We start from the raw sequence: 55,530 nt of genomic DNA, 5'->3' as shown, positions 1-55,530 counted from the left end.
CGTCGACCCCCAGAAGTACAGCGGATTCGCCTTCGGGTTCGGCATCGAACGGATGCTGATGTTCCGCCACAACGTCGAAGACATGCGAGACATGGTCGAGGGTGACGTCCGGTTCACCCGGCCCTTCGGGATGGAGATCTGATGCGGGTCCCGCTTTCCTGGCTGCGGGAGTACGTCGATCTCCCCGCCACCGAGACCGGCCGTGACGTACAGGCCAAGCTCGTCGACGTCGGCCTCGAGGTCGAGACCGTCGAGCAGCTCGGCGCGGGCCTCAGCGGCCCGCTCGTCGTCGGCAAGGTCCTCACCATCGAGGAGCTGACGGAGTTCAAGAAGCCCATCCGCTTCTGCACCGTCGACGTCGGCTCCGCCAACGGGACGGGCGAGCCGCAGGAGATCGTCTGCGGCGCCCGCAACTTCGCCGTCGGCGACAAGGTCGTCGTCGTGCTGCCCGGCGCCGTCCTGCCCGGCGACTTCAAGATCGCCGCGCGCAAGACGTACGGCAAGACCTCGCACGGCATGATCTGCTCCGGCGACGAGCTGGGCATGGGCGACGACGGCAGTGGCGGCATCATCGTCCTGCCGCCCGAGCACGAGGCCGGCACCGACGCCATCAAGCTGCTCGAGCTGGTCGACGAGGTCCTGGACATCGCCGTCACGCCCGACCGCGGCTACGCCCTGTCGATGCGCGGCGTCGCCCGTGAGACCGCGATCGCCTACGGCCTGCCGCTGCGCGACCCGGCGCTCCTTGACGTGCCCGCGCCGAATGCCTCCGGCTACCCGGTCAAGGTCTCCGACCCGATGGGCTGCGACCGCTTCACCGCGCGCACGGTCACCGGCCTGCGTCCCGAGGCCCGCTCGCCGATCTGGCTCCAGCGCCGGCTGCAGAAGGCGGGCATGCGCCCGATCTCGCTCGCCGTCGACATCACGAACTACGTGATGCTGGAGCTCGGCCAGCCCCTGCACGCCTACGACCGCTCCCGCATCGAGGGCGCCATCGGTGTCCGCCGTGCCGAGCAGGGCGAGAAGTTCACGACGCTCGACGGCACCAAGCGCGTCCTGGACGCCGAGGACCTGGTCATCACCGACGACCGCGGCCCCATCGGCCTCGCGGGCGTCATGGGCGGCGCGAACACCGAGATCGCGGATCTTCCCCAAGCTCTCGGCTTCGCTCGAGCAGGGGAGACCCCAACAGAGGCCGCGGGCACCACGGACGTGGTCATCGAGGCCGCGCACTTCGACGCGATCTCCATCGCCCGCACGGCCCGGCGCCACAAGCTGCCCTCCGAGGCGGCCAAGCGCTTCGAGCGCGGCGTCGACCCGCTGGCGGCTTCCGCCGCCGCGCAGCGCACGGTGGATCTGCTGGTCGCGCTCGCGTCCGGCACCGCCGAGCCCGGGGTCACCGAGGTCATCGCGCCCTCCGCGCCCCACACGATCAGCATGCCCGCCGATCACCCGGACAAGGTCGCCGGTGTGGCCTACGGCCGCGAGACCGTCGTGCGCCGCCTCCAGGAAGTCGGCTGCGACGTCTACGGCCAGGACGCCCTGACGGTCACCGTGCCCTCCTGGCGTCCCGACCTCGCCGAGCCGAACGACCTCGCCGAAGAGGTCATCCGTCTTGAGGGGTACGAGAACCTCCCCTCGACGCTGCCCAAGCCCCCCGCGGGCCGCGGGCTGACCGACCGGCAGCGGCTGCACCGCCGCATCGGCCGCGCGCTCGCCGGGAGCGGATTCGTCGAGGCGCCGACCTACCCGTTCATCGGCGAGCAGATCTTCGACCAGCTCGGCCTTGAGCCCGGCGACCCCAAGCGCCGGGTCGTCAAGCTGGTCAACCCGCTCTCCGACGAGGAGCCCGCTCTTCGTACGACGCTGCTGCCGGGCCTGCTCGGCGCGCTGCGCCGCAACGAAGGCCGCGGCAGCCACGACCTGGCGCTCTTCGAGACGGGGCTGGTCTTCCAGCCGCGCGACGAAGCCCGTGTCGCGGTGCGGCTGCCCGTCGACCGGCGTCCCACGGCCGAGGAGATCGCCTCCCTGACCGAGGCGCTGCCCGTGCAGCCGCGGCATGCCGCCGTCGTCCTGGCGGGCGCCCGCGAGCAGGCCGGCTGGTGGGGCAAGGGCCGTCCGTCCGAGTGGGCCGACGCGATCCAGGCCGCGCGCGCCCTGGCCGCCGAGTCCGGCACCGAACTGCTCGTGCGCCAGGGGCAGTACGGCCCGTGGCACCCGGGCCGGTGCGCCGAGCTCGCCGTCGTGATCGACGGTGCGGAGCAGGTCATCGGGCACGCGGGCGAGCTGCACCCGCGCGTCGTCAAGGCGCTCGGTCTTCCCGCGCGCACCTGCGCGATGGAGCTCGACCTGGACCGTCTTGAGGACGCGAGCGCGGGTGTCCCGCAGGGGCCGAAGATCTCCACCTTCCCGGTCGCCACGCAGGACGTCGCGCTCGTCGTCGGCGGGGACGTCCCCGCCGTGGACGTCGAGAAGGTGCTGCGCGAGGGCGCGGGTGAACTCCTGGAGTCCATCCGGCTGTTCGACGTCTTCACCGGTGAGCAGATCGGTGCGGGCAAGAAGTCCCTGGCGTACGCGCTGCGCTTCCGCGCGGCCGACCGCACGCTGACCGTCGACGAGGCCTCCGCGGCCCGTGACGCGGCCGTCGCCCTGGCGGCCGAGCGGACCGGCGCGGTGCTGCGCGGAGCGTAGGTCACAGCCTGTAGTCGCCGCCAGGCGCACAAGGGGCGCAAAGAAGGGCGTATCCGGACCTCCGGGTACGCCCTTCACTCGTTTGAGTGACTAGTAAGCCCTCTCTGGCCCGATCGGCTCATACGGTCGACAGAATCAGTCCGGCCGCAGCGGCCGTGATCTGTACGGACTGCGCGTACCGCACGCTGAACAGGGCCTTAGGGGGGCCGTCGGCATGATCCGTATCAGGGCTGGAGCTCCCCGCAGGGCGCTGCTCCGGGCGAGGGGCGGTCCCAAGGCGCTCCGGGTGGATCCGCCACGGATCCGGCGCGCTCTCACGCTCGGCCTTCCCACGGTGTGGGGCGCGGCCGCCGTCACGTACAAACTCGCCTGTCCGCTCGCCCAGCAGGACGGCCTCGAGGCGCGGATCGTCACCAGCGCGGTCTTCTTCGCGGTCGGCACCGGGCTCATATTGCACGTGCGCGGCACACTGCTGCGGGAGTTGCGCCAGCTCCGGGAGATCGCGGGGGCCGCGCAGAACGCCTTGCTGCGCCCGCTGCCACCGCGCGTCGAGGGCCTCACAGTCGCGGCCGGGCGGATCTCCGCCTCGCACGGCGCGTCCGTCGGCGGCGATCTGTACGAGGTGGCGGCCACCGACCACGGCGTCCGCGTCGTCATGGGCGATGTGCGCGGGCACGGCCTGACCGCCATCAGTACGGCCGCCGCCGTGCTCGGCAGCTTCCGCGAGGCCGCCTACGAGGAGCGGGAACTGCCGCACGTGCTCAGGAAGTTGGAGCGCGCCCTGGGGCGCCACCTGCGGGAGCGTTCGCGGGCCGAGCATCCGGCGAGCGGCGGCGCGGCCCCGGACAGTCCGGTGGCCGAGGAGTTCGTGACCGTACTCCTGATGCAGATCAACCCCGACGGTGAGATGACCGCGCTCAACTGCGGTCATCCCTGGCCCTACCGCCTGACCGGGCACGCCGAGCCGGTGACCGACGCGGAGCCGCTGCCCCCGCTCGGCCCCTTCCCGCTCCCCGCCGACCTCTCCGTACTGCACTGCGGACCACTCCTTCCTGGGGAGGGACTCGTGCTGCACACGGACGGCATGGAGGACGCGCGGGACGCGGCCGGGCGGTTCTTCCCGCTCCAGGCGGCGCTCACCGAAGCGGTGCGGGTCCCGCCGGTCGTGCCCCGGACCGTGATCCGTGCCGTGTACGCCCAACTCCTGCGGCATACGGGCAAGTTGCCCACCGACGACGCCGCGCTGCTCGTCCTGCGCAACGACCGCCGCCGGGTGCCGCAACAGCAGGGGGAGACGGTGCGCCGGGAAAGCACCATGACATGACGCACCGTCAACCTCCGCCGGCCATGCGCCGCCCGTTCCCGCTTTGGAGGTGTCGGGCAGACAGCGGGGGCGGACGGCGCCAGTGAGGGCCGCCGCACTTTTCGAGGGGGAGCCGGCGGCCCGGCCGGCCTCCTTGTGAGGAACCTCAGTCAAGCGTGACAGGAGTGACGACGGCAGAGCGCACACCCCCCGGATCCGGGCACTCCGTTCACACCCCGTGTGAAGTCACCTCTACTACGCTGGCCACACCGAGTCACCGGAGGGCCTCCATGCAGCCCAATACCCTGCTCGACGCGATCCTCGACGAGGCGGGAATCTCCCATGCGGGCCTTGCCGCCCACGTCAATCAGGCAGGGAAGAGGCGCGGCCTCGCCCTGCGCTACGAACACACCGCCGTCTCCCGGTGGCTGAAGGGGCAGCGGCCCCGGGGCCAGGTGCCCGACCTGATCTGCGAGGTCCTCGCGGGGCGGCTCCAGCGGACCGTCACCCTGGACGACATCGGCCTCGGGGTGCCGGGCCTGCCGGCCTCGGCGGCCGGGTCCCTGGGCTCGACGCTGTCCGGCTTCGTGGAGAGAGCCACCGCGCTGTGGCGCTCCGACGAACAGCAGCGCTCGCACCTCCTCGGCGCCCCCGCCGTCACCGGGACGCCCGCGGTGATGCCCGTCTGGGAGTGGGAGAACCCGCCCGAGGACGTGGACGTCTCGCGCGGCGGCAGGCATCAGGTCAGCACGGCCGACATCGACATGATGCGTGCGGCCCGCGCCCACTACGAGCAGATGTACCGCAAGACCGGCGGCATCGCGACCCGTACCCGCATCGTCGGCTTCCTGAATGCCGAGGCCGCGCCCCTGCTGCGCGGCAGCTACACGGACGAGACCGGGCGCCAACTGCACAGATCCACCGGCGGGTTGGTGGCCATCGCGGGCATCTGTGCCTACGACTCGGACGCGCACGGCCTGGCCCAGCGCTACTTCCACCAGGCCCTGCGCCTGGCAAAGGCCAGTGGTGACAGGGGACTTGGCGCCTATGTCATCGCGCTGCTCGTCAACCAGTCCCTGTTCATGCGCGAGTACCGCCAGGCGGTGGCCTTCGCGGAGGCCGCGCTGCGCGCCGCGGGGCGCGAGCTCACACCGGCCCTCGCCTCCGATCTCTATGCCATGCAGGCGAAGTCGTACGCACACCTGGGCGACGGCAGCAGTGCGCTGTCGTGCATCCGGCGTGCGGAGGTCGCCGCCGATCGCATCCGCCGTGGACGCGAGCCGGACGAGACCGGCTATGTCCAGCCCGGACTCGTCAACGTGCAAGTGGCGGAGGCGCTGCTCAGCCTCGGCGACCTGTCGGGAGCGTACGAACACGCGGCGGCGGCGGTGGACACGCCGGCACACGACCGGGGCAGGGTCCACCGGCTCGCGATGCTCAGCCAGATCGAACTGCGCCAGGGGAACACCGACGAGGCCGTGGCCACGGCGGTGGAAATGGCAGAACAGGCACGGGGGATGGAGTCCCAAAGGCTGCGCGACCGGCTGCGGGCCGTGCGGGAACATCTGGTCCGCAGCGACTGCGCGGGCACGGCGGAGGCGGCCGAACTCATCGACGGGGCGCTGCGCGTACCCCTGTGACGTGACCCGCGTACCACTGCTCTGAACACCCTCCTGCTGCGATATTGCCATCTACTCGGCGGAAGGTGGCAGAACCGTGCAGTGGACGAAACAAAGCGAACAAACTGTGTATGGAAATCGATGGTTCACGGTCAATCTGGCAGATGTGGAACTGCCCGACGGCCGACACCTCGATCACTTCCTGATACGGCTGCGGCCCGTCGCCGTGGCCACCGTCGTCAACGACGCCAACGAGGTGCTGCTCCTGTGGCGGCACCGCTTCATCACCGACAGCTGGGGCTGGGAACTGGCCGCGGGTGTGGTCGAGGACGGGGAGGATCTCGCCTATGCGGCCGCCCGGGAAATGGAGGAGGAGACCGGCTGGCGGCCGGGCCCGTTACGACACCTGATGAGTGTCGAGCCGTCCAATGGGCTCACCGATGCCAAGCACCACATCTACTGGTCGGATGAGTGCACCTACATCGGTCATCCCGAAGACGACTTCGAGTCCGACCGCCGTGAATGGGTCCCGCTCAAACTCGTCCCTGACATGGTGGCCCGCGGTGAAGTACCGGCCGCCAACATGGCGGCCGCGCTACTCCTCCTGCACCACCTGCGTCTTGGCCAGGACGTGCACTAACGACCGATCGCCTGCCAGACCGCCACGGCGAGCGCACCGACCGCCGTCAGGGCGAGAAGGGCGGGCAGCGGCCACCGTGTGTGCTCGAGTGCCGTGATGCGCACGGTCAGTTCGTCCTGGCTCTTGACGCTCTGTTCGTCATGTTGGGTGAGCAACGCCAGCTGTCCGTCGACGCGGGCGAGGCCCACGTCCAAGCTTCGGCGTAACTCGGCGAGTTCTTCGGGGACCACGCGAGGTTCGGGGTCGGCGGTCACAAGTCCGTTCCTTTCCGTAGCTGTCCATCCCCCTGATGCGCACGGAAAGTCAACTCGCCTGGTGGCCGGGGCGGGAGAGTGTGCGAAGGGCATATGCGAGCCCAGGGCGCACACGGTGTGTGAACGCCGCGGGCCCGGCACTCGATCGAGTGCCGGGCCCGCGTGCGGTGCGAAGTTCCGGGTGCCAGTGTGAGCCGTATCAGGCGTACGGATAGAAGCCCGAGCCGGACTTGCGGCCGAGCCTCCCCGCGTCCACCATCCGCTGGAGCAGCGGGGGCGCGGCGTACAGCGGCTCCTTGTACTCGGCGTACATGCTGTCCGCCACCGAGGCGACGGTGTCCAGGCCGATCAGGTCGGCGAGCTTGAGCGGACCCATCGGGTGGGCGCAGCCCATCTCCATGCCGTTGTCGATGTCCTCGCGGCTGGCGATGCCCGACTCGAACATCCGGATCGCGGAGAGCAGATACGGGATGAGCAGCGCGTTGACCACGAAGCCCGAGCGGTCCTGGGCACGGATCGCGTGCTTGCCGAGCACCTTCTCGACCATGGACTGCGCGCGGCTGATCGTGCCCTCGGACGTCGTGAGCGCGGGGATCAGCTCGACGAGCTGCTGCACCGGGGCCGGGTTGAAGAAGTGGATGCCGATGACCGCGTCCGGGCGGGAGGTCGCGACGGCCAGCTTCACCAGCGGGATGGACGAGGTGTTGGAGGCGAGGATCGCGTCCTGCCGGGTCACCACCTGGTCGAGCACCTGGAAGATCTCGGTCTTGACGGCCTCGTTCTCGACGACCGCCTCGATGACGAGGTCGCGGTCGGAGAACTCCCCGAGGTCGGTCGTGAAGCTGAGGCGGGCGAGCGTCTCGTCCCGCTCCTCCTCCGAGATCTTGCCGCGCTCGGCGGCCTTGGAGAGGGAGTTGTAGAGCCGGGTACGGCCGATCTCCAGGGCCTCGCCGGTGGTCTCCGCGACCATCACATCCAGTCCGGAGCGGGCGCAGACCTCCGCGATCCCGGCGCCCATCTGGCCGCAGCCCACTACTCCGACGCGTGCGATGTCGGGCATAGAGTCGGTCACCTCGTGCCTTTCGCTGATCAACGGACGGGCAGCCCCCCGAACGGTGTCGGTGGCTGCCCCGGCGGTGAACGTTACTCCGGAACCTCCGGTGCATCACGTCCCGGGTCGGGCATGCTGTCCGTGACAGGCAGCGGTTCCGGCGGATACACAGGCCAGGGGGCGAGCGGATGAGGCGTATGTCACGCCGAGGTTTCACGATTGCGGCAGCCGCGATGGTGGCGGGGCTCACAGCCGCGGGGGACGCGGCGGCCGTGCCGGAGCGGGCCCCTTCGCGGCGTGAGTTGCGGGGCATGTGGCTGGCGACCGTCGCCAACCGCGACTGGCCGTCGAAGCCGGGCCTCACGGCGGCCGAGCAGCGCGCGGAACTGATCGGCCATCTCGACACGGCCGTACGGCGCCGGCTGAACGCCGTGATCTTCCAAGTGCGCCCCACGGCCGACGCGTTGTGGCCCTCGCCGTACGAGCCGTGGGCCCAGTGCCTCACCGGCGTGCAGGGCAAGCACCCCGGCTGGGACCCGCTGGGCACCGCCGTGGCCGAGGCGCACCGCAGGGGCCTGGAGCTGCACGCCTGGTTCAACCCCTTCCGCATCGCCAACCACACGGACCCCTCGCGCCTGGTCCCGACGCACCCCGCGCGGCTGCACCCCGAGTGGGTCGTGCCGTACGGCGGGAAGCTCTACTACAACCCCGGCCTGCCCGAGGTGCGGCGCTTCGTCCAGGACGCGATGCTCGACGCCGTGCGGCACTACGCCGTCGACGCGGTGCACTGGGACGACTACTTCTACCCCTATCCCGTCGCGGGGCAGGTCTTCGACGACGACGACGCCTTCGCACGCTACGGAGGCGGCTTCCCGGACCGGGCCGCCTGGCGGCGCGACAACATCGACCGCCTGGTGCGCGAGATGGCGACGCGCATCAAGAAGGCACGCAAGCACGTGCAGTTCGGGATCAGCCCCTTCGGGGTCTGGCGCAACGCCTCGACCGACCCGCTCGGTTCGGACACCCAGGCGGGCGTGCAGACGTACGACAATCTGCATGCCGACACGCGCGGCTGGGTCAAGAAGGGCTGGATCGACTACATCTGCCCGCAGCTCTACTGGAACATCGGCTTCGCCGTCGCGGACTACGGCAAGCTGCTGCCCTGGTGGGCCGATGTCGTCAAGGGCACGGGTGTGCGCCTGTACGTGGGGGAGGCCCTGTACAAGGCGGGCGACCCCGCGCAGCCCGCCCAGTGGCAGGATCCGGCCGAGCTGTCCCGCCACCTCACGTACGCCAAGGGGTTCCCGCAGGCGCGCGGGCACGTGTACTTCTCGGCGAAGGAAGTGGGCGTGGACAAGATCGGCGCGATGGCGCGCGTGGTCGCCGACCACTATCAGCAGCGGGTCAGACCGCCGCGCTGAAGCGGTCGGCCTGGGCCGCCGCGCTGATCCGGTCCCGCGCCGGGGGCTACTGAGCCGGGTCCTGGTGCCGTACGACGGTGTCGGGGCCCGGTGACATGACCGTCTCGTGGCCGTCCTCGAGGCGGACGCGGTACGGCGGTCCGCCGTCCGTGCCGAGCACCTCGACGACCTCCGCGATCCGGTCGTGCTGCCCGACGACCCTGCCGTGGACCACCAGCTTGTCGCCTACGGTTGCACGCATCTGGAGCGACCTCCTCGTCCCACCCGGCGGTTGCGATCCGTGGCCGCAAGTCTACGTCGGGTGGCGGAAGCTGAGGCCTGGCCGTCGGCGTCTAGCCGCGCGCCCGTTGGGTGACCGCGATGCACACGAGGACCGCCGCGGCGGTCAGCGGCGCGGCGGGCGTGAGGTGCTCGCCGAGCAGGAACACCGACCAGACCAGGGTGAGCAGCGGCTGGGCGAGCTGGAGCTGGCTGGCCTTGGGGACGCCGATCGCCGCCATGCCGCGGTACCACACGACCAGGCCGAGGAACTGCGAGCCGATGGCGGCGTAGAGCAGCCCGGCGGTGCTGTGGCCGGTGAGCTGGAAGGACTCGTGCTGGAGGGCGACGACGGCCCCGACCACGGCCAGCGGCAGGCACAGGACGAGCGCCCAGCCGATGACCTGCCAGCCCGGCATCTCACGGGCGAGACGACCGCCCTCCGTGTAACCGGCCGCGCAGATCAGGAGCGAGGCGAAGAGGTAGAGGTCGGCGGTCGACAGGGCGCCGCCGCTCTGCTGGACGGTGAACGCGATCACCGCGGCCGCGCCGGTGAGGGCGGCCACCCAGAACATCCGCGAGGGCCGCGCCCCGGTGCGCAGCGCCGAGAACACGGCGGTCGTCAGCGGGAGCAGGCCGACGACCACGGCCGCGTGGGCGGTGGTGGAGGTCTGCAGGGCGAGCGTGGTGAGCAGCGGGAAGCCGATGACGACTCCGGCGGCGACGACCGCGAGCCCGGCCCAGTGGCGGCGGGCGGGCAGCGGGATGCGCAGGGCGAGCAGGGCGCCGCCCGCGATGACCGCGCTCAGGACGCAGCGCAGGGCCACGAACGACCAGGGGCCGATGCCTTCCAGGCCCCAGGCGGTGGAGGGGAAGGTGAGCGAGAAGGCGGTCACGCCGAGCGCGGCCATGACGGTGCCTGCGCGGCGGGAGCCGTGCTGGGTGCCCACGGGCGCTGTACCCACGGCTGCTGTGTCCACGGCCGCTGTGGTGACTGCTATCCGACTCGGGCGAGTAGCGCTATCCTGTGCTGTCATGCATGAGGGTAGCAGTGTGGCTGACTTGGCAAAACGGTTGCGGGAAGAACTCGACCGCTACTCACCTGGTGGAAAGCTGCCGTCGAGCCGGGCGTTGGTCGACCGGTTCAGGGTGAGCCCGGTGACCGTGTCGCGCGCCCTGGGTCAGCTGGCCGCCGAGGGCCTGGTCGTCACGCGGCCGGGCGCCGGTGTCTTCCGCGCCGAGCCGCAGGCCGCCGCCGCGCCGGCCGGGGACACCTCGTGGCAGGAGGTGTCGCTGAGCGCGGACGCGGCCACGGAGCTGGTGCCGCGGGCGGTGGACGCCTCCGGTGTCCTGGTCACGCTCGCGGCGCCGCCGCCCGGCATCATCGAGTTCAACGGCGGCTATCTGCACCCCTCGCTCCAGCCCGAGCGTGCGATGGCCGCGGCCCTGGCGCGGGCGGGGCGGCGGCCCGGCGCGTGGGGCAGGCCGCCGGTCGACGGGCTCCCCGAGCTGCGGGAGTGGTTCGCGCGGGGCATCGGCGGCGCGATCACGGCCGCCGAGGTGCTGATCACCGCGGGCGGCCAGAGCGGGCTCACCACGGCGCTGCGTGCCCTCGCCCCGCCCGGCGCGCCGGTCCTCGTCGAGTCGCCGACCTACCCCGGCATGCTGGCCATCGCCCGCGCGGCGGGGCTGCGGCCGGTTCCGGTGCCGGTGGACGTGGACGGCGTACGTCCCGACCTGCTCGCCGCGGCGTTCAAAGCCACGGGAGCGCGGGTGTTCGTCTGCCAGCCGCTGTTCCAGAACCCGACCGGGGCGGTGCTCTCGGCGGAGCGCCGCCCCCAGGTGCTGCGCATCGCGCGCGAGGCCGGGGCCTTCGTCATCGAGGACGACTTCGTGCGCCGCCTCGTCCACGAGGACGCGGGCCCGCTGCCGAGGCCGCTCCAGTCCGACGACGCCGACGGTGTCGTCGTGCACGTCTGCTCGCTCACCAAGGCCACGTCGCCGAGCTTCCGGGTGAGCGCGCTCGCCGCGCGCGGACCGGTCCTCGAACGGCTCCGGGCGATCCAGGTCGTCGACCACTTCTTCGTGCCGAGGCCCCTCCAGGAAGCGGCGCTCGAACTGGTCGGCTCCCCGGCCTGGCCACGCCATCTGCGCCAGGTGGCAGGCGAGTTGAAGGGCCGCAGGGACGCGATGACCGCGGCCCTGCGCCTGGAGCTCCCCGAGCTGGCCCTGCCGCACATCCCCGCGGGCGGCTACCTCCTGTGGCTTCGCCTGCCCGACGGCACGAACGAGTCGGACCTGGCGGGCGCGGCCCTGCGCAAGGGCGTGGCGGTGGCCCCCGGCCGCCCCTACTTCGCGGCCGAACCCCCGGCGGCACACCTGCGGTTGAGCTTCGCGGCGGTCGCGGGCGTGGGGGAGATCGGCGAGGGAGTACGAAGGCTCCGGGCGGCGTGCGACGAGGTGGGGGGAGTGGCGGGCTGAGGGCGCCTGCTGCCCGGCCCGCCGGTCGGGCCGCCCCCCTCGCCGGTGGAAATCAGGTCGACGCTCCCGTGGCCCGCCTGCGAGCCTTGCGGGCATGAGCGACGTACTTCACCCCCTCCCCGCCGGGTACGAGGTGTCCACGGACGCCGCCCGTCTCGATGCCGCCCGTGTCCACCACTGGCTCTCCACGGATGCGTACTGGGCGATGGGCCGTTCCCGCGAGAAGCAGGATCGGGCGATCGCCGGGTCGCTCAACTTCGGGGTCTACGACTCGGCGTCCGGGGAGCAGGTCGCGTACGCCCGGGTGGTGACGGACCGGGCCACCTTCGCCTGGCTCTGTGATGTGTACGTGGACCGCTCGGTGCGCGGCAAGGGCCTCGGGGGCGCGCTGGCAGCGGCCGTCCGGGACCACCTGGAGCCGTGCGGTCTGCGGCGGATCCTGCTGGCCACGGCCGATGCGCACGGGGTGTACGAGAAGGCCGGATTCAGCGCACTCGACGACCCGGCGAAGTGGATGGCGCTGGGCCAGCGGTGAGACCTTCCCCCGAGGCGCCGACGCGCGCGGACCCGGATATCGGCGGTGCGGGGTCCTGGCGCGTGTACGCCGTCGTGAGGATCAGGTCCTTGGCGGGGCCCGCGACCCGCCACCGCATCCGCCAGCGCCGCTCGTCGTACACCTCGAACTCGCCCCGGTAGAGGTCGAGCGCGCACGGGTGGTCGGCGGTGTGTCTGCCGGTGCGCAGGTCGAGGTCGTGGAAGGGGCGGCCGTCGGCGAAGAGGACGTGCGCGGTGGCCGGGTCGTCGCCCGGCAGGAAGCGCAGGGTGCGTTCGGCGGGGCGGGCGGTGCCGCGCCAGGTGAAGGTGCCGGACTCGTGGTGCAGGAGGCCGCCGCCAGCGGCCAAAGAGAACACCGTCGTGCCCGTGAAGTGCCCCTCCGCGCTGCCGGCGACGTCCCGCGCCGTCCGCTCCACCTGCCAGGTCCCGGCCAGGTACGCGAGGACGTCCGGCACGCCGTGGAACGCCTCGTCCATCGCCATCGCGCCTCCCACCCGCTGTCGGCCGCCCCTCGTCTCCAAGGCTGTCCCCGCAGGTTACGCGGCCCGCCGCCCCGGCCTGAGCCCCGGGATGTCTACTTGTCGACCAGCCCGATGCTGCCCTCGTCGTACCGGGTCCCGCTGACCGCGCCCGCGGGCGCCACCGCGTCGATCGCCGCGAGCTCCTCGGCGGAGAGCTCGACGGCGAGCGCGCCCAGGTTCTCCGTGAGGTACTTCTCCCGGCGCGTGCCCGGGATCGGCACCACGTCGTCACCGCGGTGCTGCACCCAGGCCAGCGCGAGCTGCCCCGCGGTGACGCCCTTCTCTTCGGCGAGCGCGTTCAGGGCGGTCACGATGGGCAGGTTCCGCTCCAGGTTCCCGTCGGCGAACCGGGGCTGCCCGCGCCGCATGTCGCCTTCCTGGAGACCGGCGACCGAGGTGTAGCGCCCGGTCAGGAAGCCGCGGCCGAGCGGCGAGAACGGCACGAGACCGATGCCGAGCTCCCGGCAGACCGGCGCGATCTCCGCCTCCAGATCACGCGTCCACAGCGACCACTCGCTCTGCAGCGCGGCGATCGGATGCACCGCGTGCGCCCGACGGATCGTGCGCGTGCTCGCCTCGGAGAGCCCGAGATGGCGTACCTTCCCGGCCTCGACGAGCTCGGCCATCGCCCCGACGGTCTCCTCGATCGGCACGCTCTGGTCCACGCGGTGCAGGTAGTAGAGGTCGATGTGGTCGGTCCCCAGCCGCCGCAGCGAGGCGTCGCACGCCTGCCGTACGTACGCCGCGTCGCCCCTGATCTTCGGCGGCTCGCCGAGCCGGTTGGCGAAGCCGAACTTGGTGGCGACGACGGCCTGCTCGCGCCGCCCGGCGAGGGCGCGGCCGAGCAGCTCTTCGTTGTGCCCGTCCCCGTAGAAGTCGGAGGTGTCGAGCAGGGTGACGCCCAGGTCGAGGGCGCGGTGGAGCGTCGCGATCGACTGGGCGTCGTCCGAAGTGCCGTACGCGTGACTCATCCCCATGCAGCCGAGCCCCTGGGCCGAGACGGTCAGCTTGCCGAGACGGCGGGTGGCGATGCTGGTCATGGCGGTACCTCCAGGTGATGCCGTGTGCCCTGTTCGGGGCGGACGGTCTCGACCCTAGGAGTTGGAGTCGGCTCCAAGTCAAGCTGTTTTGACGGGCCTTGCGGTGTCTACTTCTGGTCCGCCGCCGCGTACAGCGCCGCCACGTCGAGCTTCTTCATGCCGAGCATGGCCGCCATGGCGCGCTGGGCCCGCGCCGGATCGGGGTCGGCCATGAGCTTGCCCATGTCGGCGGGGACGACCTGCCAGGAGAGGCCGAACTTGTCCTTGAGCCAGCCGCAGGGGCCTTCCTCGCCGCCCTCGGAGAGCTTGGTCCAGTAGTGGTCGACCTCGTCCTGGTCGGCGCAGTCGATCGTGAGGGAGACCGCCTCGTTGAAGGTGAACTGGGGGCCGCCGTTGAGCACCAGGTAGGGCTGGCCGTCGAGCTCGAACTCGACGGTCATCACGGTCCCGGCAGGGCGCGGCCCTGCCTCGCCGTAGTGGGAGACGTCCGTGATCTTCGAGTTCGGGAAGACGGAGACGTAGAAGTTGGCGGCGTCCTCGCCCTGCGTGTCGAACCAGAGGGTGGGCGTGATGCTGGGCATGACTCTCTCCTGTCGTCGGCGGCTCGTTCGTCTGTAGTGACCCCCGCCCCCGCCGAAACTCATCGCCGCGGCCCCGGTCCTTTCGGGAAAGGACCGGAGCCGTGCCGTGCCGGTGCGCCTGCCGGCGTGTCAGCGTCCGGGGTCGTCGCTCCCGGCCGTCTTGCCGCCGTCGTACGTCTCCACTTCCTCGACGGCGTCGAACTCGGTCGCCTCGGCGTCGGCGGACTGCCTCCTCTCCGGCGCCGAGTTCACGTTCCCGATCCAGCGGGCGCTCCTGTCCGAGGCGTCGCCGTCGCCCTTGCTGACGTCCGACGTCTCGCCGTCGCGTCGCTTCTTGCCCATCGCTGCTCCTCGATCGCGGTACCGGTGGCTTGGTCGCTCGCGTTCCAGTACCGCACCGGCGGATGGGGGCGGACCCGCTGGAGCGGCCGGACGGGTGACCGAGACTCCTGGCCGGCGGATCATGAGGGTGGAGGCTCACTGTGCGTGAGCGTCGGTGAGCTCCGGGGCGGTCCCCACGACCGGCGGCCCGGTGTGTTGGCCGGGTCGCTCACGCCTCGGCGGATGCGCCCGTCGCCGCCGCGATCAGGGCGGTCGCCGCCGCGCGGGAGGCCGCGGCCACCGTGGAGTCGTGGTCCATCAGGGCGGAGATGCCGGCGCCGTCGTAGAGGAGTTGGAGCTGGCGGCCCAGGGCGTCGGGGTCGGCGGCGCCGGCCTCGGCGGCGAGGCGGGTGAAGAGTTCGCGCATCCAGCCGCGGAAGGCGTCCGCCGCTTCCTGGACAAGACCGCCGGGGCTGGCTTCGGCACCGGCGCGGATGAAGGCGCAGCCCCGGAAGTCGGGCCGGTCGAACTGCCGCCCCTGGGACTCGAAGACCGCCAACATCTGCTCGCGGGGTGTGTCGCGCTCCGCGATGGCCCGGGTGATCCGGTCGGCGGTGCCCGCGTGCCGGGTGTCGAGGTACGCCCGGACCAGCTGCTCCTTGCCGCCGAAGGTGTTGTACAGCGACGCCTTGGCCACGCCCGCGTGCTCGATGACCCGGTCGATCCCGACGCTCTGCACGCCCTCGGCGTAGAACAGTTCGTTCGCGGCGGCGAGCAGGCGCTCACGCGCCGACGGCTTCGCGGTGCTCTGGACACTCGCCATGACGGTCACTCCTTCAGACAGACCTGTCTACATTATGCTCCGGCGGCGCCCTGCGGCCGAGCCCCGGCCGCAGGCCCACCCCTCAGGCGTTGCCGCCGACCCGCTCGCCCGGCAGGGCCACCGCCCTGTCCCGGCCTCCGCGCAGCAGCCCGAGCAACGCGAACGCCGCGAGGACGATCACGGCGACGCCGTACTCCTGCGCGGTGGCGGTCAGTCCGCCCGCGTGGACGACGAGGAACCCGGCGATCACGGCGGGCACCCCCATGCCCAGGTAGGAGACGACGAAGAGCAGCGAAAGGACCCCGGAGCTCTCGTGCGGCCGGGCCAGCGGCATCACCGTACGGATGCCGCCCTGGAACCCGCTGCCGAAGCCGACGCCCGCGATGGCGGTGCCGACGAAGAAGCCGGTGGGGGAGGAGTCGCGGATCGACACGAGGGTGAGGGCCACCCCGGCGATCAGCGCGAGGATGCCGGTGAGCATCACCGTCCGGGTCGCCGCCTTCCGCAGGACAAGGACCGAGACGGCGGCCACCCCGGCGAGCACGAACAGGCTGAGACCGCCGAGGACTTCGGACCTGGAGCCGGTCAACTGCCGCGCGAGGGACGGGCCGAGCGACCCGTAGAGACCGGCCAGCGCCCAGACGGCGAACAGCACCGGCGCGGCCACCAGCATCGGGCGGCGCACGGCGCGCGGCAGCTTGATCTCCGGCGCCAGGCTGGCCAGTGCTCCCGGCTTGCGGGTCACCGTCTCCGCCATCAGCGCGACGGCGACGGCCTGGAGGACGAAGACCGCCAGCAGCCCGAGGTAGACCAGATGCGTGGGGGCGGGCAGGAACTGGACGACGAGGCCGGAGACCAGCGCGCCGGTCGCCGTGCCGATGCCCGGAACGACCGCGTTGGTGAGCGTGCCGCGCGACCGGTCGATATCCATCATCCCCGCCCCGATCGCGCCGAGCGCGGCGCCGGTCGAAAGGCCCTGGACGATCCGGGCGACCACCAGCCCCGGCACGCCGTCTGCGGTGGCGAACACGACCATCGAGGCGACCTGCGCCGCCAGCGCGACCAGCAGCACCGGCCGCCTGCCGACGTGGTCGGAGAGCTTGCCCGTGGTGAGCAGCCCGAGCAGCACGGCCACCGCGTAGACGCCGAAGACCACGGTGGTGGTGATCGGGTCGAAGCCCCATTCGGCCTGGTAGACGGCGTAGAGCGGGGTCGGCGCGCTGGAGGCCGCCAGGAAGGAGACGGTGATCGAGGCGAGTACGTACAGCGCCACGTTCGGCGGCAGCCGCCTGCCCCGCGCGGATACGGCGGCGGAGCCGGATCGGGAAGCGGATCCGGCGAGCGCCGCATCCGAGGTGCGCGCCGGTTCGGACGCCGGGACGACCGAAAGATTCGTCATGACCATTCCCCGTCCACAGTATGAGTAGACCTGTCTGTCTAATCGTGCATCAGATTAGACAGACAGGTCTACTCAGGTCAAGCGGGAGGGGGGTTCGCTCGTTGCATAAAACTGCGGCTTTGCGTATAGTCATGCTCTCCAAGAGGAGGGTTCCATGGCGGTACGTGCAGCAGTGGCAGGAGCGAGCGGGTACGCGGGCGGTGAATTGCTGCGTCTGCTGCTCGTCCACCCCGAGGTGGAGATCGGCGCCCTGACGGGCAACTCGAACGCGGGCCAGCGCCTGGGCGCGCTGCAGCCGCACCTGATGCCGCTCGCCGACCGCGTCCTGGAGCCGACCACCGCCGAGGTCCTCGCCGGTCAGGGCCGTCGGCATGACGTCGTCTTCCTCGCCCTGCCCCACGGCCAGTCCGCCGCCGTCGCCGAGCAGCTCGGCCCGGACGTCCTCGTGGTCGACATGGGCGCCGACTTCCGGCTGAAGGACGCGGCCGACTGGGAGAAGTTCTACGGCAGCGAGCACGCCGGGACCTGGCCCTACGGCCTGCCCGAACTGCCGGGCGCCCGCGCGGCTCTCGCGGGGTCCAAGCGCATCGCCGTGCCCGGCTGCTATCCCACGGCCGTTTCGCTCGCCCTCTTCCCCGCGTACGCCGCCGGGCTCGCCGAGGCCGAAGCGGTGATCGTCGCCGCTACCGGGACCTCGGGCGCGGGCAAGGCGCTCAAGCCGCACCTGCTGGGCTCCGAGGTCATGGGCTCCATGTCGCCGTACGGCGTGGGCGGCGTCCACCGGCACACCCCGGAGATGATCCAGAACCTCTCCGCCGCCGCGGGCACCCCCGTCACCGTCTCCTTCACGCCCACCCTCGCCCCGATGCCGCGCGGCATCCTCGCCACGTGCAGCGCGAAGGCGACGGCCGGCGTCACCGCCGAATCCCTGCGGGCCGCGTACGAGAAGGCCTACGCGGACGAGCCCTTCGTGCACGTGCTCCCCGAGGGGCAGTGGCCGGCGACGGCCGCCGTGTACGGCTCGAACGCCGTGCAGATCCAGGTCGCGTACGACGAGGCGGCGGGCCGCGTCATCGTGATCAGCGCCATCGACAACCTCACCAAGGGCACCGCGGGCGGCGCCCTGCAGAGCATGAACATCGCACTCGGCCTCGACGAGGCCACCGGGCTCACCACGATCGGAGTGGCACCGTGAGCGTCACGGCAGCACAGGGATTCACGGCGGCGGGCATCGCCGCCGGGATCAAGGAGAACGGCAACCCGGACCTGGCCCTCGTGGTCAACACCGGGCCCCGCCTGGCCGCCGCGGGCGTCTTCACCTCCAACCGCGTCAAGGCCGCCCCCGTCCTCTGGTCGGAGCAGGTCGTCAAGGGCGGGCTCGTCTCGGCCGTCGTCCTCAACTCCGGTGGCGCCAACGCCTGTACGGGCCCGCGGGGCTTCCAGGACACGCACGCGACCGCCGAGAAGGTCGCCGAGACCCTCGACCTGAACGCGGGCGAGGTCGCCGTCGCGTCGACGGGACTCATCGGCGTCACGCTCCCCATGGACAAGCTCCTGCCGGGGGTCGAGAGCGCGGCCGGTGAACTCTCCGCGCACGGCGGCGAGAAGGCCGCCATCGCCATCAAGACCACCGACAGCGTGCACAAGACCGCCGTGGTCACCAAGGGCAGCTGGTCGGTCGGCGGCATGGCGAAGGGCGCGGGCATGCTCGCCCCCGGGCTCGCCACGATGCTCGTCGTGCTCACCACGGACGCCGACCTCGAAGCCGGTGTCCTGGACAAGGCGCTGCGCGACGCCACGAAGGTCACCTTCGACCGCGTCGACTCCGACGGCTGCATGTCGACGAACGACACGGTGCTCCTGCTGGCCTCCGGCGCCTCTCAAGTCGTCCCTCAGTACGACGAGTTCGCCGACGCCGTCCGCGCCGTCTGCGACGACCTCGCCCGCCAGCTCATCGGCGACGCCGAGGGCGCGAGCAAGGACATCCGGATCGAGGTCGTCAACGCCGCTTCGGAGGACGACGGCGTCGAGGTGGGCCGCTCCATCGCCCGCAACAACCTCCTCAAGTGCGCCCTGCACGGCGAGGACCCCAACTGGGGCCGGGTGCTCTCCGCGATCGGCACCACGAAGGCCGCCTTCGAGCCCGACCAGCTGAACGTCGCCATCAACGACGTCTGGGTCTGCAAGAACGGCAGCGTGGGCGAGGACCGCGACCTCGTCGACATGCGCTACCGCGAGATCAAGATCACCGCGGATCTGGCGGCAGGCACCGCCGAGCCCGTCGTGATCTGGGCCAACGACCTCACCGCCGACTACGTCCACGAGAACAGCGCGTACTCCTCATGAGCAGTGACACGAGCGGCAATCCGAGCGACGGCGTGAGCGGCAACCCGACCGCACGCAAGCACACCGCGCTCCCCAAGGCGCAGATCCTCATCGAGGCGCTGCCCTGGCTGACCCGGCACCGCGGCAAGACCGTCGTCATCAAGTTCGGCGGCAACGCCATGATCGACGAGGAGCTGAAAGCCGCCTTCGCGCAGGACGTCGTCTTCCTGCACCACGCGGGCCTCAAGCCCGTCGTCGTGCACGGCGGCGGACCGCAGATCAGCGCGGCCCTCGAACGGCACGGCATCGTCAGCGAGTTCAAGGCGGGCCTGCGGGTCACCACCGAGGACGCCATGGACGTCGTACGCATGGTGCTCGCGGGACAGGTCCAGCGCGAGCTGGTCGGGCTGCTCAACCAGCACGGCCCGCTCGCCGTCGGCCTCACCGGCGAGGACGCGCACACCATCACCGCCACCAAGCACCAGCCCCGTATCGAGGGCGAGTTGGTCGACATCGGCCGCGTCGGCGAGATCACCGAGATCGACACCGGCGCCATCGAAGCCCTGCTCGCTGACGGCCGTATCCCGGTCGTCTCCTCGATCGCCCGCTCCCAGGACGACGGACATGTCTACAACGTCAATGCTGATACGGCGGCTGCGGCACTTGCGGCTGCGCTGGACGCAGAGACCCTCATGGTCCTCACGGACGTCGAGGGCCTCTATGAGGACTGGCCCCACAGCGACGAGGTGATCAGCCGCCTGACCGCGAAGGAACTGGAGAAGCTCCTTCCCGAGCTGGCCAGCGGCATGGTCCCCAAGATGGAGGGCTGCCTGCACGCCGTACGCAACGGCGTCGAGACGGCCCGCGTGATCGACGGGCGGGTCCAGCACTCGATCCTGCTGGAGATCTTCACCGACGAGGGCATCGGCACGATGGTCGTGCCGGACGCACCTGTGGACGACATGAAGGGGGAAGCGGCATGACCGGCAACGAGGAGCTGACCCAGCGCTGGCGGGACGCGCTGATGGACAACTACGGCACGCCCAGGCTGCCCCTCGTCCGCGGCGCGGGCAGCAAGCTGTGGGACGCCGACGGCAAGGAGTACGTCGACTTCGTCGGCGGCATCGCCGTCAACGCGCTCGGCCACGCGCACCCGGCGGTCGTCGAGGCGGTCAGCACCCAGATCGCGTCCCTCGGCCATGTCTCGAACCTCTTCATCGCCGAGCCGCCGGTCGCGCTCGCCGAGCGGCTGCTCCAGCTCTTCGGACGCGCGGGGCGGGTGTACTTCTGCAACTCCGGCGCCGAGGCCAACGAAGGCGCCTTCAAGATCGGCCGCCTGACGGGCCGTTCGCACATGGTCGCCACGGACGGCGGGTTCCACGGCCGGACCATGGGAGCGCTCGCGCTCACCGGCCAGCCGGGGAAGCAGGAGCCGTTCCTGCCGCTGCCCGGTGACGTCACACATGTCCCGTACGGGGACGTGGAGGCCCTGCGGTCCGCGGTCACCGAAGAGACCGCCCTCGTCATCATCGAACCGATCCAGGGCGAGAACGGCGTCATCGTGCCGCCCGCGGGCTACCTCAAGGCGGCTCGCGACATCACCGCGGCCACCGGAACCCTCCTCGTCCTCGACGAGGTGCAGACCGCAATCGGCCGTACGGGCCACTGGTTCGAGTACCTCGCGCACGAGGGCGTGCAGCCCGACGTCGTCACGCTCGCGAAGGGTCTGGGCGGTGGCCTTCCGCTCGGCGCCACGGTCGCCTTCGGCGCGGCGGCCGAGCTCCTCAAGCCCGGTCACCACGGAACGACGTTCGGCGGGAACCCCGTGGCATGCGCCGCGGGACTCGCGGTGCTTAACACGATCGATGCCGACGGGCTCCTGGAGAACGTGAAGCGGGCGAGCGAGAAGCTGCGCGACGGAATCGAGTCACTGGGACACCCGCTCGTGGGCCATGTCCGGGGTGCGGGCCTGCTGCTGGGTATCGTGCTCACCGAGCCGCTCGCGCCCCAGGCGCAGCAGGCGGCTCAGGACGCCGGCTTCCTGGTGAACGCGCCCGCCCCCGATGTCGTACGGCTGATGCCGCCGCTGAACGTGCGCGACGACGAGGTGGACGCGTTCCTCCGGGCCCTGCCCGGCGTGCTTGACCAGGCCACCGCGGCCGACGGGGACGGACGATCCGGAGAATGAGACGACGATGAGCCAGGCGCAAGGCAACGAGCACGTGGAACACCCGGATCACGCCGGGCCCGCGGTGCCGCAGACCCGCACCGCACGCCACCGCCGGATCGTGGACATTCTCAACCGGCAGCCCGTGCGCTCCCAGAGCCAGCTGGCGAAGCTGCTCGCCGACGACGGCCTCACGGTCACGCAGGCGACGCTCTCGCGGGACCTGGACGAGCTGAACGCCGTGAAGATCCGCAATGCCGAGGGCGATCTCATCTACGCGGTGCCGAGCGAGGGCGGCTTCCGCACGCCGCGGGCCCCCCTGGGGGAGTCCGCCAAGGAGGAGCGGATGCGCCGCCTCTCCGCGGAGCTCCTGATCTCCGCGGAGGCCTCGGCCAACCTGGTCGTCCTGCGGACGCCGCCGGGGGCCGCCCAGTTCCTGGCCTCGGCGATCGACCAGGCGGAGCTGCACGACATCCTGGGGACGATCGCGGGGGACGACACACTGATGCTGATCAGCCGGGAGGCCACGGGGGGTCAGGCGCTGGCGGATCATCTGCTGCGGCTGGCTTCGAACGAGCACTGATCCGTCCCCAACCCCGCCCCTTCCCGAGAACCCGCTCTGGCGCGGGGGCCTTGGTTGCCGTTGATCACCGGCTTCGCCGAGTTCGTCCTCAATCGCCGGACAGGCTGAAAGATTTCAGCCTGTCCGGCGATTGAGGACATCTTGTTCGGGGTGTGGGGCGGAGCCCCAGTTTCGGGTAGGGGTGGGACTGGGGAAAGCCCCGCAGGGCCCGCCCCTACCCCAGCACCCCACCCAGCGGGTCGTCCCCCAAGAAGGCCACCAGCTCCGGCAGTCCCGGCGAGGTGGCCGGCCCCCGCCGCGTCACCGCGTAAGCCGCCGCCGCGTTCGCACCACGCGCCGCCGTGAGCGGATCGAGACCCCGCCCCAACAGGGCGAGGAACGCACCGACATGGGCATCCCCGGCGCCATTGCTGTCCACCGCGTCCACGGGGAACCCGGGCACGTGCACCACCTCGTCCGAGCCCGGCGCAGCCAACCAGCACCCGTCCTTGTCGGCCCGCACCAGCACCCCCGCCCCCGGCGCGAGCCGCCCCCGCAGGGCGGCAGCCGCCTCCTGCGGAAGAGAGTGGCCCGTCATCAGGCGTGCCTCCCGCGCGTTGCAGCTCAGCCAGTCGGTCCGCGCGAGGACCGGGTCGAGGAGGGGCGCGGGGATGTCGGCGACCAACGGCCCCGGGTCGAAACAGACGCGGACCTCAGCAGGCAGCGCCGCCGCGAAGGCGGAGAGCAGCGGGCCGTTGATCTCCATCACGAGGCTGTACCCGGAGAGCTGGACCGTGTCGCCGGGCCGCAGCGACCCCGCGACGACAGCCGTCTCCGCCGCCGTCATCCGCGCGTCCACGCCGAAGCTGGTCACGAACGTCCGCTCGCCCCCGGAATCCACCAAGGCCACACAGAACCCCGTGTCCCCGTCCCTGCGCACCGGGTGCAGGGTCGCGACGCCTTCGTCGGCGAGGGCACGGCGTACGAGATCCCCGTACGGGCCGGTGCCGTGCAGGCCCGCGTACACCGTGTCCGCTCCCAGGCGACGCGCCGCCGTCAGGGCGTTGAAGCCGCCGCCCGCGTACAGCTCCGTACGGGAGCCGATGACGTCGCCGCCCCGTTCAGGCAGTGCGGGGACCTCGATGACGAGGTCGGCGATGACGTTCCCCGCGAGGACGAGACGGGGGGAAGGCGATGCGGTGGTGTTCATCGGACGGACTCCTCAAGCAGGGCGGAGGCTGTGGCGGGGGTGGCCGAGTGACGTCGGCCGAGGGCGGCGTACACCGCCGCGCCCACCGCCATCGAGACCGCCCAGCCCAGGCCGTTGACGCCCGGCCAGGTGTCGGCGAGCGGACCGGAGAACCACACGTCGTCCGCGCCGGTCCCGGCGGTCGTGAACAGGAGCCCCGACACGATCGCCGCCACCCAGGCGAGCACGGCGCGCAGGCGGAAGCCGCCGGTGTACCAGTAGCGGCTGGTCCGCGAGGTGTCCATCAGGGCGTCCGAGTCGTAGTCGCGGCCCCGCAGCATGTCGACCGCGATCACCCCGATCCAGGCGGAGATGGGCACGGCGAGCAGCGTCAGGAAGGTGGAGAACGGGCCGTAGAAGTCGTCCGCGATCAGCATGAAGTAGATGCCGCCGAGGAACATCAGCACGATGTCGATGACCACGGCCCAGGCCCGCGGCACCCGCAGACCCAGCGTGATCATGGTGAGGCCCGCGGAGTACGTCGACAGGTGGTTCGACATGAGCAGGCCGCCGAAGGCCGCGATCAGATACGGGATCGCCATCCAGGACGGCAGCATCGCGTTGATCGCCGAGACCGGGTCGGAGGAGGTCGCCAGGGACGGGTCGCCCGCCGTCAGGAGCGAGCCGAGCGAGATGAGCAGGACGAGCGGGATGCCCGCGCCGAAGGCCGACGCGGTGACCAGGCGGCGCCCCGGGATCGTACGGGGCAGGTAACGGGCGTAGTCCGCACCGGCGTTGGCCCAGCCGATGCCCGTGCCCGCGGCGATGAAGCCGATGCCCGCGATGACTCCGCTGGACGGTCCCGCCGGGGCTTCGAGCACCTTCGACCAGTCGACGGTCGCGACCAGGAAACCCATCACGATCAGGTTCAGTACGCCGAAGAGAACCGTCGCCCACTTGTTGATCCACATGATCGTGGCGTGCCCGAGGCCGCTGATCAGCAGCGTGCAGGCGATGAAGACCAGCAGACAGAGCACGGTCAGGAAGGAGTTCTGGTCGACGCCGAAGGCCACGCCGAGGAGGGCGAGCAGCGCGTACGCCGCCGTGGTCGTCGTGATCGTCTCCCAGCCGACCCGGCTCAGCCAGCTGACCAGCGTCGGGCCCGCGTTGCCGCGCTGCCCGAACACCGAGCGGGAGAGCGTGAGCGCGGGCGCCCCGCCCTTCTTGCCGGCCAGGCTCAACGCCCCCACCAGCGCGAACGATCCGAACGAGCCGACGATCGCGACCAGCGCCGCCTGCCAGATGTTCAGTCCGCGAAAGGCGACGAGCGTCGCGCCGAGCGGTAGCCCGAGGATCGAGATGTTGGCGGCGAACCAGGTCCAGAACATCTGGCCCGCGTGGCCATGACGCTCACTGTCGGGGACCGGCTCGATCCCTCGGGTCTCTACGGTGCCGACCGACACGTTCTTCGTTGAAGCGGTCATGACGGGACCTCCTTGCGCGGTACGTGGGGGTGGGGCGGGGGAGTCGTACGGGAGCGGAGATTCAGCGGTGGGTGAGCAACTGGGCCGTCAGCGGCTCCAGTTCGAGGCTGTTGACCGTGCGCAGGGTGCGTACGGCGTCGGCGGGCAGGCCCGAGAGTCCGTGCACCGATCCGGCGATCGCGCCCGCGATCGCGCCGATCGTGTCGCTGTCGCCGCCGAGGTTCGCGGCGAGCAGCGTGCTGCGCCAGGGGTCGCCGCCGGTCAGCGCGAGCACCGCGAACGCCGCGGGCACCGACTCCTGGCTGGCCACGCTGGTGCCGATGAGCGCGACGACGCGGTCGACGGCCGTGGCCTCGTCCAGGCCGTCCACCAGCTCGCGGGCCCAGGCGATCCGGGCGGCGATGTCGGCGCCCGCGACCCAGTTGCCGCGCCGGGCACCGGCCGCAGCGGCGGTGATCGCGGCGTCGAAGGCATCGTCGAGCGTGCCGCCCTCGACGCCCGTGCTCACCGCGGCCGCGACGGCCGCCGCGCCCGCGATGCCGATGTTCGTGTCATGGGTGACCTGGCAGGACTCCACGACCCGGTCGAGGAAGTCCGGCAGCGGATCGGCGGCGAAGGCGATGCCGACCGGGGTGACGCGCATGGCGGCGCCGTTGGTCGTGCCGTACCTGCCCGCCTCCTTCGGGTCGGTGCCGCCCGCGACGGCGTCCAGGGCCGCCTTGGTGGACGGACCGAGCAGGTCGAAGGAGCCCTTGGCCTTCATCTCGCGCTCCCAGGAGAGCAGCGCCTCGGCGAACCGCAGCGGGGCGATGTGGCCGCCGCCCTCGACGAGGAGGCGCGCCACGATGACCGCCTGGTCGGTGTCGTCGGTGACGGAACCGGCCCGCATGCCCGCGCTCACGGGGTTGTCCGACCGGGAGGCTTCGAATCCGGTGACATTGCCGTAGACGCGTACGACGTCGGCGCGGGACATGATCTGCGTCGGCATGCCCAGGGCGTCGCCGAGCGCGAGTCCGTAGAAGGCGCCGAGCGCGCGGTCGAGAAGGGTGGGCAGGGCGGGGGGTGCTGTGGTCATGAGTGGCCTCCTCGGCCGGTGCGTACGTGCAGTTGGAACCGTGACGGGTCGAGCAGGCTCGTCACCTGCTCCACGACCTCCCCGTCGGCGTCGCGGAAGACCTGGGCGAGCCGGATGAACGGCTCGCCAGGGGAGCGGTGGAGCAGCCCCGCGTCCTCGTCGCCGAGGCCGGAGACCGTGATGTGGGCGTCGCTGGACGCGGCGATGTGGCCCGCTGCGATCAGTGTCCGGTTCAGCGATCCGCCGTCCAGGCCCCGCTCGGGCAGATCGGCGAGGGCGGGCACCGCGGGGACACGGCTGCGCTCCAGTGAGACACCGGAGCCGTCGGGCAGTCGCCTGACGCGGTCCAGGGCGATGAAGTGCGCTGCCGTCAGGCCGAGTTCGGCGGCGAGCTCCGGGTCGGCGATCCGCTCGAAGCGCAGGGTGTCCGTGGCGAGGGCGGTGCCCTGGTCGGCGAGGGCCCGGGTCCAGCCGAGCTGCTGGTCGAGCGGGGTGCCGTCGAACGTGACGATCGAACCGATGCCGGCGTGCGTCTCGATGAGCCCCTGCTCGCCGAGCGCGCTCAGCGCCTGGCGCACGGTGGTGCGACTGACCCCGAACCGCTCCCGCAGGGCGTGCTCGCCGGGGAGGCGGCTGCCGTCGGCGTGCACCCCGGCGCGGATCTCGTCGGCGAGTACGTGCGCGACGCGATGGTGTTTATGAACCTGTCCAGGCATGTCTAGAAGGTAAGCGGAGCTGATCCGTCCCGTCTACGTCTGCCGGAAGATTCTTTTGCCGGAAGCTTCTTTGCGGACGCCGGACGCCGGACGCCGGACGCCGGACGCGTGCCCGTCAGGCCTGCTGGACGGGCACGCTCTGCTGCTCGGTGTGCTGTTCGCCCTGTCGCTCCGTGCGCCGCGCCCGGTGCGACATCCAGGCGGCGACCAGCGCCCCCGACACGTTGTGCCACACGGAGAACACGGCGGCGGGCAGCGCGGCCAGCGGGCTGAAGTGGGCCGTGGCGAGCGACGCGGCGAGCCCCGAGTTCTGCATCCCGACCTCGAAGGCCATGGCGCGCGATGCGGGCGGGCCCAGGCGGGCCAGCTTGCCCGCGCCGTAGCCGAGCGCCAGGCCGAGGCCGTTGTGCAGGACGACGGCGACGAACACGAGCAGGGCGGCCGACTTGATGGCCGCCGCGCTACCCGCGACCACCACGGCCACGATGACGGCGATCGTCAGGGCGGAGAGCCACGGAAGGGCGCTGAGGACCCGCCCGATGTAGCGGCCGAAGAGCAGGCGCACCACGAGACCGGCCAGCACCGGAAGCAGCACGGTCTTGAGGATGTCCGTGACCATCGAGCCCGCGTCCACGGGCAGGTACTCGCCCGCGAGGAGCAGCGTGAGGGGCGGCGTGATGAGCGGCGCGAGCACGGTCGAGACGGTGGCGACGGACACGGACAGTGCCACGTCGCCGCGCGCCAGATAGGTCACGACGTTGGACGCGGTCCCGCTCGGCGCGCAGCCGACGAGGATGACACCGGCCGCCAGCTGGGGCGAGAGCCCGAGCGCGTGGGCGATGAGCCAGCCGAGCCCCGGCATGATCACGTAGTGCGCGACCAGACCGAGCGCGACGGCCCAGGGCCGCTTGACGACGCCCTGGAAGTCCAGCGGGGTCATGGTGAGCCCCATGCAGAACATCACGAGCCCCAGGAGGTACGGGACGTTCGTGCCCCAGTCCTTGAAGGCGTCCGGCGCCATCAGGCCGAGCGCGCCGGCGGCGAGCACGAGGACGGGGAAGACGGTGACGGCGAGGCGCGCCGCCTTGTCGCCGCTGTCCGTGGGGCTGGGGATCGTCTGTTCGGTCTGCACCCGGCGATGCAACGCCGCCGCGTGGTGGAGGCGCAAACCCGTCTCGATATGTGGTCGCTACACGAAGCTGCCAGGGTCGCTCTGTGCCGGCGGTGCCGGCGGAGCCGTTCAGTACCGCGTGATGGCGGTGCCCCCCGAAGCCGTCCCGATCGCCATGTGCGGCCGCCGGTCGGGCTCGGCCCACCGCAGGATCCGCCGCATCGCGTCCCCGGAGACCGACACGCAGCCCGCCGTCGCCCCGCGCCCGTTGACGTGCAGGAAGATCCCGGCGCCGCGCCCGCGCACCGGGCGGTCGTAGTTGAAGCCGATCACCAGGGCGTGCGCGTACTGGGCCTCGTAGGTGATGAGGTGCTCGGACTCGGCGGCGCGGCAGTCCGCGGGGCGGGGCTGGGTCCAGCGGTTGTAGGAGCGGGACTTGTTGTCCTGGCACCACCAGGAGTTCTTCGTGACGCGGCGGTAGGGGTAGCCGGTGCCGGGCGGTGCGGCCTTGATGCCGAAGGCGTACGGCAGGCGGAAGAGCCCGGTGGGCGTCGTGTTGGTCCCCTGCTCGCGGGAGCCGCCCTCCGTCAGGCCCTTCGCGCCGAACCGCGCGGACGCCGAGCCGGACTTCGCCCACCGCCCGCCGCGCCGCTCCCACCAGGTGAGCGTGCCGGTGGTGGAGCCGGTGTGCGCGGCCCGCGCGGTGATGAGCTGGGTTCCGCCGCCCGTGTCCGCCATGCGCGCGGGCAGCGGTGGTTTCGCGCCGGGCGCGGCGGCGCCGAGGGCGCAGGTGGCCGCGAGGACGAGGGCTGCTGCGGACGCGAGGGCGGCGGCACGGGGGCGCATGGCTCAGACGGTAGTGGGAGGCAGGGGCAGCGGCACTCCCGGCAGGCCGTCGATACTCCGTGCGATCTGCCGCTTGGTGAAGTACTCGCTCAGCGAGGCGTCGTCCTCGCGCGCGAAGCGCTTGCCGTGCAGGTCGCGGTCCTCGTCGTACGACATGAAGGGCACCGCGTATCCACAGCTGTCACGGACGAGTTCGGCCGTCACGACGATGATCGCGCGCAGGCCGTGCGGGGTCGGGTCGATGCCGGGGAAGTGCCCGAGCAGTTCGGCCCAGCGCGGGTCGTCACGGAAGACGGGTTCGCCGCGGCCGTGCACCCGGACGATGTTGGGCGGGCCCTGGAAGGCGCACCACATCAGGGTGATGCGGCCGTTCTCGCGCAGGTGCGCGACTGTTTCCGCGGTGCTGCCCGCGAAGTCCAGGTAGGCCACGGTGTGTTCGTCGACGACGGCGAACGAGCCGGTGAGACCTTTGGGGGAGAGATTGACCGTGCCGTCGCCGGAGAGGGGGGCGGTGGCGGTGAAGAAGAGGGGCTGGGCCTCGATGAACTTGCGGAGTCTGCCGTCTATGCGTTCGTAAGTCTTTCCCATGTCTAAGGATTATTCATCAGAGATATTTCGCTTGTCTAACGACTTGTGGGTGGGTCTCGCTCTGTGGCTGAATTGACGGAACATACGGAGCACTGCATACTCATGCATGACGGCGATTGCAGGGTAAGGAGCACGTGAAGTGAGCAGCAACAACGGCGGTGACGTCCGGCTCTGGGGCGGCCGGTTCGCGGACGGCCCGGCAGAGGCCCTGGCCAAGCTGTCGGCATCGGTCCACTTCGACTGGTGCCTCGCGCCCTACGACATCGCCGGATCCCGTGCCCACGCGCGCGTGCTCCACAAGGCGGGGCTCCTCACCGTGGACGAGCTGACCCGCATGCTGGCCGGGCTCGACCAGCTCGAGACCGACGTGGCGTCGGGCGAGTTCGTCGGCACCATCGCGGACGAGGACGTGCACACCGCCCTGGAGCGCGGCCTCCTGGAGCGGCTCGGCCCGGACCTCGGCGGCAAGCTCCGCGCGGGCCGTTCGCGCAACGACCAGGTGGCGACGCTCTTCCGGATGTACCTGCGGGACCACGCCCGGATCATCGGCGGCCTGATCGCCGACCTCCAGGGCGCGCTCGTCGGCCTCGCCGAGGCGCACCCCGGCGTCGCCATGCCGGGGCGCACGCACCTCCAGCACGCCCAGCCCGTGCTCTTCGCGCACCACGTACTCGCGCACGTCCAGTCCCTCTCCCGGGACGCCGAGCGCCTGCGGCAGTGGGACGAGCGGACGGCCGTGTCGCCGTACGGCTCGGGCGCCCTCGCGGGATCCTCCCTCGGTCTCGACCCCGAGGCGGTCGCCGCGGACCTCGGCTTCGAGCGCGGCTCGGCGGCCAACTCGATCGACGGGACGGCGTCGCGGGACTTCGCCGCGGAGTTCGCCTTCATCACCGCGATGATCGGCGTGAATCTCTCCCGGATCGCCGAGGAGATCATCCTCTGGAACACGAAGGAGTTCTCCTTCGTCACGCTCCACGACGCCTTCTCGACCGGCTCGTCGATCATGCCGCAGAAGAAGAACCCGGACATCGCCGAGCTGGCACGCGGCAAGTCGGGCCGCCTCATCGGCAACCTGACCGGACTGATGGCGACGCTCAAGGCGCTCCCGCTCGCGTACAACCGCGACCTCCAGGAGGACAAGGAGCCGGTCTTCGACTCCTGCGACCAGCTGGAGGTCCTGCTGCCCGCCTTCACCGGCATGATGGCGACGCTCACCGTGCACCGCGAGCGCATGGAGGAGCTGGCCCCGGCCGGTTTCTCGCTCGCCACGGACATCGCCGAGTGGCTGGTCAGGCAGGGCGTGCCGTTCCGTGTGGCACATGAGGTCGCGGGCGAGTGCGTCAAGGAGTGCGAGGCGCAGGGCATCGAGCTCGACGAACTCACCGACGAGCAGTTCGCCAAGATCTCCGAGCACCTCACCCCCGAGGTCAGGACCGTCCTGAACGTCCCCGGCGCCCTGGCCTCCCGCAACGGCCGCGGCGGCACCGCCCCCTCGGCCGTCGCCGTCCAGCTCGCCGAGGTCAAGGCCGATCTGACGGTTCAGCAGGAGTGGGCCGCGGCGCGTAAGTGACGCCGGGGCAGCGCGTGCCGCGTTGACGTGGGCATCGCGGGTTACGTTGGTCGTTCTTCCGCAAGGAGCCGACCGAACGGAGCCCGCGATGCCCTTTTCCCGCCTGGCCGCAGCCACCACCCCCACCGCCCACATCGGCTTCGGCCTGGCCGCCGTCGGCAGGCCCGGCTACATCACGCTCGGCCGCGAGGCCGATCTGCCGCAGTCACGCAGCGTTGAGGCCCTGCGCGAGCGCTCCATCGAACTCCTGGACGCTGCCTACGCGTTGGGCGTCCGGTACTTCGACGTGGCGCGTTCCTACGGCCGCTCCGAGGAGTTCCTCGCCGACTGGCTGCACGCCAGGCCCGACATCCGTGACGTCGTGATCGGCAGCAAGTGGGGCTACACGTACACGGCCGCGTGGAACGCCGACGCCGCGCCCCCGCACGAGGTCAAGGACCACAGCGTCGCCGCGTACGTCCGCCAGCGCGAGGAGAGCGACCAGTTGCTCGGCGAGCGGCTCGACCTCTATCAGATCCACTCCGTGACACCGCGGAGCCCCGCCCTCACCGACAAGGAACTCCAGGCCGAACTCGCCGGGTTGGCGGCCGAGGGCGTGACGGTCGGACTTTCCGTCAGCGGCCCGGAGCAGGCGGCGGCCATCCGCGCCGCCCTCGAAGTGACCGTGGACGGCGAGCCCCTGTTCCGTACGGTCCAGGCCACGTACAACGCCCTGGAGACATCGGCGGGCCCCGCGCTCGCCGAGGCCCATGACGCGGGCCTCACCGTCCTGGTCAAGGAGGCCATGGCCAACGGGCGCCTTGCCGACCCGCACGCCCCCGCGGCCCTGCGTGAGATCGCCGCGGCGACCGGGCTCGGCTGCGACGCGGTCGCGCTCGCCCTGGTGCTGCGCCGGCCGTGGGCGGGGGTGGTCCTCTCCGGGGCCGCCACCTCCGTCCAGCTCGTCTCCAACCTGCACGCGGCGGCCGTCGACCTCGACGCGGAGCAGCTCGAGCGGCTCGCGGGCCTGGTGGAGGAGCCCGCCGCGTACTGGGAGCGGCGCGGACAGCTGCCCTGGCACTGAGTCCCCCTCCCAGGCGGCCTCTGGTGAGCGGTGCGCGTGTCGCGTGAGACAAATATGTCTCACATGGTCTAGGCTTGTCTCATGTCAGTCGATCGCGACCAGGTGCTGCGCAGTGCCGCGGCGCTCCTCACGCGCAAAGGCTCCGCCACGATGGACGAGGTGGCGCGCGCGGCGGGGATCAGCCGCGCCACCCTGCACCGCCACTTCGCGGGGCGCGACGCACTCGTACGCGCCCTGGAAGAGCTGGGCATCCAGGAGTGCGAGGCCGCCCTCGCCGCGGCCAGGCTCGGCGAGGACAGCGCCCACCAGGCGCTGCGCCGCCTGGTGAAGGAGATCCAGCCGGCCGCGGGACTGCTCGCGTTCCTCGTCACCGAGAACCAACTGTTCGAGGACGACGCGCAGCACGAGGGCTGGTCCCGGCTCGACGACAGCATCGGCGCGCTCTTCAGGCGCGGCCAGGAGAGCGGCGAGTTCCGCATCGACCTGAGCCCCGTCTGGCTCACGGAGGCGCTGTACGGCCTCATCGGCGCGGGCGCCTGGGCCGTCCTCGACGGCCGCGTGGCCGCCAAGGACTTCACACACATGATCGCCGAGCTGCTGATCGGCGGAGCACAACGGAGAGTGGAACCATGACCAGCATCGAACAGCGGACCGCGTCGGCGGAGGTCGAGCGCAGCCCCGGCCGCTGGCTCGCGCTCGCCGTCCTGGTGCTCGCCGTCCTGCTCGTCGCCGTGGACGCGACGGTGCTCGGCCTGGCCACGCCGTACATCAGCGAGGACCTCAAGCCGACCGGCACGCAGCTGCTGTGGATCGGCGACGTGTACTCGTTCGTCATCGCCGGTCTGCTCGTCTCCATGGGCAGCCTCGGCGACCGCATCGGCCGCAAGAAGCTCCTGCTGATCGGAGCCGTCGCCTTCGGCGGTGTCTCGGTCCTCAACGCGTACGCGACCACGCCCGAACTGCTCATGCTGGCCAGGGCGCTGCTCGGTGTCGCGGGCGCGACCCTGATGCCGTCCACGCTCGCGCTGATCCGCAACATCTTCCACGACCCGCGCGAGCGCAGCCTCGCGGTCGGCATCTGGGGCGCGATGGCGTCGGCGGGCGCCGCCGTCGGGCCCGTCGTCGGCGGTTTCCTGCTCGAACACTTCTGGTGGGGCTCGGTCTTCCTGATCAACCTGCCGGTGATGGCGGTCCTGGTGATCGTCGGCATCAAGTTCCTGCCCGAGTCGAAGAATCCGGCGCCGGGTCCGTGGGACCTGATCAGCGTCGTGCTCTCGCTCATCGGCATGATCGCCGTCGTGTACGCCATCAAGGAGGCGGCGGCGCACGGCATCCGCTGGGACGTCGGAGCGGCGGGCGTGCTCGGCGTGGCGGCCCTCACCTGGTTCGTACGACGCCAGCTCACCCTCAAGGCGCCTCTCCTGGACATGCGTCTCTTCCGCAACCGGGGGTTCTCCGGGGCGGTGCTCGCCGATCTCCTGACGGTCCTCGGGCTCTCGGGCCTGGTCTTCTTCCTCTCCCAGTTCCTGCAACTGGTCCAGGGAAGGCGGCCCTTCGAGGCGGGCCTCGCCGAGCTTCCCGCGGCGGTGGGCGCGGTGGCGGCCGGTCTGATCGCGGGCATGGTCGCGCGGCGGTTCTCCGTGCGCGCGGTGGTCGCCGGTGGACTCGCGGCGGTGGGCATCGCCCTCGCGGCGCTCACCACGCTGAGCCAGAGCACCGGGTATCCGCTGCTCGGCGCCTCGCTCCTGGTCGTCGGCATCGGCGCGGGGTTCTCGTTCACGGTGACCGCCGACGTCATCCTTTCCAGCGTGCCCAAGGAGCAGGCGGGCGCGGCGTCCGCGGTCTCCGAGACGGCGTACGAACTGGGCGCGGCGCTCGGCATCGCCCTGCTCGGCTCCATCGTGACGGGCGTCTACCGCGGCTTCACCGCCCCCGCGGGCACCCCGCCGGAGGTGGCGTCGGCCGCGCACGAATCGCTCGGCGGCGCGGTGGAGTCGACGGCGGGCCTCCCGGCCCACGAGTCCCAGGCCCTGCTCGCCTCGGCCCAGGACGCCTTCGTGGACGGCCTGCGGTTGGCCTCCGGCGTGGGGGCGGGGGTACTACTCGCCACCGCCGTGGCGGCGTGGTTCCTCCTGAAGGGTTCGAAGCTGGAGGACGGCCGGGCCCCGTAAGGGGCGCGGGGAGCTGCGCGACCAGCCACATACGGCCTGCAGAGAACACGAAACGCCCGCACTGGCGCCGAAGGGGCAAGCCCCTGGCGCCGGTGCGGGCGCAGGTCTACGCGAACGAGCCTCGCAGGCCTACGCGGCCTTCGCCTTCGTGGCGTACATGTCCACGTACTCCTGACCGGAGAGCTGCATGACCTCCGTCATCACGGAGTCCGTCACCGCCCGGAGCACATAGCGGTCGCGGTCCATGCCCTCGTACCGCGAGAACTCCATCGGCTCACCGAAGCGCACCGTCACGCGGCCCGGACGCGGGAGCCCCTTGCCGCCGGGCTGGAGCTTGTCCGTGCCGATCATCGCGAAGGGGACCACGGGCGCGCCGGTCATCAGGGTCAGCCGGGCGATGCCCGTGCGACCGCGGTACAGACGGCCGTCGGGGGAGCGGGTGCCCTCGGGGTAGATGCCGAAGAGCTTGCCCTCCTCCAGGACCCGGCGCCCGGTCATCAGGGCGGCGACACCGCCGTGGCCGCCGTCGCGGTCCACGGGGATCATTCCGGAGCCGGTGAAGAACCAGGCCATCAGGCGGCCCTTGATTCCCTTGCCCGTGACGTACTCGTCCTTGCCGATGAAGAACACCGGACGCGGGCAGACCAGGGGCATGATCATCGAGTCGATGAACGTGAGGTGGTTTCCGGCCATGATGACCGGACCGGTGCCCGGAATGTTCTCTGCGCCTTCCACCCGGGGGCGGAACATCAGACGCAAGATCGGTCCGAGCACAGCCTTGATGAGCGTGAGACGGGACAACGGGCCCTCCGGTGTCAACGGGTCGACGACGAGTATGTGCAGGTGAGGACGATACTCGCGGGTCCCCGCTCACCGCACATCGGGTTCACGCACTCGATACGCAGAGTTGACCTGGGTTTGCGTGGTGTTGCCCTTGGACCGCCCTCCTTGTGACGACGTTATCCCTGTGTGGGGCATGTGGCTCGTCCTAGTGGCCCTTGTCACGCACCGCGGTCACGCGCTGCCACGGAGTTCACGGCTCCGAAGGCGGACCGAAGACAACCGAACGGACCCCCTCCCGCACACCAGTCGCCATCCGGCGTCACCCTTCCGTTCGGTCCAGGGTCTCCCATCCGTCACGCGGGGCCACCTACGATCGTGCCGCTTTGTCAGGTGCAAGGCAGCACATCGGGAGGAGCGCTCAATGGCTACGCAGCAGTCGAGGGATTCGAAGTCGGGGGAGCCGGGGGAGCGGCGGCCGGGGCGGCGCGCGGTACTGGGAGCGGCCGTCCTCGGGGCGGGCACAGCCGTGGTGGGACTGCCCGGCGTGGCGAGAGCCGACGGGAAGCACGGGCACGGGGACCACGGCGACCTGCCGGTGCCCACGATCGTCGCGCACCGCGGCACCAGCGGCTACCGGCCCGAGCACACGCTCGGCTCGTACCAGCTCGCCCTCGACATGGGCGCGCACGTCATCGAGCAGGACGTCGTGCCCACCAAGGACGGCCATCTCGTATGCCGTCACGAGAACGACATCACCGCGACGACGGACGTCTCGGCGCACCCCGAGTTCGCGTCCCGCAAGACCACCAAGTCCGTGGACGGCGTCTCGCTCACCGGCTGGTTCACCGAGGACTTCACGCTCGCCGAGCTGAAGACGCTGCGCGCCAAGGAGCGCATCCCCGGCACCCGCCAGCGCAACACGCTCTACGACGGCCGCTGGGACGTGCCCACCCTGGAGGAGGTCTTCCGGTGGGCCGACCGGCAGGGCCGCGAGCGCGGCAAGCGGGTCTGGCTGCACATCGAGACCAAGCACCCCACGTACTTCCGCAAGCTGGGTCTCGGCCTGGAGGAGCCGCTCGCCAAACTCCTGCGCAAGTACGGGCGGCACAAGAAGAGCTCGCCGAACTTCCTGCAGTCCTTCGAGCCCAGCAGCCTCCAGCGCCTGAACAAGCTGGTCGGCCCGCCGCTCGTGGTGCTCCTGTCCACCGCGAGCTCCCGCCCCTGGGACTTCGTCGAGGCCGGTGACCCGCGCACCGTCGCCGACCTCATCAAGCCCGAGGGCCTGAAGTGGATGGCGTCGTTCGCGCAGGGCATCGGCCCCACGCTCGACCTCGTCATCCCGAAGAAGCCGGACGGCAGCCTCGGCACCCCGTCCACCCTGGTGAAGGACGCGCACGACGCGGACCTGATCCTGCACCCGTACACGATGCGCAACGAGAACACCTTCCTGCCCACGAACTTCAAGAAGGGCACCGACCCGAACGCCTACGGCGACGCCTTCGGTGCCTTCAAGGCGTACTTCGAGACGGGCATCGACGGCATCTTCTCCGACAACTGCGACACCGCGCTGCTGGCCCGCGAGGACTTCGTCAACGGCTGATCGTCCGGCCCCGGTTGGGGTGACAGAGCGCCGCCCCGGCAACCTCGTGCCGGGGCGGTCGCGTCACGCCCTGCATGACCCACGAGCTCATCCCCACGCTGCGTCCGCTCCTCGCCGCCGAGGCCTCCGCCGCTGCGTACGGCTCCGGCGCCGACCCCGGTGACCTGGAACAGGCCGTCTGGCTGCGCCTGTTGGAACGCATGGACGTCGCCGACCCACCCGCCGACCCGGCGACCTGGATGCGCGCCGCCGTCGCCTCCGAGGCGCGCCGCACCCGGCACAGGGAAGAGCGCGAGGTGGCGTACGCGACCGACCCCGCCGACGACACCGAGCGCGGCCCCGAACAGCGCGCCCTGCGGGCCGACCGCAGGCGCACCCTCTACGCGGCGGTGCGCAGACTGCCCGGCCGCTGCCCCGGCCTGATGGCCGCGCTGCTGTCCCCCAAGGACCTCACCTACCGGGAGATCGCAGGTGAGTTGGGAATGTCACAGGGCAGTCTGGGGCCGGAACGTTCCCGTTGTCTGGGGTGCCTGCGCAGAATGCTGGCGGCGGAGGTTGCAGCTCCTGAACCGTGGGGAAAGGAGCGATAGACAACCGGCGGAGCAGGTGAGCGGGAGGCATGCACACATGGGCATGAGCGTGACCATCTCGGAGGCGGACGGACAGGACGCCGAGAAGATCCTCAAACTGCAGTACCTGTGCTACCAGAACGAGGCCGAGCTGTACGGCGACTACTCGATCGAGCCGCTCACGCAGTCCCTGGACTCCATCAAGGCCGAACTGACCACCGGAAGCGTGCTGGTGGCCCGCCTCGGCGACGAGGTCGTCGCGTCGGTGCGCGGCACGGTCGACCCCGACGGCACGGCGCGGATCGACAAACTCATCGTCCACCCCCGGATGCAGCGGCACGGCCTGGGCGGCCGGCTCCTGGACTCCATAGAGGGGCGCCTGGGCACGGGCGGCGCCGCCAAGTGCTTCCAGCTCTCCAGCGGCCATCGCAGCGAGCAGAACCTCCAGCTCTACCGCAAGCACGGTTACGTGGCGGTGGGCGCCCAGCAGGTGAACGAACGGCTCACGGTGGTCACTCTCGCCAAGGAGATCGGCGCGAGCGCCTATGCGTCCAGCGTCTGAGCACGCGCCGGGCGACTGCGGGCCGGCGGTGGCCGGTCGCGCAGTTCCCCGCGCCCCTACGGGGCGCTCTGCCTCCGCGCCTTGTTCAGCCAGAAGATCGCGGTGACCGGCAGGATCACCGGGATGAACAGATAGCCCATGCCGAAGTCCGACCACACCGTGGCGTCGGGGAAGGCGGACGGCTCGACGAGCGTCCAGGTGCCCACCGCCAGGACGCCCACCAGCTCGGCGGCGCAGCACACCAGCGCCGCCTTGCGGGCCTTCTCGCCGCCGCGCACGAGCGAGTACGTGATGAAGCCGTAGACGAGGCCCGCGAGCGCGGACAGCGTGTACGCGAGCGGGGCCTTGTGGAAGTCCGTCGAGATCTGCACGGCGGAGCGCGACACGGCGCCGACCACCATCACCCCGTACAGCCACACCAGCAGGATGCCCGGCCCGGTGATCAGCTTCTGCCGGGCGGGCGCCTTCTGCTCGTCGGGCTCGGTCACCGTCACCTCAGCCTCCCCAGATGTCGTAGAGCCGCACCTGCAGCACGGCGAGGACCACGCCGCCCGCGGCGACCGTGATGGAGCCCCAACGGGTGCGCTCGGCAAGGGACATGAAGCCCGCGGCCGGGATGCAGGCGAAGGAGCCGATCAGATACGACACGAAGATCGTCGTGCCCTGCTCGGGCTTCTCGCCCCGCGCCAGCTGGACGATGCCGACGATCAGCTGGACCGTGGCCAGGAGCGTCACCACGGCCATGCCGATGAAGTGCCAGTCCTTGGTCGGCTGGTCCCGGTAGGCGGCGAAGCCGCACCACGCGGCGAGCGCGAGCGCGGCCACGGCGGTCGCGATCGTCAGGGCAACAAGCATGCGGTGACTTTATTACGGGCCCTATGACCCGATGCGCGCACCCCTGGGGTGCCCCGTAGGCTCGGACACCATGAAGATCCACGCTGAAGCGCTCCTGTTCGACAACGACGGCACCCTCATCTCCTCCATGGAGTCGGTGTACCGCTGCTGGACGCGCCTGGCGCAGGAGTACGGGATCACCGCCGAGGAATTCGCCAAGGTGGAGCTGCACGGCCGCCCGGCCGCCGAGATCATCGCCGACATGCTGCCCGCCGAGCGCGTGGCCGAGGCCGTGGCCCGCATCGAGGAGCTGGAGGTCTCGGACGTCGCCGGCGGCGTCGTACTGCTTCCCGGCACCCGTGAGCTGCTTGAATCCCTGCCCCCGGAGCGCTGGGCCGTCGTCACGTCCGCCGGGCGCCGGCTGGCCGAGGCCCGGCTCGCGGAGGTCGGCATCGACGCCAAGATGGTGATCGCCGCCGACGACATCACGCGCGGCAAGCCCGACCCGGAGCCCTTCCTGCTCGCGGCTGCGAAACTGGGCGTCGACCCGGCGCGCTGCGTGGTCTTCGAGGACGCCCCCGCGGGTCTCACGGCGGGACGCGCGGCCGGGATGACCACCGTGGCGTTGGCCACAACGCACACCGCGGGCGAGCTCGTGGCCGACGTCGTGGTGAAGGACCTCTCGGCCGTGTCCGCGCTGGCCACCGAGGGTGGCGTGGAGATCACCGCCGGGGGCTGAGCAGCCACCCCGCGCCGTCTGCACCTGTCCACCGGCCGTCCGTATAGCGGACAACTGTGGCTGGGTGCGGACGCACGCGTGTTTTACTGGTCCACATGACCACGACGAGCAGCCGCACCCTTGCGACCGAGGCGATCACGACGCCCGGTGCTCGTTGTATGTGTCGAATGTGCGCCTTCTGAGGGCCCCCGCACCACCCCTGAGCATCGCGCCCCGAAGCGAAGCCGCTGTGCCGCGCCCCTATGCGACGTACGCCGTGCAGGCGGACCCCACGTAGGAAGCGAGCCTGCCCCGCGCACACGTCCTCCGGTTCTTTTCGCCACCGCGAGAAACCGTGCCGCGTTCCCCACGAATGCCCCGTGCCCGGCGAGAACCGCGCCGCGCACTCGACAGTGACGGAAACCCCTGTGATCACCACTTCCGGCCTGACCAAGGTCTACCGCTCACGCGGTCGTGAAGTAACTGCCCTCGACGGCGTCGATCTGCATGTCCGCGAAGGCGAGGTGTACGGCGTCATCGGCCAGTCCGGCGCCGGCAAGTCCTCGCTCATCCGCTGCGTGAACCTCCTGGAGCGCCCCACCGCCGGCACCGTGAGCGTCGCGGGACAGGACCTCACCGCCCTCGCGGGGCGCGGCAGCCGCGCGAGCAAGGACCTGCGCCGGGCGCGCAGCCGTATCGGCATGGTCTTCCAGCACTTCAACCTGCTGTCCTCGCGCACCGTCAAGGACAACGTCGAGCTGCCCCTGGAGATCCTGGGCCTCAGCGGCGCCGAGCGCTCCCGCAAGGCGCTCGAACTCCTCGACCTGGTCGGCCTGGCCGACAAGGCGAAGTCCTACCCGGCGCAGCTCTCCGGCGGCCAGAAGCAGCGCGTCGGCATCGCCCGCGCGCTCGCCGGCGACCCCAAGGTGCTGCTCTCCGACGAGGCGACCAGCGCCCTGGACCCGGAGACCACCCGCTCCATCCTGGGGCTCCTGCGCGACCTCAACCAGCAGCTCGGCCTGACCGTCCTGCTGATCACGCACGAGATGGACGTCGTCAAGAGCGTCTGCGACTCCGCCGCCCTCATGGAGAACGGGCGGATCGTCGAGTCCGGCACCGTCACCGAGCTGCTCGCGACGCCAGGATCCGAGCTGGCCGCCGCGCTCTTCCCGGTCAGTGGCGAGGCGACGGGCGATGACCGCACCGTCGTCGACGTGACCTTCCACGGCGAAGCCGCGACCCAGCCGGTCATCTCCCAGCTCTCGCGCACATACAACATCGACATCTCGATCCTCGGCGCCGCGATGGACACCGTCGCGGGCAAGCAGGTCGGCCGCATGCGCATCGAGCTGCCCGGCCGCTTCGAGGAGAACGTTGTCCCGATCGGCTTCCTGCGCGAGCAGGGCCTGCAGGTGGACATCGCCGGCCAGGAGCCCGCGGCCACGCCCCACGACGCCACGCTGCTGGTCAAGGAAGGTGCCAAGTGACCTGGTCGGAGATGCAGCCCCTGCTGGAGCAGGCCTGTTGGGACACCCTCTACATGGTGGGCTGGTCGACGCTGATAGCCGTCGCCGCCGGACTGCCGATCGGTATCCTGCTGGTCCTCACCGACCGCGGCGGGCTGCTGCAGAACAGGGTCCTGAGCAAGGTCATCGGACAGATCGTGAACATCGCGCGCTCGATGCCCTTCATCATCCTCATGGTCGCCCTGATGGGCGTCACACGCTGGATCACGGGTACGACGATCGGCCGCGAGGCCGCCATCGTGCCGCTCGCGATCGGCGCGACCCCGTTCTTCGCGCGGCTCGTGGAGACCGCGGTGCGCGAGGTCGACGGCGGGCTCGTCGAGGCCGTGCAGTCGATGGGCGGCAACACCTGGACCATCGTGCGCAAGGTCCTCGTGCCGGAGTCGCTGCCCTCGCTGATCTCCAGCACCACCACGACGATCGTCACGATCCTCGGCTACTCGGCCATCACCGGTGCCGTCGGCGCGGGCGGCCTGGGCGACATCGCCATCCGCTACGGCTACCAGCGCTTCGAGACCGAACTGATGTGGATCACCGTCGGCATCCTCGCCGTCGTCATCTCGATCATCCAGTTCGCGGGCGACTACGCGGCTCGCAGGCTGCACCGGCGCGGCGGCCATTCGGGCGCCGCCCCCAAGCTGCGGCTGCTCAAGCTCAAGACGCCGCCGCCCCCGACCCCCTCGATCTGACCCACCCCGCACACCCCATCGCGGGGCGTACCACCCATGGAGAAAGGCACTTTTCGTGCGTAACACCGCCAAGATCACCACCGCTGTCCTCGCCGCCGGAGCCCTCACCCTCGGACTCTCCGCCTGCGGCTCCGACAAGGACTCCGCCGCGGACAAGGACGGCAAGCTCGTCGTCGCCGCGACCCCGACGCCGCAGGGCGAGATCCTCGACTACGTCAAGAAGAACCTCGCCAAGAAGGCCGGCCTCGACCTCGAGGTCAAGGAGTTCACGGACTACGTCACCCCGAACACCGCCGTCCAGCAGGGCGAGGTCTTCGCGAACTACTTCCAGCACAAGCCGTACCTCGACGACTTCAACAAGAAGAACGGGACGGACATCGTTCCCGTCCCGAAGGCGACGGTGCACCTGGAGCCGCTCGGCGTCTACTCCAAGAGTGTCAAGAAGCTCGACGACCTCAAGAAGGGCGCCACGGTCGCCCTGCCGAACGACACCACCAACGAGGCCCGCGCGCTCAAGCTCCTGGCCGACAACGGCCTGATCGAGCTCAAGAAGGGCGTCGGTTACGACGCGACGCCCAAGGATGTCGCGAAGAACCCGAAGAACATCAAGTTCAAGGAGCTCGAGGCGGCCCAGGTGCCCCGCTCCCTCGGTGACGTCGACGCAGCGGTGATCAACGGCAACTACGCCCTCGAGGCCAAGCTCAGCCCGGCCAAGGACGCCATCGTCGCCGAGCCCGCCAAGGACAACCCCTACGGCAACTTCCTGGCCGTGAAGAAGGGCGACGAGAACGACCCGCGCGTGAAGAAGCTCGCCAAGCTCCTCACCTCGCCCGAGGTCAAGAAGTTCATCGACGACAAGTACGACGGTGCCGTCGTCGCGGCGTTCTGATCATGCGCAGGCACGTCACGGCCGCCGTCACCGGCGCCCTCGCACTGACGCTTGGCCTGACCGCGTGCGGCTCCGGAAGCGGCTCGGGAGGCGGTGACGGGGATACCCTCACCGTCGGCGCCACCCCGACCCCGGCCGGCGAAGTCCTCACGTACATCAAGGAGAACCTCGCGAAGAAGGCGGGACTCGACCTCACGATCACGGAGTTCACGGACTACGTCACGCCGAACACCGCGCTCCAGGAAGGGTCCCTCGACGCCAACCTCTACCAGCACGCCCCGTACCTCGAGGACTTCAACAAGTCCAAGAAGACGGAGCTGACGCCGGTGACCGAGGTCTATCTGCCCCCGATGGGGGTGTACGCGAAGAAGGCGAAGAACGTCACCGGGCTGCCCGCCGGTGCGACCGTCGCCGTTCCGAACGACACCACCAACGAAGGCAGGGCGCTCGAACTCCTCGCCTCCAAGGGCGTCATCGGGCTCAAGAAGGGGGCCGGCGCGAACGCGACCCCCGAGGACATCACGTCCAACCCGAAGAAGCTCACCATCAAGCCGCTGGAACCCGCCCAGCTGCCCCGCTCCCTCGAAGACGTCGAAGCCGCGGTCATCAACAACAACTACGCGCTCGACGCCGGGCTCAGCCCCAAGAAGGACGCCATCCTTCTGGAGTCGCCCAAGGACAATCCGTACAACAACGTGCTCGCCGTCAAGAAGGGCTCCGAGGACGATCCCCGGGTCAAGAAGCTGGCGGAACTGCTCACTTCACCCGAGGTGAAACAGTTCATCGAGGACAAGTACAAGGGCTCCGTCCTGCCCGTCGAAACGAGCTGACGCACAGTCCGTTTCCGCCCCCACCACGGGGTCCTCTCCTGACGAAGGAGCGGACCCCGTGGTGCGTTTGGGCGCCTGCATGCTGCATGCTGGGCACTTCAGCAGGCCCGAGGGTTCCAGGTTACGGAGCAGCGCATGACTACCGCCTTCCCCGATATCTCCATCAGCACGGAGAGGTTGGTGCTGCGCCCGTTCGAGGACGACGACGCCTCCGCGTACGCGGAGATGATGAACGACGAGATGGTCACCGCCTGGACCTCGGCGCCCCAGCCCTACACCGAGGCCGACGCCCGCGACTGGATCACCCGGGTCGCGCCCGCCGAGCGCACCGAGGGCCGCGGGATCGCCCTGGCCGTCACGGAGTTCCTCACCCAGCGCCTGGTCGGCATAGTGCAACTGCGCGACACCGACTGGCGGGTGCGCTCCAGCGAACTCAACTACGTCGTCGCCCCCTGGGCCCGCGGCGAGGGTTACGCGTCGGAGGCGGCGCTCGCCACCGCCCAGTGGCTCTTCGGCGACCAGCGCTTCGAGCGCATCGAGCTGCGCACCGCCGCCGACAACACCGCGGCCCAGCAGGTCGCGCAGAAGATCGGCTGCATCAGCGAGGGAGTCCTGCGGGGCGCCTGGATAGCGCGTACGAGGAACGGCGGGGATCCGTTCGGCGGCTGGATCGACGTCCGGACCGACCTCATCGTGTGGAGCCTGCTCCCGGAGGACCTGGAAGGAGTCGGCGACCAGCTCGCGGACAGCGGGTTCAGCGCCTTCTCCGACTGGAACTGACCCCCCGGGCACCTCGGCGCCCCACCAGGTACGCTCGCCCCTGGCCCCACGCGGTTGCCCCCTACACATGACGCCCGGCCCCTTGCACACCACGCGAGCAACGACTCCAGGAGACAGACGACGATGGCCGACCGCGTCACGGTGATCGGCTGGGACGGTTCGCCGCTGACCGCCGCCGCTCGCTCGGCGCTCGGCGCCGCCACCCTCGTCGCGGGCGCCGCCCACCACCTGGCGCTCACCGAGGTGCCACCGGCTGCGGAAAGGATCCGCCTGGGCAGCGTGAGCCTGGCCGCCCGCCGCATCGCCGCCCACCGCGGCACCGCCGTGGTCCTCGCCGACGGCGACCCCGGGTTCTTCGGCGTCGTACGTACCCTGCGCGCCCCCGAATTCGGCCTCGAGGTCGAAGTGGTGCCCGCCGTCTCCTCCGTCGCCCAGGCCTTCGCCCGCGCCGGGATGCCCTGGGACGACGCCCAGGTCGTGGTCGCCCACCCCCGCACCCTGCGGCGCGCGGTGAACGTCTGCCGCGCCCACACCAAGGTCGCCGTCCTCACCTCGCCGGGCGCCGGCCCCGCCGAGCTCGGCCTGCTCCTCCAGGGCGTCCACCGCACCTTCGTGATCTGCGAGGAGCTCGGCACGGGGCGTGAACAGGTCACCGTCCTGACCTCGGACAAGGCAGCCGACCACACCTGGCGCGACCCCAACGTCGTGATCGTGATCGGCGGCCAGGGCGCCGCATCCGAAACCGGCTGGATCGCGGGACGCGACCCGGGCACCCCGCGCGGCTGGGCGCTGCCCGCCCCGGCCTACGGCGGCGAGGCCCAGCTCGGCGAGGGCGAGAGCGACCGCCTGCGGGCCGCGCAACTGGCCCGCATCGGCCCGCGCGTGGGCGACCTGGTCTGGGACATCGGCTGCGGCGGCGGCGCCTTCACCGCGGAGGCCGCCCGCTTCGGCGCGGCCGTCATCGCCGTCGACGCCGACCCCGACGCCTGCGCCCGCACCACGGCCGTCGCCCGCCACTTCGGCGTACAGCCGCAGATCGTGCACGGCACGGCGCCGTACGTCCTCGAAGACCTTCCCGAGCCCGACGTCGTCCGGATCGGGGGCGGGGGAGCCGCGGTGGTCTCCGCCGTCGCCGACCGCCGCCCGGCGCGCATCGTGACGCACGCGTCGACCCGTGACGCCGCCGAACTCATCGGCAGGGACCTGACGGAGCACGGATACGCGGTGGAATGCGCCCTGCTCCAGTCCGTCGAACTCGACACGCGCGCGTGGACGGAGCGGGAGCGGACCGTGGTCTTCCTGCTCTGTGGACAGTTGCCCGATCGCGCCCCGTGACCCTGCCGCACCACGGTGCGGGGTAGGCTGGCCGATCGTTGTACCGCACCCGAGTGTCCGGCAAATAGTTGGTCAATGTCCGGAAAGCTCGCCCGTTTTGGGGGGTGTGTGGTACGGCAGGACCGGAGGGCGCGCAACGTGGCGCAGCCCACAGCGGGCCGTTGCGGATCAAGCCGCCGCGGCGGCAGGCCGACCGGGACAATGCCTGTTGTCCGTACGCGGTTCGTGCCGCGCGGCGCGCACGCTCGTTGAGGATGACGGGCGGTTGGTGCGCCGCTCCGGGCAATGGGGCTTCCCCGGCCTAAGGCTGAGGGGCGGTCGAAGAAGCACTAACCGATGGGCGAGGGGTTACGCATGACCGACACCGGCCAGGTCCCGGGCGAGGGACTGCCGGAGAACGCAGGCATGGTGGAGCAGCCGGGCGCCCCCGCCCCGGACGCGTACACCTTCCTCGACCCCTCCGAGAATCCCGCCGCGAACGTCGCCCCCGCCGACGATGACGACCTTCTGCTGATGCCGGGTGCCCAGGGCGCCTGGAGCGAGCCGCAGTCGGCGCCTCCGCAGCCGGGAGGCCCGGCCCAGCCGATGGCCGCCCAGCACGCGAGCCCCCAGGGTGGAACCGCACAGCACGGCGTCGCTCAGCCGGTGGGTGCGCAGCCCGGGGTCGCCCAGCATGCGGCCGTCGGTCAGGGCGTCGGACAGGCCGTCGGTCAGCAGGGCGTGGGGCAGCAGGGCGTGGGGCAGCCCGCGGGTGACCCGTCCCTGGCGAATCAGTACGCGGCCGGTCAGCCTGTGGGCGCGCACGCCGTGGCGGACCCGTCCGTGGGGGAGCAGTCCGCCGGTAGCCAGTCCGCCGGGGGTCGGCACTCGGCCGATCAGTCGCTGGGCGGTCAGTCGCCGACCGGGCAGAACTCCGTGGGCCAGCACGCCGCGGGCCCGCAGGGCGTCGCCCAGCAGCAGGCCGGGCAGCAGGCCGGGCAGCCGCAGGACCCGCAGGCCGCCCATCAGCCCGGCCCGCACGAGACCGCCGGGCGCGACAGCGGCTCGGTCGACCTGAACGGCGTCCAGCTGCCCGGCGCGCCCGCCTCGCACCCCGGCCCCTCCCGCCGTCCGCTCCACCGGGGTCCTTCGGGTCCCGCCGTGCCCGACGGAACGGGGAGCCCCGTACGGTCCCTCGCCGACCGCGGCCCGGCCGGTGCTCCGCAGCACGCCGTGCCCGTGCGGCACGCGGGGCCGCCGACCGTGGGGCCCGAGTACCTCGACATCCCGCGCGACGAGGAAGGGCTGCCGGGTCCGCAGCTCGGTGAGATCACGCCGCAGGGCGCGACGCCGTGGACGACTCAGCCGCAGCACGCCCAGCCGTCGCGGCACGCCCAGCACCCGCAGGCCGCACAGCCCGTCCAGGCTGTCGCACCAGCAGAAACGGTCGTCCCGGACGCCACACCCGTAGCAGAGGGCACACCCGTAACCGAGGGCGCGCAGGACGCACAGGCCACGCAGGACTCCCTCGTCACCGAGGTCCCGCAGCCCTCGCAGGCCGCCGAGCTGCCCCAGCCTGAGGGGACGGCCACCGCCGCCCCGGTGTCCGAGACGCCCGCTGCCGCCTTCCCGCAGGCCGCCGAGGCCGCCGATCCCGCGATCGCGCAAGGCACCGAGGCCGACGACCAGTTCGCGCACGCCATGGCCGAAGCCGGGCAGCCCGCGTTCGCCGTGGACGCCGAGCAGCCGGTGGCCGTGGAGCAGCCGATGGCCGTGGAGCCGTCCGCGCCCGCCCCGGCCATGGAGCCGTCCGCGTCCGCCCCCGAGGCGAGCCAGGAGCTCCCGCCGACCGCCGACGCCGATGCCGACGCCGACGGGGAGGCCGAGCAGCTGTCCGCGAACGGCCAGCCCGCGCACGCGGCCGGCTCCGGTCAGCCGCAGTTCGCCATGGCCGGCGCGCAGCCCTGGTCGGACGCGCCGCTCGCAGCCGCCGGGCACACGGTCGGGCACACCGTCCAGGGTCCGCACATCCCGCCCCTCGCGCAGGCTCCGCAGCACGCGGCGGTACCCGTGGCGCAGGAGTTCCAGGGCGAGGGCCTCCCGGGCGACCCGGGCCAGGCCTTCGCGGAGCCCCAGGCGCCCGCGCCGCTCGGCCAGTTCGTGCCGGTGGACGGCGTGGTGCCGACCACACCGCACCTCGCACCGACGCCGCCGCACGCCCTGTCCGTACCCCCGGAGCACTTCGAGGCCCCCGGGGCGCAGCCGGAGCCCGCCGCCGAGATCCCCGTACCGGCGGCCGAGGCCCCGGAGGCACCGGCCGCCCCCGAGGCTCCCGAGACCCCTGACGCCTCCGAAGCCCAGGACCCCGCGGCTCTCGTCGAAGCCGTCCAGGACCCTGCGCCCCCGCAGCCCGCGGCCACCGTGCCCGCACCGCGTGACGGGGCGGAGCCCGCCGCGGCAACTCCCCTGCCGGACGCGGCGGAAGAGCCGGCGGCCGAGGCGCCCCTGCCGGAAGCCGTGCCCCTCGAAGTGGGCGAGGCACCCGCCGAAGCACCCGCCGAGGCAGTGGCCCCCGAGCCCGTCGCCGAAGCCGAAGCCGGGCCCGGCGATGTGACCGAAGCCGCCGACGCGGCCGTCGTCCCGGAGCCCGTACAGGAGCAGGAGCCGGTCCAGCCGTCGGAGCCCGCCCAGCAGTCGCAGGCGCCCGCCGCCCCCGCGTACGACGACGCCGAGCGCGAAGCCGTCCTGCGCGTCATGCGCGAACGCCGCGACATCCGCAACGGCTTCCGCAGCGACGCCATCCCGCACGAGGTGCTGCTCCGCGTCCTGGAGGCGGCCCACACGGCGCCCTCCGTGGGCCACTCCCAGCCCTGGGACTTCGTGGTCATCCGCTCGGCGGAGACCCGCCGCACGATGCACGAGCTGGCCATGCGCCAGAAGGACGCGTACGCCAAGTCGCTCCCCAAGGGCCGTGCCAAGCAGTTCAAGGAACTGAAGATCGAGGCGATCCTCGACACCCCGGTGAACATCGTCGTCACCGCCGACCCGACCCGCGGCGGCCGCCACACCCTCGGCCGGCACACACAGCCGCAGATGGCGCCGTACTCCTCGGCCCTCGCCGTCGAGAACCTCTGGCTCGCGGCGCGCGCCGAGGGCCTGGGCGTCGGCTGGGTCAGCTTCTTCGACGAACGCGAGATGGTCAGGACCCTCGGTCTGCCCGAGCACCTCGAAGTGGTGGCCTACCTCTGTGTCGGATACGTCGACGAGTTCCCCGAGGAGCCCGAGCTGATGCAGGCAGGCTGGTCCAAGCGCCGCCCGCTCTCCTGGGTGGTCCACGAGGAGACGTACGGCCGCCGCGCCCTGCCCGGCGAGGACCCGCACGACCTGCTCGCCGAGACCATCTCCAACATCCGCCCGCTGGACGCCAAGGCGCTCGGTGAGGCCTGGGAGCGGCAGAAGCGGATGACGAAGCCGCCGGGCGCGCTCGGCATGCTGGAGATCATCTCCGCGCAGCTCTCCGGCCTCTCCCGGCAGTGCCCGCCGCCGATCCCGGAGCCCGCGGCCGTCGCGATCTTCGCGGGCGACCACGGTGTGCACGCCCAGGGCGTCACCGCCTGGCCCCAGGAGGTGACCGCGCAGATGGTCGCCAACTTCCTCGGCGGCGGCGCGGTCTGCAACGCCTTCGCCAACCAGGTGGGCGCCGAGGTCTGCGTCATCGACGTGGGCGTGGCGAGCGAACTCCCGGCCACCCCGGGCCTGTTGCCCCGCAAGATCCGCGCGGGCACCGCCGACATGACGACCGGTCCCGCCCTGAGCCGCGAAGAGGTCAAGGCGGCCATCGAGGTGGGCATCGAGACCGCCCGCGACCTGGTGGCCGCGGGGAACAAGGCCCTGCTCACCGGCGAGATGGGCATCGCGAACACGACGGCGTCCGCGGCCCTCATCTCCGTCTACACGGACACCGACCCGGCCGAGGTCACCGGACGCGGCACCGGCATCAACGACGAGATGCACAGCCGCAAGGTCGACGTCGTACGCCGCGCCCTGGAACTGCACCAGCCCGACCCGGCGGACCCGATCGGCGTCCTCTCGGCCATCGGCGGCCTGGAACACGCGGCGATGGTGGGCCTGCTCCTCGGCGGCGCCTCCCTGCGCACACCCGTGATCCTGGACGGCGTGAGTGCCGGCGCTGCGGCCCTGGTCGCCCGCGCCATCGCCCCCGAGGTCCTGGCGGCCTGCATCGCGGGCCACCGCAGCGCGGAGCCGGGCCACGTGGCGGCCCTCAACAAACTGGGCCTGCGCCCCCTGGTCGACCTCGACCTGCGCCTGGGCGAGGGCACCGGCGCGCTCCTGGCCCTCCCGGTGGTCCAGAGCGCGGCCCGCGCGATGCACGAGGTGGCCACGTTCGACTCGGCCGGGGTGACCGAGAAGTAGCGCCCGCGTCAGGGGCCGGGGCCGAGCCCCACATGTGTGGAAGGGGCGGGCTGGGGAGAGAACCCCACCCCGCCCCAGCCATACTGAACCCGCACGTCACAGCATCAGAGCAGCCGCCCCGCCGTCGTAGCGGCACCCGCAAAGCCCCGCGCCCCGCACGAGGAGCCACACCCGTCATGGCAGAAACCCCCGCCTACCCCGTAGGCCTCCGCCTCACCGCCCGCCGCACGGTAGTGCTCGGCGGCGGCCAGGTGGCCCAGCGCCGCCTGCCTGCCCTGATCGCGGCGGGCGCCGACATCCTCCTCGTGTCGCCGACGGCGACCGCCTCCGTGGAAGCGATGGCGGACGCGGGCGAGATCACCTGGGAGCGGCGCCGCTACGAGCACGGCGACCTCAAGGACGCCTGGTACGCCCTCATCGCCACCAGCGACCCCGAGGCCAACACGGCGGCCTCCGCGGAAGGCGAAGCGCACCGCGTCTGGTGCGTCCGCTCCGACGACGCCGACGCGGCCACCGCCCTGACCCCCGCGACGGGCCGCTCCGCGGGCGTCACGGTCGCCGTCCTGACCACGGACATCCACGACCGCGACCCGCGCCGCACCGCGGCCATCCGCGACGCGCTCGTCGAGGGCCTGAGCGACGGGACCCTCGTCGCGCGCCAGCACCGCGCCCGCACCCCCGGCGTCGCCCTCGTCGGCGGCGGACCCGGCGACCCGGACCTCATCACGGTGCGCGGCCGTCGTCTGCTCGCCGAGGCGGACGTGGTCATCGCCGACCGGCTCGGCCCCCGCGACCTGCTCGACGAACTGCCGCCGCACGTCGAGGTGATCGACGCCGCGAAGATCCCGTACGGCCGCTTCATGGCCCAGGAGGCCATCAACAACGCGCTCATCGAGCACGCGAAGCAGGGCAAGTCGGTCGTCCGTCTGAAGGGCGGCGACCCCTTCGTCTTCGGCCGCGGCATGGAAGAAGCCCAGGCGCTCGCCGAGGAAGGCATCTCCTGCACGGTCGTCCCCGGCATCTCCAGCTCGATCTCCGTGCCCGGCGCCGCCGGCATCCCCGTCACGCACCGCGGGGTCGCCCACGAGTTCACCGTGGTCAGCGGCCACGTGGCCCCCGACGACGAGCGCTCCCTGGTCGACTGGCCGTCCCTGGCCAAGCTGCGCGGCACCCTCGTGATCCTGATGGGCGTGGACAAGATCGGCAGGATCGCCGAGGCGCTCACCGCGCACGGCCGGTCGCCCGAGACCCCCGTGGCCCTGATCCAGGAAGGCACCACCGCGGCCCAGCGCCGGGTGGACGCCACCCTCGCCACGGTCGCCGCCGAGGTCGTGGCCCACGAGGTGAAGCCCCCCGCGGTGATCGTCGTCGGCGACGTGGTCAACGTGGGCCCGAACAGCCCCGCGTAACCGCCCCGAACCCCCGCGTAGTCACCCCGAGCCCGCGCGTAACCACCGGTAACCCAACCCGCTCCCAGGCGTTGGCACCACACCCAGGACAAGGCAGTATCACCCTGTGGCCGATCTCATCACCGTTGACGACCCCGCCGACCCGCGCCTGCGCGACTACACGGGCCTGACCGACGTCGAGCTGCGCCGCAGACGCGAGCCCGCCGAAGGCCTCTTCATCGCCGAGGGCGAGAAGGTGATCAGGCGCGCCAAGCAGGCGGGCTACGAGATGCGCTCGATGCTGCTCTCCGCGAAGTGGGTCGACGTCATGCGGGACGTCATCGACGAGGTCCCCGCCCCGGTGTACGCGGTCAACCCCGACCTGGCCGAGCAGGTCACCGGCTACCACGTGCACCGCGGAGCCCTCGCCTCGATGCAGCGCAAGCCGCTGCCGACATCGGACGAGCTCCTCACCAAGGCGCGCCGCGTCGTCGTCATGGAGTCGGTCAACGACCACACCAACATCGGTGCGATCTTCCGCAGCGCCGCCGCCCTCGGCATGGACGCGGTCCTGCTCTCACCGGACTGCGCGGACCCCCTCTACCGCCGCTCGGTGAAGGTCTCCATGGGCGCGGTCTTCTCCGTGCCCTACGCCCGCCTCGAATCCTGGCCCAAGGGCCTGGAGGGCGTACGGGAAGCGGGCTTCAACCTCCTCGCGCTCACCCCGGACGAGAAGGCCAAGACCCTGGACGAGGCGGCGCCCCACCGTATGGACCGGGTCGCGCTGATGCTCGGCGCGGAGGGCGACGGCCTGTCCACGCAGGCCCTGGTCGCGGCGGACGAGTGGGTCCGCATCCCGATGGCCCACGGCGTCGACTCCCTGAACGTGGGAGCGGCGGCCGCGGTCGCGTTCTACGCCGTGGCGACGGGCCGTCCTCAGCTCTGAGCGCCCGGCCCCGGATCCTGCCGCTGGCTCTGCTGTACGTCGCGCACATCGTGCACGCCGCTGCCGCCGAGCCCGCGCGCGGGCCCCTGGCACCCCTGGGCCGCCGCGATCCCCAGCGCCACGAGCAGCGTCACGACCACGAACACGAAGAGCCGCTGACGCAGCAGACGCGGATTGGCCGGCCGCCGGGCGCCGCCGGAACGCGTGTTCCTGGCCTGCGAGGGACGTGAACCGGACCGCGAGGAACTGGACCCGGCCCGCGAGGAATGCGGCCGCGAGGAGTTGGGCCGCGAGGAACCCGTGCGCGAGGAGCCGGTCCGCGAGGAACCCGGCCGTGACGCACCGGTCCGCGGCGGGGGAGTGACCTGCGGCTGACGCCGCTGGGTGTGCTGGTCCACGTACTCCTGGGCCATCCGCCCCGTGGGCCGGTCCTGGTCCTGCCGGGGCGCGGGCGGCCTCGGCTCGGTCAGGCCCTGCGCCTCACGGGCCGCGATCTCCTTGAGCCTGAGCGACAGTTGGAGCGTACTGGGACGCTCCCCGGGGTCCTTGGCGAGACAGGCCCGGATCAGCGGCGCGAGCGCGTCGGGAACCCCGCCGAGCTGCGCCTCCTCATGGACGACGCGGTAGAGCATGACCTCTGAACTGCCGTGCCCGAAGGGCGAGTCCGCCATCCCCGCGTACGCGAGGGTGGCGCCGAGGGCGAACACGTCCGTGGCGGGCGTGACGGCGGCGCCGCGCACCTGCTCGGGCGCGAGGAAGCCGGGCGACCCGACGGCGGTGCCCACATGGGTCAGCGTCGAGGCGCCGGTGGCCCAGGCGATGCCGAAGTCGATGATCCGCGGCCCCTTCGGGGACAGCAGGATGTTCGACGGCTTCAGGTCGCGGTGCACGACACCGGCTTCGTGTACGGCGACGAGTCCCTCGGCGAGCGCGGAACCGACGACCGCCACATCGGCCGCGGAGAGCGGCCCCTCGGCGGCGACCTTGTCGTGCAGGGAGGGCCCGGGGACGTACTGCGTGGCGAACCACGGCCGGTCGGCGTCGAGATCGGCCGCGACGAGCCGCGCGGTGCAGCCACCGCGGATGCGGCGGGCCGCGGAGACCTCGCGCGCGAAGCGCGAGCGGAACTCCTCGTCCTCCGCGAGATCGGGCCGGATCACCTTCAGGGCGACGCGCTGCCCCCGCCGGTCCGACCCCAGGTAGACGACACCCATGCCGCCGGCGCCCAGCCGCCTGTGCAGTCTGAACGAGCCGACGACACGCGGGTCCTCGCGCCGGAGCCGCATCATCGCCATGTCCATCCCCGCTGCCCGGTCCGTTGTCGTGCCACAGCTTACGTTTCCGTGGCCGGGCAGGTGCAGAGGCCGCGCCCTCGTGGCCCGACCGATTGTCAGTGCCGGGTGGGAAACTTGAGGAGTGGTCAGGGGAGCTGGGGCGGGCGGCCGTTGTACGGGGCGCCGATCCCAACCATCCATCGGTGGAGGGGGATTGATCCCGTGAAGGGTGATCGCGTGGAGATGGCCGTGGACGCCGGGGACACGACTGGGACGTACGAGGTGGTGGCGAGCCGGGCGGGCCGACGGGTGGAGACGGCGGTCCGCGGAGGGGTGGTCGAAGTGAGCGAAGTCACCCGGTGGGGTCCCCTGGCTCTGGTCGAGCAGCCCGTCCCCCGGGAGGACACGTCGGAGCGGGCGGCCCGCCCCCTCCGGGAAGACCCTGAGACCTAGGACCCCGTCTCCACCCCTGGGAGTACATGACCGACGATCGGTCATCCTCCGGGAGGCCCGGCAATCGGTACGAGGGCATGACGACCGAGACCTCCGGCACACCTAGATTTGAGGTCAAGCGGCGGGTGCAGCACTCGTCCCCCGAGGTCAGACACCCGCCGCTGCCAAATTCATACAGACTCGGTCAGGAGAGGAACCATGGCGGACACGGCACCGCGGGCAATGGTCCGCACGCAAGGACGGAAGGCCTTCGCCTCGTTCGGCGTCCGCCCGTCCGGCACGCGCCACCCCCTGGTGGCGACGGCCATGGTTCTTCCTCTGGCGGCCCTGCTGGTGGTCGTCTTCGGCGGCTGGGAAGCAGTGGTCACACAGGCGTCGTCCGTGGGCGTGATGCTGGGGCGCTGAGCGGCGCCCCAGGCCCGGATGAGCGGTCCGGGCGGGGACATCCGGCCAGGAAACCCCGTGGGGACGGGGGTGCGGCGGACGGCACGAGAAATGCCCGCGCAGCTGGGGAGCTGCGCGGGCACTTCTTTGTGCGCCGGGGCTCTGCGGGGACCTCTTGGCTGCCGTCATCGCCGTCATCGCCCTCATCACCGGCTGCGCCGAGCTCGTCCTCAAACGCCGGGCGAGCTGGATACTCCGTACCCTCACCGGAAGACCACCGCCGCACCCCGAGGGACCCGTGACCGTACTCCTGCCCGCCCTCACCTCGAAGGCCCGCTCCGCGGCCCACCGCACCCCGCGGACCTGCGCCTGCGCCCCCGAAGCCGTCCTGGCGGACCGGGACGACGCCACGGTCGTCCGGCATGGTGACACCGTCGCCAAGGCCCACGCCCCCGGCACGGACCCCGCCGAGCTCGCGGCCCGCCTGAAGGTCGCCGCCGCCCTGAGCGGGACCCTCCTCCCTCCGCTGAGCGCCACGCCCATCCCGCTCCACGGCCGTCTGGTCACCCTCTGGGAGGCCGGCACCCCGGTGGACCGGGAGGACCCCGACGCCGCCCCCTGGGAAGCCGTCGCGACCCTGCTCGCCCGCCTGCACGCCACGCCCCCGGCCGAACTGCCGCACCCGCTCCCGGAGATGCGCGGCCCCGCGAAGGCCGCGCGGGCGATGCGGCGGATGCGGGACGCGGGTCCGCACCCCGCCGCCGCCCCCGTCGAGCGCGCCTGGGCCACGCTCCCCGCCTGGGCCCGCGCCGAGGCCCCGGCCCCGCTCCCCGCGCTCCTGTGCCACGGCGACCTGCACCTGGGCCAGCTGGTCCGTACCCCCGAAGGGCGCTGGCTGCTCATCGACGTCGACGACATCGGCCTCGGCGACCCGGCCTGGGACCTGGCCCGCCCCGCGGCCTGGTACGCCTGCGGCCTCCTCCCCGCGGACGAGTGGACCCGCTTCCTCACCGCCTACCGCGCCGCACACGGACCCGCGGTCCCGCCCGACGGCACGGACCCCTGGCCGGCCCTCGACGCACCGGCCCGCGCCCTCACCGCGCAGACCGCCGCCCTGGCCGTCGCCAAGTCCGTCAGGGAGAGCCGCCCCCTCGACGAGATCGAGCAGGCGGTCGTCGACGCCTGTGATCGAATGGCCGCCCTCCCGCCGGAGTTGGCACCCACCACCACGAAGTAGGGTGCAACGCACCGAAGCCGGGCAGAGATCCGGCTAAGCAGTCACGACCGGCGAGGAGTTGAGCCGACCATGCAGTGTCCCAAGTGCCATGCACCGATGCACACGTACAACCGCAATGGCGTCCAGATCGAGCAGTGCAGCGGTTGCCGCGGGATATTCCTCGACTACGGCGAGCTCGAGGCCCTGAGCCGGGTCGAGTCCCAGTGGGGCGGCCAGCAGGCCCCGCCCCCACCGCCGGCCCCGCAGGGCTACCCGGCCGCTCCCGCCCCGGCGTGGGGCGCTCCCCAGCACGGCGGCCACCACGGCGGTCACGGCCACCACGGCGGGCACTACGGCCACGACAAGCGGCACAAGAGCTTCGGGCACATGCTCTTCTCCTCCTGACCGGAGGAACGACGAAGCCCCCGGCCGTGGGAACGGCCGGGGGCTTCGTACGGATGGTGCGCGATACTGGGATTGAACCAGTGACCTCTTCCGTGTCAGGGAAGCGCTCTC

The 55,530-nt window shown here is 71.6% G+C and carries 55 protein-coding genes (1 of these 55 only partly in view); 34 read left to right on the top strand and 21 right to left on the bottom strand.

The genetic code is table 11. The features are described from left to right. From pheS to ACFUPX_RS17040, 5 genes are all read left to right on the top strand, one after another. Positions 1–142, top strand: the end of a protein-coding gene (gene pheS / locus ACFUPX_RS17060) for a phenylalanine--tRNA ligase subunit alpha (protein WP_383322252.1). 995 nt of this gene lie to the left of the window's left edge; only the last 142 of its 1,137 coding nucleotides appear in the window; its start codon lies off the left edge, out of view; its stop codon occupies positions 140–142. After that, positions 142–2,691, top strand: coding sequence for a phenylalanine--tRNA ligase subunit beta (gene pheT, locus ACFUPX_RS17055; protein ID WP_383322249.1), 2,550 nt, complete (start codon positions 142–144; stop codon positions 2,689–2,691). The genes pheS and pheT overlap by 1 nt, the downstream gene beginning before the upstream one ends. Before the next feature lie 214 nt (positions 2,692–2,905). Beyond that, positions 2,906–4,015 (top strand): PP2C family protein-serine/threonine phosphatase, encoded by a 1,110-nt coding sequence (locus ACFUPX_RS17050; RefSeq protein WP_383322246.1) that lies wholly within the window; start codon positions 2,906–2,908, stop codon positions 4,013–4,015. Between the two features lie 269 nt (positions 4,016–4,284). Further along, positions 4,285–5,634, top strand: coding sequence for a transcriptional regulator (locus ACFUPX_RS17045; RefSeq protein WP_383322243.1), 1,350 nt, complete (start codon positions 4,285–4,287; stop codon positions 5,632–5,634). A 76-nt stretch (positions 5,635–5,710) separates the two neighbouring features. Next, complete coding sequence (locus ACFUPX_RS17040) at positions 5,711–6,253, top strand: NUDIX hydrolase (protein WP_383322240.1); 543 nt, start codon at positions 5,711–5,713, stop codon at positions 6,251–6,253. Here ACFUPX_RS17040 and ACFUPX_RS17035 read toward each other — a convergent pair. After that, positions 6,250–6,507 carry a hypothetical protein gene (locus ACFUPX_RS17035; protein WP_383322237.1) on the bottom strand — a complete coding sequence of 86 codons (258 nt, stop codon included), beginning with the start codon at positions 6,505–6,507 and terminating at the stop codon, positions 6,250–6,252. The genes ACFUPX_RS17040 and ACFUPX_RS17035 overlap by 4 nt on opposite strands. A gap of 199 nt (positions 6,508–6,706) precedes the next feature. Next, positions 6,707–7,567, bottom strand: coding sequence for a 3-hydroxybutyryl-CoA dehydrogenase (locus ACFUPX_RS17030; RefSeq protein ID WP_160503891.1), 861 nt, complete (start codon positions 7,565–7,567; stop codon positions 6,707–6,709). Between the two features lie 179 nt (positions 7,568–7,746). Here ACFUPX_RS17030 and ACFUPX_RS17025 point away from each other — a divergent pair, with 179 nt between their 5' ends. Further along, complete coding sequence (locus ACFUPX_RS17025) at positions 7,747–8,979, top strand: glycoside hydrolase family 10 protein (protein ID WP_383322233.1); 1,233 nt, start codon at positions 7,747–7,749, stop codon at positions 8,977–8,979. Positions 8,980–9,025: 46 nt separating this feature from the next. Here the strand turns inward: ACFUPX_RS17025 and ACFUPX_RS17020 are convergent, their stop codons facing one another. Together ACFUPX_RS17020 and ACFUPX_RS17015 are read right to left on the bottom strand one after the other, a co-directional pair. Beyond that, positions 9,026–9,220, bottom strand: a complete 195-nt coding sequence (locus ACFUPX_RS17020; RefSeq protein ID WP_344528111.1) for a DUF1918 domain-containing protein — start codon at positions 9,218–9,220, stop codon at positions 9,026–9,028. A 91-nt stretch (positions 9,221–9,311) separates the two neighbouring features. Then, positions 9,312–10,274 carry a DMT family transporter gene (locus ACFUPX_RS17015; protein ID WP_383322230.1) on the bottom strand — a complete coding sequence of 321 codons (963 nt, stop codon included), beginning with the start codon at positions 10,272–10,274 and terminating at the stop codon, positions 9,312–9,314. Between ACFUPX_RS17015 and ACFUPX_RS17010 the strand changes: the two genes are divergently transcribed. Then, on the top strand, positions 10,273–11,718 hold the full coding sequence (locus ACFUPX_RS17010; protein ID WP_383322227.1) for a PLP-dependent aminotransferase family protein: 1,446 nt from the start codon (positions 10,273–10,275) through the stop codon (positions 11,716–11,718). The two genes, ACFUPX_RS17015 and ACFUPX_RS17010, sit on opposite strands and share 2 nt — an antisense overlap. Before the next feature lie 94 nt (positions 11,719–11,812). Then, entirely contained in the window at positions 11,813–12,253 is a 441-nt protein-coding gene (locus tag ACFUPX_RS17005) for a GNAT family N-acetyltransferase (RefSeq protein ID WP_383322224.1), read from the top strand. On the opposite strand, the gene ACFUPX_RS17000 is transcribed toward ACFUPX_RS17005, so the two are convergent. From ACFUPX_RS17000 to ACFUPX_RS16975, 6 genes are all read right to left on the bottom strand, one after another. After that, positions 12,204–12,755: a DUF6314 family protein gene (locus ACFUPX_RS17000; protein ID WP_383322220.1), complete on the bottom strand. Its 552-nt coding sequence runs from the start codon at positions 12,753–12,755 to the stop codon at positions 12,204–12,206. The two genes, ACFUPX_RS17005 and ACFUPX_RS17000, sit on opposite strands and share 50 nt — an antisense overlap. Before the next feature lie 92 nt (positions 12,756–12,847). Next, positions 12,848–13,834: an aldo/keto reductase gene (locus ACFUPX_RS16995; RefSeq protein ID WP_383322217.1), complete on the bottom strand. Its 987-nt coding sequence runs from the start codon at positions 13,832–13,834 to the stop codon at positions 12,848–12,850. A 107-nt stretch (positions 13,835–13,941) separates the two neighbouring features. Next, on the bottom strand, positions 13,942–14,415 hold the full coding sequence (locus tag ACFUPX_RS16990; RefSeq protein ID WP_383322214.1) for a VOC family protein: 474 nt from the start codon (positions 14,413–14,415) through the stop codon (positions 13,942–13,944). 129 nt (positions 14,416–14,544) lie between these two features. Then, positions 14,545–14,757 (bottom strand): hypothetical protein, encoded by a 213-nt coding sequence (locus tag ACFUPX_RS16985; RefSeq protein WP_383322211.1) that lies wholly within the window; start codon positions 14,755–14,757, stop codon positions 14,545–14,547. Between the two features lie 208 nt (positions 14,758–14,965). Then, positions 14,966–15,559 carry a TetR/AcrR family transcriptional regulator gene (locus tag ACFUPX_RS16980; RefSeq protein ID WP_383322209.1) on the bottom strand — a complete coding sequence of 198 codons (594 nt, stop codon included), beginning with the start codon at positions 15,557–15,559 and terminating at the stop codon, positions 14,966–14,968. An 82-nt stretch (positions 15,560–15,641) separates the two neighbouring features. Continuing rightward, a complete protein-coding gene (locus ACFUPX_RS16975; RefSeq protein ID WP_383322206.1) occupies positions 15,642–16,958 on the bottom strand; it encodes an MFS transporter in 1,317 nt (438 codons plus the stop codon). Between the two features lie 154 nt (positions 16,959–17,112). Here ACFUPX_RS16975 and argC point away from each other — a divergent pair, with 154 nt between their 5' ends. The 5 genes from argC to ACFUPX_RS16950 are packed head-to-tail and all read left to right on the top strand — an operon-like array spanning position 17,113 to position 22,033. Then, positions 17,113–18,153 (top strand): N-acetyl-gamma-glutamyl-phosphate reductase, encoded by a 1,041-nt coding sequence (gene argC, locus ACFUPX_RS16970; protein WP_383322203.1) that lies wholly within the window; start codon positions 17,113–17,115, stop codon positions 18,151–18,153. Continuing rightward, positions 18,150–19,304, top strand: coding sequence for a bifunctional glutamate N-acetyltransferase/amino-acid acetyltransferase ArgJ (gene argJ, locus ACFUPX_RS16965; protein ID WP_383322200.1), 1,155 nt, complete (start codon positions 18,150–18,152; stop codon positions 19,302–19,304). The genes argC and argJ overlap by 4 nt, the downstream gene beginning before the upstream one ends. Then, positions 19,301–20,266, top strand: a complete 966-nt coding sequence (argB, locus tag ACFUPX_RS16960) for an acetylglutamate kinase (RefSeq protein WP_383322197.1) — start codon at positions 19,301–19,303, stop codon at positions 20,264–20,266. Before argJ ends, argB begins: the two co-directional genes overlap by 4 nt. Continuing rightward, positions 20,263–21,471, top strand: a complete 1,209-nt coding sequence (locus tag ACFUPX_RS16955) for an acetylornithine transaminase (RefSeq protein WP_383322194.1) — start codon at positions 20,263–20,265, stop codon at positions 21,469–21,471. The genes argB and ACFUPX_RS16955 overlap by 4 nt, the downstream gene beginning before the upstream one ends. A 7-nt stretch (positions 21,472–21,478) precedes the next feature. Then, positions 21,479–22,033, top strand: a complete 555-nt coding sequence (locus ACFUPX_RS16950) for an arginine repressor (protein WP_365860134.1) — start codon at positions 21,479–21,481, stop codon at positions 22,031–22,033. 214 nt (positions 22,034–22,247) lie between these two features. Here the strand turns inward: ACFUPX_RS16950 and ACFUPX_RS16945 are convergent, their stop codons facing one another. The 7 genes from ACFUPX_RS16945 to ACFUPX_RS16915 form a co-directional block, all read right to left on the bottom strand. After that, positions 22,248–23,222: a PfkB family carbohydrate kinase gene (locus ACFUPX_RS16945; RefSeq protein WP_383322191.1), complete on the bottom strand. Its 975-nt coding sequence runs from the start codon at positions 23,220–23,222 to the stop codon at positions 22,248–22,250. Then, positions 23,219–24,685, bottom strand: coding sequence for a purine-cytosine permease family protein (locus tag ACFUPX_RS16940; protein WP_383322188.1), 1,467 nt, complete (start codon positions 24,683–24,685; stop codon positions 23,219–23,221). Before ACFUPX_RS16940 ends, ACFUPX_RS16945 begins: the two co-directional genes overlap by 4 nt. Positions 24,686–24,746: 61 nt before the next feature. Then, complete coding sequence (locus ACFUPX_RS16935; protein WP_383322185.1) at positions 24,747–25,760, bottom strand: ADP-ribosylglycohydrolase family protein; 1,014 nt, start codon at positions 25,758–25,760, stop codon at positions 24,747–24,749. Continuing rightward, positions 25,757–26,476 carry a GntR family transcriptional regulator gene (locus tag ACFUPX_RS16930; protein ID WP_383322182.1) on the bottom strand — a complete coding sequence of 240 codons (720 nt, stop codon included), beginning with the start codon at positions 26,474–26,476 and terminating at the stop codon, positions 25,757–25,759. The genes ACFUPX_RS16935 and ACFUPX_RS16930 overlap by 4 nt, the downstream gene beginning before the upstream one ends. A gap of 115 nt (positions 26,477–26,591) precedes the next feature. After that, positions 26,592–27,608, bottom strand: coding sequence for a bile acid:sodium symporter family protein (locus ACFUPX_RS16925; RefSeq protein WP_383322179.1), 1,017 nt, complete (start codon positions 27,606–27,608; stop codon positions 26,592–26,594). A 108-nt stretch (positions 27,609–27,716) separates the two neighbouring features. Continuing rightward, a complete protein-coding gene (locus ACFUPX_RS16920) occupies positions 27,717–28,433 on the bottom strand; it encodes a L,D-transpeptidase (protein ID WP_383322176.1) in 717 nt (238 codons plus the stop codon). Between the two features lie 3 nt (positions 28,434–28,436). Further along, positions 28,437–29,021 carry a pyridoxamine 5'-phosphate oxidase family protein gene (locus ACFUPX_RS16915; protein ID WP_383322173.1) on the bottom strand — a complete coding sequence of 195 codons (585 nt, stop codon included), beginning with the start codon at positions 29,019–29,021 and terminating at the stop codon, positions 28,437–28,439. Between the two features lie 139 nt (positions 29,022–29,160). Between ACFUPX_RS16915 and argH the strand changes: the two genes are divergently transcribed. From argH to ACFUPX_RS16895, 4 genes are all read left to right on the top strand, one after another. Beyond that, positions 29,161–30,591, top strand: a complete 1,431-nt coding sequence (gene argH, locus ACFUPX_RS16910) for an argininosuccinate lyase (protein ID WP_383322170.1) — start codon at positions 29,161–29,163, stop codon at positions 30,589–30,591. A gap of 88 nt (positions 30,592–30,679) precedes the next feature. Further along, complete coding sequence (locus tag ACFUPX_RS16905) at positions 30,680–31,654, top strand: aldo/keto reductase (protein WP_383322167.1); 975 nt, start codon at positions 30,680–30,682, stop codon at positions 31,652–31,654. A gap of 81 nt (positions 31,655–31,735) precedes the next feature. Beyond that, complete coding sequence (locus tag ACFUPX_RS16900) at positions 31,736–32,287, top strand: TetR/AcrR family transcriptional regulator (protein WP_383322164.1); 552 nt, start codon at positions 31,736–31,738, stop codon at positions 32,285–32,287. Then, complete coding sequence (locus ACFUPX_RS16895) at positions 32,284–33,825, top strand: MFS transporter (protein ID WP_383322161.1); 1,542 nt, start codon at positions 32,284–32,286, stop codon at positions 33,823–33,825. The genes ACFUPX_RS16900 and ACFUPX_RS16895 overlap by 4 nt, the downstream gene beginning before the upstream one ends. Before the next feature lie 129 nt (positions 33,826–33,954). Here the strand turns inward: ACFUPX_RS16895 and ACFUPX_RS16890 are convergent, their stop codons facing one another. Next, positions 33,955–34,575, bottom strand: a complete 621-nt coding sequence (locus ACFUPX_RS16890) for a lysophospholipid acyltransferase family protein (RefSeq protein WP_383322158.1) — start codon at positions 34,573–34,575, stop codon at positions 33,955–33,957. A gap of 454 nt (positions 34,576–35,029) precedes the next feature. On the opposite strand from ACFUPX_RS16890, the gene ACFUPX_RS16885 reads away from it, so the two are divergent. From ACFUPX_RS16885 to ACFUPX_RS16875, 3 genes are all read left to right on the top strand, one after another. Then, positions 35,030–36,208: a glycerophosphodiester phosphodiesterase gene (locus ACFUPX_RS16885; RefSeq protein ID WP_383322155.1), complete on the top strand. Its 1,179-nt coding sequence runs from the start codon at positions 35,030–35,032 to the stop codon at positions 36,206–36,208. A 74-nt stretch (positions 36,209–36,282) separates the two neighbouring features. After that, the gene (locus tag ACFUPX_RS16880) at positions 36,283–36,798 is read left to right on the top strand and encodes a sigma-70 family RNA polymerase sigma factor (protein ID WP_383322152.1); all 516 of its coding nucleotides are present in this window, start codon (positions 36,283–36,285) and stop codon (positions 36,796–36,798) included. A 37-nt stretch (positions 36,799–36,835) separates the two neighbouring features. After that, positions 36,836–37,339, top strand: coding sequence for a GNAT family N-acetyltransferase (locus ACFUPX_RS16875; protein ID WP_383322149.1), 504 nt, complete (start codon positions 36,836–36,838; stop codon positions 37,337–37,339). Between the two features lie 56 nt (positions 37,340–37,395). Here ACFUPX_RS16875 and ACFUPX_RS16870 read toward each other — a convergent pair whose 3' ends face one another. Next, positions 37,396–37,833 carry a hypothetical protein gene (locus ACFUPX_RS16870; protein ID WP_383322146.1) on the bottom strand — a complete coding sequence of 146 codons (438 nt, stop codon included), beginning with the start codon at positions 37,831–37,833 and terminating at the stop codon, positions 37,396–37,398. A 1-nt stretch (position 37,834) separates the two neighbouring features. After that, complete coding sequence (locus ACFUPX_RS16865; protein ID WP_383322143.1) at positions 37,835–38,194, bottom strand: hypothetical protein; 360 nt, start codon at positions 38,192–38,194, stop codon at positions 37,835–37,837. Positions 38,195–38,264: 70 nt separating this feature from the next. On the opposite strand from ACFUPX_RS16865, the gene ACFUPX_RS16860 reads away from it, so the two are divergent. From ACFUPX_RS16860 to ACFUPX_RS16815, 10 genes are all read left to right on the top strand, one after another. Then, positions 38,265–38,912 (top strand): HAD family hydrolase, encoded by a 648-nt coding sequence (locus tag ACFUPX_RS16860; RefSeq protein ID WP_383322140.1) that lies wholly within the window; start codon positions 38,265–38,267, stop codon positions 38,910–38,912. A 407-nt stretch (positions 38,913–39,319) separates the two neighbouring features. Continuing rightward, positions 39,320–40,378, top strand: a complete 1,059-nt coding sequence (locus tag ACFUPX_RS16855) for a methionine ABC transporter ATP-binding protein (protein WP_383322137.1) — start codon at positions 39,320–39,322, stop codon at positions 40,376–40,378. After that, positions 40,375–41,106, top strand: a complete 732-nt coding sequence (locus ACFUPX_RS16850) for a methionine ABC transporter permease (protein WP_383322134.1) — start codon at positions 40,375–40,377, stop codon at positions 41,104–41,106. Before ACFUPX_RS16855 ends, ACFUPX_RS16850 begins: the two co-directional genes overlap by 4 nt. Positions 41,107–41,161: 55 nt before the next feature. Next, positions 41,162–41,995: a MetQ/NlpA family ABC transporter substrate-binding protein gene (locus ACFUPX_RS16845; protein WP_383322131.1), complete on the top strand. Its 834-nt coding sequence runs from the start codon at positions 41,162–41,164 to the stop codon at positions 41,993–41,995. 2 nt (positions 41,996–41,997) lie between these two features. Continuing rightward, a complete protein-coding gene (locus tag ACFUPX_RS16840) occupies positions 41,998–42,825 on the top strand; it encodes a MetQ/NlpA family ABC transporter substrate-binding protein (RefSeq protein WP_383322127.1) in 828 nt (275 codons plus the stop codon). A gap of 135 nt (positions 42,826–42,960) precedes the next feature. Beyond that, a complete protein-coding gene (locus ACFUPX_RS16835) occupies positions 42,961–43,605 on the top strand; it encodes a GNAT family N-acetyltransferase (protein ID WP_383322124.1) in 645 nt (214 codons plus the stop codon). Positions 43,606–43,728: 123 nt separating this feature from the next. Next, complete coding sequence (gene cbiE / locus ACFUPX_RS16830) at positions 43,729–44,940, top strand: precorrin-6y C5,15-methyltransferase (decarboxylating) subunit CbiE (RefSeq protein ID WP_383322121.1); 1,212 nt, start codon at positions 43,729–43,731, stop codon at positions 44,938–44,940. A gap of 354 nt (positions 44,941–45,294) precedes the next feature. Beyond that, positions 45,295–49,353: a nicotinate-nucleotide--dimethylbenzimidazole phosphoribosyltransferase gene (gene cobT, locus ACFUPX_RS16825; protein WP_383322118.1), complete on the top strand. Its 4,059-nt coding sequence runs from the start codon at positions 45,295–45,297 to the stop codon at positions 49,351–49,353. Between the two features lie 176 nt (positions 49,354–49,529). Further along, positions 49,530–50,762, top strand: a complete 1,233-nt coding sequence (cobA, locus tag ACFUPX_RS16820; protein WP_383322115.1) for a uroporphyrinogen-III C-methyltransferase — start codon at positions 49,530–49,532, stop codon at positions 50,760–50,762. Positions 50,763–50,868: 106 nt separating this feature from the next. Further along, a complete protein-coding gene (locus tag ACFUPX_RS16815; protein ID WP_383322111.1) occupies positions 50,869–51,687 on the top strand; it encodes a TrmH family RNA methyltransferase in 819 nt (272 codons plus the stop codon). On the opposite strand, the gene ACFUPX_RS16810 is transcribed toward ACFUPX_RS16815, so the two are convergent. Next, complete coding sequence (locus ACFUPX_RS16810) at positions 51,678–52,982, bottom strand: serine/threonine-protein kinase (RefSeq protein ID WP_383322108.1); 1,305 nt, start codon at positions 52,980–52,982, stop codon at positions 51,678–51,680. The genes ACFUPX_RS16815 and ACFUPX_RS16810 overlap by 10 nt on opposite strands. 201 nt (positions 52,983–53,183) lie before the next feature. Between ACFUPX_RS16810 and ACFUPX_RS16805 the strand changes: the two genes are divergently transcribed. From ACFUPX_RS16805 to ACFUPX_RS16790, 4 genes are all read left to right on the top strand, one after another. Further along, complete coding sequence (locus tag ACFUPX_RS16805; RefSeq protein ID WP_383322105.1) at positions 53,184–53,414, top strand: hypothetical protein; 231 nt, start codon at positions 53,184–53,186, stop codon at positions 53,412–53,414. A 198-nt stretch (positions 53,415–53,612) separates the two neighbouring features. Then, positions 53,613–53,819 (top strand): hypothetical protein, encoded by a 207-nt coding sequence (locus tag ACFUPX_RS16800; RefSeq protein ID WP_249591078.1) that lies wholly within the window; start codon positions 53,613–53,615, stop codon positions 53,817–53,819. 277 nt (positions 53,820–54,096) lie between these two features. Further along, positions 54,097–55,035: an aminoglycoside phosphotransferase family protein gene (locus tag ACFUPX_RS16795; protein ID WP_383322392.1), complete on the top strand. Its 939-nt coding sequence runs from the start codon at positions 54,097–54,099 to the stop codon at positions 55,033–55,035. A 69-nt stretch (positions 55,036–55,104) separates the two neighbouring features. Further along, the gene (locus ACFUPX_RS16790; protein ID WP_383322102.1) at positions 55,105–55,419 is read left to right on the top strand and encodes a zf-TFIIB domain-containing protein; all 315 of its coding nucleotides are present in this window, start codon (positions 55,105–55,107) and stop codon (positions 55,417–55,419) included. The last annotated feature ends 111 nt before the right edge of the window (positions 55,420–55,530 follow it).

Source organism: Streptomyces sp. NPDC057302, from assembly GCF_042667685.1.
Lineage (GTDB): Bacteria > Actinomycetota > Actinomycetes > Streptomycetales > Streptomycetaceae > Streptomyces.
Note: the sequence above shows the minus strand (reverse complement) of the source record. Positions and strands in the feature narration are given on the sequence as shown.

Excerpts from the sequence above, each read along its gene's own strand:
- pheT (WP_383322249.1), top strand. The coding sequence starts at position 142 with ATGCGGGTCCCGCTTTCCTGGCTGCGGGAGTACGTCGATCTCCCCGCC.
- ACFUPX_RS17050 (WP_383322246.1), top strand. The coding sequence starts at position 2,906 with ATGATCCGTATCAGGGCTGGAGCTCCCCGCAGGGCGCTGCTCCGGGCG.
- ACFUPX_RS17045 (WP_383322243.1), top strand. The coding sequence starts at position 4,285 with ATGCAGCCCAATACCCTGCTCGACGCGATCCTCGACGAGGCGGGAATC.
- ACFUPX_RS17030 (WP_160503891.1), bottom strand. The coding sequence starts at position 7,567 with ATGCCCGACATCGCACGCGTCGGAGTAGTGGGCTGCGGCCAGATGGGC.
- ACFUPX_RS17025 (WP_383322233.1), top strand. The coding sequence starts at position 7,747 with ATGAGGCGTATGTCACGCCGAGGTTTCACGATTGCGGCAGCCGCGATG.
- ACFUPX_RS17020 (WP_344528111.1), bottom strand. The coding sequence starts at position 9,220 with ATGCGTGCAACCGTAGGCGACAAGCTGGTGGTCCACGGCAGGGTCGTC.
- ACFUPX_RS17010 (WP_383322227.1), top strand. The coding sequence starts at position 10,273 with ATGCATGAGGGTAGCAGTGTGGCTGACTTGGCAAAACGGTTGCGGGAA.
- ACFUPX_RS17015 (WP_383322230.1), bottom strand. The coding sequence starts at position 10,274 with ATGACAGCACAGGATAGCGCTACTCGCCCGAGTCGGATAGCAGTCACC.
- ACFUPX_RS17005 (WP_383322224.1), top strand. The coding sequence starts at position 11,813 with ATGAGCGACGTACTTCACCCCCTCCCCGCCGGGTACGAGGTGTCCACG.
- ACFUPX_RS17000 (WP_383322220.1), bottom strand. The coding sequence starts at position 12,755 with ATGGCGATGGACGAGGCGTTCCACGGCGTGCCGGACGTCCTCGCGTAC.
- ACFUPX_RS16995 (WP_383322217.1), bottom strand. The coding sequence starts at position 13,834 with ATGACCAGCATCGCCACCCGCCGTCTCGGCAAGCTGACCGTCTCGGCC.
- ACFUPX_RS16990 (WP_383322214.1), bottom strand. The coding sequence starts at position 14,415 with ATGCCCAGCATCACGCCCACCCTCTGGTTCGACACGCAGGGCGAGGAC.
- ACFUPX_RS16985 (WP_383322211.1), bottom strand. The coding sequence starts at position 14,757 with ATGGGCAAGAAGCGACGCGACGGCGAGACGTCGGACGTCAGCAAGGGC.
- ACFUPX_RS16980 (WP_383322209.1), bottom strand. The coding sequence starts at position 15,559 with ATGGCGAGTGTCCAGAGCACCGCGAAGCCGTCGGCGCGTGAGCGCCTG.
- ACFUPX_RS16975 (WP_383322206.1), bottom strand. The coding sequence starts at position 16,958 with ATGACGAATCTTTCGGTCGTCCCGGCGTCCGAACCGGCGCGCACCTCG.
- argC (WP_383322203.1), top strand. The coding sequence starts at position 17,113 with ATGGCGGTACGTGCAGCAGTGGCAGGAGCGAGCGGGTACGCGGGCGGT.
- argB (WP_383322197.1), top strand. The coding sequence starts at position 19,301 with ATGAGCAGTGACACGAGCGGCAATCCGAGCGACGGCGTGAGCGGCAAC.
- ACFUPX_RS16955 (WP_383322194.1), top strand. The coding sequence starts at position 20,263 with ATGACCGGCAACGAGGAGCTGACCCAGCGCTGGCGGGACGCGCTGATG.
- ACFUPX_RS16950 (WP_365860134.1), top strand. The coding sequence starts at position 21,479 with ATGAGCCAGGCGCAAGGCAACGAGCACGTGGAACACCCGGATCACGCC.
- ACFUPX_RS16945 (WP_383322191.1), bottom strand. The coding sequence starts at position 23,222 with ATGAACACCACCGCATCGCCTTCCCCCCGTCTCGTCCTCGCGGGGAAC.
- ACFUPX_RS16940 (WP_383322188.1), bottom strand. The coding sequence starts at position 24,685 with ATGACCGCTTCAACGAAGAACGTGTCGGTCGGCACCGTAGAGACCCGA.
- ACFUPX_RS16935 (WP_383322185.1), bottom strand. The coding sequence starts at position 25,760 with ATGACCACAGCACCCCCCGCCCTGCCCACCCTTCTCGACCGCGCGCTC.
- ACFUPX_RS16930 (WP_383322182.1), bottom strand. The coding sequence starts at position 26,476 with ATGCCTGGACAGGTTCATAAACACCATCGCGTCGCGCACGTACTCGCC.
- ACFUPX_RS16920 (WP_383322176.1), bottom strand. The coding sequence starts at position 28,433 with ATGCGCCCCCGTGCCGCCGCCCTCGCGTCCGCAGCAGCCCTCGTCCTC.
- ACFUPX_RS16915 (WP_383322173.1), bottom strand. The coding sequence starts at position 29,021 with ATGGGAAAGACTTACGAACGCATAGACGGCAGACTCCGCAAGTTCATC.
- ACFUPX_RS16905 (WP_383322167.1), top strand. The coding sequence starts at position 30,680 with ATGCCCTTTTCCCGCCTGGCCGCAGCCACCACCCCCACCGCCCACATC.
- ACFUPX_RS16900 (WP_383322164.1), top strand. The coding sequence starts at position 31,736 with ATGTCAGTCGATCGCGACCAGGTGCTGCGCAGTGCCGCGGCGCTCCTC.
- ACFUPX_RS16895 (WP_383322161.1), top strand. The coding sequence starts at position 32,284 with ATGACCAGCATCGAACAGCGGACCGCGTCGGCGGAGGTCGAGCGCAGC.
- ACFUPX_RS16890 (WP_383322158.1), bottom strand. The coding sequence starts at position 34,575 with ATGTTCCGCCCCCGGGTGGAAGGCGCAGAGAACATTCCGGGCACCGGT.
- ACFUPX_RS16885 (WP_383322155.1), top strand. The coding sequence starts at position 35,030 with ATGGCTACGCAGCAGTCGAGGGATTCGAAGTCGGGGGAGCCGGGGGAG.
- ACFUPX_RS16880 (WP_383322152.1), top strand. The coding sequence starts at position 36,283 with ATGACCCACGAGCTCATCCCCACGCTGCGTCCGCTCCTCGCCGCCGAG.
- ACFUPX_RS16875 (WP_383322149.1), top strand. The coding sequence starts at position 36,836 with ATGGGCATGAGCGTGACCATCTCGGAGGCGGACGGACAGGACGCCGAG.
- ACFUPX_RS16865 (WP_383322143.1), bottom strand. The coding sequence starts at position 38,194 with ATGCTTGTTGCCCTGACGATCGCGACCGCCGTGGCCGCGCTCGCGCTC.
- ACFUPX_RS16860 (WP_383322140.1), top strand. The coding sequence starts at position 38,265 with ATGAAGATCCACGCTGAAGCGCTCCTGTTCGACAACGACGGCACCCTC.
- ACFUPX_RS16840 (WP_383322127.1), top strand. The coding sequence starts at position 41,998 with ATGCGCAGGCACGTCACGGCCGCCGTCACCGGCGCCCTCGCACTGACG.
- ACFUPX_RS16835 (WP_383322124.1), top strand. The coding sequence starts at position 42,961 with ATGACTACCGCCTTCCCCGATATCTCCATCAGCACGGAGAGGTTGGTG.
- cbiE (WP_383322121.1), top strand. The coding sequence starts at position 43,729 with ATGGCCGACCGCGTCACGGTGATCGGCTGGGACGGTTCGCCGCTGACC.
- cobT (WP_383322118.1), top strand. The coding sequence starts at position 45,295 with ATGACCGACACCGGCCAGGTCCCGGGCGAGGGACTGCCGGAGAACGCA.
- cobA (WP_383322115.1), top strand. The coding sequence starts at position 49,530 with ATGGCAGAAACCCCCGCCTACCCCGTAGGCCTCCGCCTCACCGCCCGC.
- ACFUPX_RS16810 (WP_383322108.1), bottom strand. The coding sequence starts at position 52,982 with ATGGCGATGATGCGGCTCCGGCGCGAGGACCCGCGTGTCGTCGGCTCG.
- ACFUPX_RS16800 (WP_249591078.1), top strand. The coding sequence starts at position 53,613 with ATGGCGGACACGGCACCGCGGGCAATGGTCCGCACGCAAGGACGGAAG.
- ACFUPX_RS16790 (WP_383322102.1), top strand. The coding sequence starts at position 55,105 with ATGCAGTGTCCCAAGTGCCATGCACCGATGCACACGTACAACCGCAAT.